Genomic DNA, 55598 nt, shown 5'->3' with positions numbered 1-55598 from the left:
CCATGGAGAACGGGAAGCCGAGCACGCGGCCCGCATCCTTCAGCGCCTGCTTGGACTTGATCGTGCCGTACGTCACGATCTGGGCGACGCGCTCCGAGCCGTACTTCTCGGTGACGTAGTCGATCACCTCACCGCGGCGACGGTCGTCGAAGTCGACGTCGAAGTCGGGCATGGAGACGCGGTCGGGGTTCAGGAAGCGCTCGAAGATGAGGCCGTGCTCGAGGGGGTCGAGGTCGGTGATCTTCATCGCGTACGCGACCATGGATCCGGCACCGGAGCCGCGGCCGGGGCCGACGCGGATGCCGTTGTCCTTCGCCCAGTTGATGAAGTCGGCGACCACGAGGAAGTAGCCGGGGAACCCCATCTGCAAGATGATGCCGGTCTCGTACTCGGCCTGCTTGCGCACCTTGTCGGGGATCCCCTGCGGGTAGCGGTAGTGCAGCCCCTTCTCGACCTCTTTGACCAGCCAGCTGTCCTCGGTCTCGCCGTCGGGCACGGGGAAGCGCGGCATGTAGTTGGCCGAGGTGTTGAACTCCACCTCGCAGCGCTCCGCGATCAGCAGCGTGTTGTCGCACGCCTCCGGGTGGTCGCGGAAGAGCTGACGCATCTCCTGCGCGGTCTTGATGTAGTAGCCATCGCCGTCGAACTTGAAGCGGTTGGGGTCGTCCAGCGTGGATCCCGACTGCACGCACAGCAGCGCCTCGTGCGCGTCCGCCTCGTGCTGGTGCGTGTAGTGCGAGTCGTTCGTCGCGACGAGCGGGATGTCGAGGTCCTTCGCCAATCGGATGAGGTCGCTCATGACCCGCCGCTCGATCGAGAGCCCGTGGTCCATGATCTCGGCGAAGTAGTTCTCCTTGCCGAAGATGTCCTGGAACTCCGCCGCCGCCGCCCGCGCCGCGTCGTACTGTCCCAGACGCAGGCGCGTCTGCACCTCACCCGACGGGCAGCCCGTCGTCGCGATGAGCCCCTTGCCGTAGGTCTGTAGGAGCTCGCGGTCCATGCGCGGCTTGAAGTAGTACCCCTCCATGCTCGACAGCGAGCTCAGCCGGAAGAGGTTGTGCATGCCCTCGGTGGTCTGACTCCACATCGTCATGTGGGTGTACGCACCGGAGCCTGAGACGTCGTCGCTCTTCTGGTCAGGCGATCCCCAGGCGACACGCGACTTGTCACTGCGGTGCGTTCCCGGGGTCACGTAGGCCTCGAGACCGATGATCGGCTTCACGCCGGCGCCCTGCGCGGCACGGTAGAACTCGAACGCCGCGAACGTGTTCCCGTGGTCGGTGACGGCGATCGCCGGCATCCCGTACTCGGACGCCGCCTGCGTCATCGCGCCGATCTTGGCGGCGCCGTCGAGCATCGAGTACTCGCTGTGCACATGGAGGTGAACGAAGGAGTCTGCCACCTGTCCAGGGTACGCGGCCCTCCGACATCGGACGCCCGATCGGCCCCGTCGACTAGCGTTGCGGCATGGCCACCCCCGAGTTCATCCTCGAACTGCGCCGCATGGTCGGCACGCATCCGCTCACCCTCACCGGCGTCACGGCGGTGATCGTGCACGAGCGACGCATCCTGCTGGGACGGCGCAGCGACAACGGCGCGCTCACGCCGATCACGGGCATCGTCGACCCGCACGAGGAGCCCGCCGACGCCGCGCGCCGGGAGGCCGAAGAGGAGGCGGGAGTCCGCATCCGCGTCGACCGCCTGGCCTGGGTGCACCAGATCCCGCGCGTGGTCTACGCGAACGGCGACCAGACCGACTACCTCGACCTCACCTTCCGGTGCGCGTGGCTCGAGGGTGAGCCCTACCCCGCCGACGGCGAGATGACCGAGGTGGGCTGGTATCCGCTCGACGACCTGTCGGGTCTGGATGACGAGATGCGCGCGCGCGTCGCCGCGGCTCTCGAGGACGGCCCGACACGCTTCGCCGGCGGCCGTTGATGGTGACCGCCGCATTGACCGGGCACACGCTCAGCGCCTTCCTCGAGGGCCTGCGCCGCCCGACCGGCAATCCCGGCGGCGGCGCCGCGGGCGGGGTCGTGGCGGCGGTCGGCGCGGCGCTGGGGACGATGGTGTGCGCCTACACGCCCGACGAACCTCGTGCGCGCGAACGCGCGCTCGCCCTCGACCTGCTGGGCGATCGGCTCGTGGCGGCGGCCGCGACCGATGCCGACGCCTCGGAGATGCTGGGCGCCGCGCTTGCGCTGCCCGATTCTCCGGACCGCTCGCCGGCGGTGTTCGCCGCCGCGACGGACGCCTGCGCCGCATCCGCTGCTCTCGGCGACCTGTCCCTCGCGCTGGCCCGGGAGGTGCGGGAGGTGGCGGATGTGGGCAACCGTCACCTGATGTCGGATCTGGCGGTCGCGGCCGACATCACGGCCGCGGGCCTGGGCGCGGCCGCGACGAACCTCCGAGGCGGGCTCACGCTGGCCGCCGCGCACGGCGACGCCACCGCACTCGAGGCCGCGTACCGTGCGCTGGTCGGCGCGCTGCTGACGTCCCGCGTCGAGACCCGCGCGCTGGCCGACCGCCTCGGCGAACCCTGACCCCTCCCCCGGTCTCCTCTCCGCGAGACTGCATTTCCCGCACGAGATCACGGGTAAATACCGTGATCTCGTGAAGGGGATGCAGTCTCGCGGGTAAGAAGGCGGGGAAAGCGCGGATCAGTCGCGGCGGAGGATCGCGAGGGCCGCGGCGAGATCCGGCGCGTACTCGGAGGTGAAGGTGACCCATTCGCCGGTCAGCGGATGCGTGAACGAGAGCTCACGCGCGTGGAGCCACTGTCGCGTGAGGCCCAGGCGGGCGGACATCGTCGGGTCGGCACCGTAGAGCGGGTCGCCCACGCACGGATGCCGGTGCGCAGCCATGTGCACCCGGATCTGGTGGGTGCGGCCGGTCTCGAGGTGCACCTCGAGCAAGGACGCGCCGGGGAACGCCTCCAGCGTCTCGTAGTGCGTCACCGAATCCTTGCCCTCGGGGCGCACCGCGAACTTCCACGAGTGCGACGGATGTCGCCCGATCGGCGCATCGATCGTGCCGGCGAGGGGGTCGGGGTGCCCCTGCACGACGGTGTGATAGATCTTCTCGACCTCGCGCTCCTTGAACGCGCGCTTGAGCGCGGTGTAGGCGCTCTCGGTCTTCGCGACGACCATCAGCCCGCTGGTGCCCACATCCAGCCGATGAACGACCCCCTGTCGCTCGGCGGCACCGGTGGTCGCGATCCGATAGCCGCCGGCGGCGAGGGCGCCGAGCACGGTGGGGCCGTCCCACCCGAGCGAGGGATGCGCCGCCACACCGGAAGGCTTGTCGACCACCACGATGTCGTCGTCGTCATGGACGATGCCGAGATCCGGCACCTCCACCGGAACGACCTCGGGCTCGCGCTTGGGCTCCCAGCTCACCGAAAGCCAGCCGCCGGCACGCAGGCGGTCCGAACGCCCGACGACCCGGCCGTCGAGCTCGACGCCGTCGGCGTCGGCGATCTCCGCGGCGAACGTCCGCGAGAAACCGAGCATCTTGGCGAGGGCAGCGTCGACACGGACGCCGTCGAGCCCATCGGGGACGGGCAGACTGCGCGACTCCATCAGCTCTCGCGGCGACCGTCGTCCACCGCCGGCGGAGCGCCCGCGTCGGGGTCTGCCGTGGGGAACAGCGGATCGCGCAACTCGCCGGTGCCCACGGGACTGGCGTCGCTGGCCGGAGCCGCATCGCCTGTCTGCGCGGAGGCGCTCGAACGACGCTCGCGCGTGCCGTCGAAGCGAAGGCCGACGAGCACGAGCAGCGCGACGGAGATCATCATCGTCACGATGAAGATGTCCGCGACGTTGTAGATCGCGGGCATCATCCAGGGCGTGGAGATGTAGTCGATCACATGGCCGACCGCGAAACCAGGCTCACGGAACAACCGGTCGGTGAGGTTGCCCAGAACACCGCCGAGCAGCAGCCCCAGCACGACCGCCCAGACCCGCGAACGGATGCGGCGAGCGATGACCACGATGGCCACGGCCACGGCCGCCATCGCGATGGTGAAGATCCAGGTCACGCCCTCGCCGAGCGAGAACGCCGCCCCCGGATTCCTCACGAGGTAGAAGATCAGAAAGTCCCCGACGATGGGGACCGGCTGCTCCGGAGGCAGCTCGGCGATCGCAAGGAGCTTTGCAAACTGGTCGGCGGCCAGCACCAGCACCGCGAGAGACGCGATGATGATGCCGGCCGCCGCCTGACGCAGGGGTCGTCGGTCCGACAAGGCCTTACTCAGAGACCGATGGCCGAGACCGGCGTGTTGGACGAGCCGCTGGGCGAGGTCTCGAGGTCGCGGAGCTTGCCCTCGATGAAGCTGCGCAGCTCGGCGCGGTAATCGCGCTCGAACTGGCGGAGCTCGGTGATGCGGGCCTCGAGCGCCTTGCGCTCCTTCTCCTGGCGAGCGATCTCGTCGCGACCCTTCGCCTCGGCCTCGGCGACGATCGTCGCGGCCTGGGCCTGAGCGTCGGCGATGAGCTGGTCGCGCTGAGCCTTGCCCTCGGCGACGTGCTCGTCGTGCAGGCGCTGCGCCAGCTCGATGATGCCGGCGGTGGCTGCGGCGCCCTCGGCGGGAGCCGGAGCCGCAGCGGGGACCGGGGCCGGGGCGGGCGCCTCGGCGACGGGCTCCTCGGCGACGGGCTCGGCGGCGGCGGGAGCCGAGGATGCGCCCGACTCGAGAGCCGCGACCTTCGCCTTCAGCTCGTCGTTCTCGGCAATGGTCTTGCGCCATTCGACGACGATCTCGTCGAGGAAGTCGTCGACCTCGTCCGGGTCGAAGCCCTCCTTGAACCGGACGTGCTGGAACTGCTTGGTGACGACGTCATCCGGAGTCAATGCCATGATGATTCCTCTTTCGGGGCGTGGCGGCGTGCCGATTTCAGGGGGATGATGCCCGCGGACGGGCCGCTCCAGCCAAGCATAGTCGGCCGTGAATCACCTTGCGAGGGAACCGGTGACCGACAGCAGGATGAAACAGAGCAGCATCGTCAGCGTGAAAGCGAAGTCGATCGCGATCGGGCCGACGCGCAGCGGGGGGATGAAACGACGGAACAGCTTGATGGGCGGATCCGTGACCGTGTAGACGAGCTCAGCGGCCACGAGACCCGCACCGCGCGGGCGCCATTCGCGATTGAAGATGGGGATGTAATCCAGCACCAACCGCGCGAACAGCACCAGCAGATAGATCAAGAGCAGGATGTTCGCGATCGAGGCGACGAGGCGGACGACCTCCACGACGCGTTACTGCTGTGCAGCGAACGGCGTCGCTTCGGGGTCAGCCTGCGCGACGGCACCGTCACCCGAGACGGCGACGTTCTCCGGCGAGAGCAGGAAGACCTTGCTCGTCACACGCTCGATGCGACCGTAGAGCCCCAGCGAGAGTCCGCTCGCGAAGTCGATGAGACGGCGCGCGTCGGCGTCGCTCATCTGCGACAGGTTGATGATGACCGGCACGCCCTCGCGGAAGTTCTCGGCGATGATCTGCGCATCGCGGTACTGCTTGGGGTGCACCGTGAGGATCTCGGTCACCGCACCGACGGACGGCTGACGGACGACCGCGGGGCGGTGGATGGGGGTCACGGGCGCGGCCTTCTCGACGACCTGCTCGGGCTTGCTGCGGCGCTCGCGCACCGGAGCAGGCTGCTCCTCGTAGACCTCTTCCTCGTCAGCGAGGCCCAGGTAGACCATGGTCTTCTTCAGCGGGTTCGACATCGCATCCTCCGTTTGCTCGTCCTCTTCGAGGCTAACCGTGTAGCGGGCGCGGACCCGTGATTGCCGACCCGATCCGCAGGTGTGTCGCGCCTGCGGCGATCGCTTCGACGAAATCGCCGGTCATCCCGGCGGAGATCCAGCTCGCCGCGGGCTCGATCCGGCGCACGCGCGCGGCATACTCGGCCACGCGGGCGAAGGCCGCTGCGGGATCCTCATCCAGAGGGGCCACCGCCATCACGCCGCGCAGGCGCAGCGTGTTGCAGCCGAGCACGTGCTCGACCAACGTCTCGAGGCCTTCCGGGGCGACCCCTCCGCGTCCGGGGTCGTCGGTGAGGTTGATCTGCACGAGCACGTCGAGCGCCGCGTCGCCCTCGCCTGCTGCGCGTTGCAGCGCGTCGGCGAGTCGCGCACGATCCACGGTGTGCACCGCGGATGCGGCGTCACGGATGGCCCGCGCTTTGTTCGTCTGGGCCTGACCGATGAAATGCCAGACGAGGTCCGCGAGCTCGGACGTCTCTTCACGCTTGGTCGTCAGCTCCTGCTGACGGTTCTCGCCCACCTCGCGCACGCCGAGGGCGTGCAGCTCGCGCACGAGCGACGCGGGATGGAACTTGGTCACCACGATCCGGGTGACGTCGTTCGCGTCCCGGCCCGCGGCCTTCGCCGCCTCCGCGATGCGCGCGTCGATCGATGCCAGACGGGATGCGAGCGTGTCGCCCACTCGTCCTCCAGGGGAATCGGCATGGGCGGGTCGCGGATGTCCGCGACCCGCCCATTGCGCGTGGCTTACTTCAGGAAGTCGGGGATGTCGAGGTCGTCGTCGCCGAAGGCGGAGTCGTACGAGGACGACTCCGAGACGCCTGCGGTGACCGGCACTGCCGGCGGCTCCTCAGCGGCGGGCACCGGGGTGGAAACTGCTTCCTCCGCGGCAACGGCCGGGGCGGCCGGGGTCGTGAGCGGGTTGACCGCGGGGCGCGTCGCCGTCACGGGCTCGAGCCGCGGGCTGGGCTCGCCGCCGTCGAATCCCGCGGCGATGACCGTCACGCGCACCTCGTCGCCGAGCGTGTCGTCGATGACCGTGCCGAAGATGATGTTCGCCTCGGGGTGCGCGGCCTCCTTGACCAGCTGCGCCGCATCGTTGATCTCGAAGATGCCGAGGTTGGAACCGCCCTGGATGGACAGCAGCACACCGTGCGCACCCTCGATCGAGGCTTCCAGCAGCGGCGACTCCACGGCCAGTTCGGCCGCTTTGATGGCGCGGTCGGCACCACGGGACGAGCCGATGCCCATGAGGGCGGAACCCGCTCCCTGCATGACGGACTTCACGTCCGCGAAGTCGAGGTTGATCAGCCCCGGAGTCGTGATGAGGTCCGTGATGCCCTGCACACCGGCGAGCAGCACCTGATCCGCCGTGGCGAAGGCCTCGATCATCGAGATGCCGCGGTCGCTGATCTCCAGGAGACGGTCGTTGGGGACGACGATGAGGGTGTCGACCTCTTCCTTCAGCTTGGCCACGCCGGCCTCGGCCTGGCTCTGGCGGCGGCGCCCCTCGAAGGAGAACGGCTTGGTGACGACACCGATGGTCAGCGCGCCGATCGACTTCGCGATGCGTGCGACCACGGGTGCGCCGCCCGTGCCGGTGCCACCGCCTTCACCGGCGGTCACGAAGACCATGTCGGCACCGGCCAGCGCCTCCTCGATCTCCTCGGCGTGATCCTCGGCGGCACGTCGGCCGACCTCGGGATCCGCTCCCGCTCCGAGACCGCGCGTGAGTTCGCGGCCGACGTCGAGCTTGACGTCCGCGTCGCTCATCAGCAGCGCCTGGGCGTCGGTGTTCACCGCGATGAACTCCACTCCGCGCAGACCCAGCTCGATCATCCGATTGACGGCGTTGACTCCACCGCCACCCACCCCGACGACCTTGATGACCGCGAGGTAGTTCTGGTTCTGGCTCATCCCAGCCCTTTCGTCTCGTTGAACCGACGTCCCTACCGAAGCGTTGAACCTTAAACCTCACGTAAAGGGTTAAAGTATTGCTCGGTATGCAATTCCTGAATCGAAGGTATGCGCCGCACGCCGTGCTGCGCGCAGGCGCGCGGGCGTGTCGCCCAAGTCCTGCGGGATTCGTCGCCGGAGGCGTCAGCGGATGACGGGGACCTCGGGCGAGGAGACGTCGTAGACGGCGACCCCGTCCGGCGGACGGGTCGCCGTGAGCTTCTGCAGCACGAGCGCCTTGAGCGCGGATTCGTCCGCGCTCCCCCACACCACGCGCGTGTTCGTCCCGCCGAGGGTCAGCGTCACGTCGTCGGCGGTCTTCGCCTCGACCTGCGTGACCTGAGCACGGAGGTCGGCGGGCAGCGCGCGCATCGTCTTGCCGATCGCGGCGAAGGCGACCCCGTCCTCACCGCCCGCGGCGTCGATGAGCGGGTAGCCCGCCGGCGGAGTCGGCGAGGTCGACAGCGCGACGCCGGCCGCATCCACGAGGGTGTAACCGGCCGCACCGGAGATCACGCCGATGGGCGTCCGCTCCACGATCCGCACGACGAGCTCGTGCGGCGGACGCGCTTCGAGCGTGTAGCTCTCCACGAGCGGGAAAGCGACCAGCGCCGCCTTGATCGAGGACGCGTCGATCGCGGCGAGCGGGGTTCCGCGCTCGCTGTCGAGGGCGGCCTCGACGTCGGCGGCGGACAGCTGGGAGGTGCCCACGATGCTGATCTTCTCCACGGCGAACAGCGGACTGTACGCCGCTCCGACCGTCGCGATCGTGACGAGCACGAGGGATGCGGCTGCGCTCAGCCAGATGATGCGCCGGCGACGCTGGCGGACCGTGAAGCGCCTGACCTCGGCGCGCAGGGCTTTGCGCCGGGAGCGGGCGGCGCGCCACACGTCGCGCCAGCCGACGGGCGCCGTGTCGCTGTCGACGCGTTCGGCCTCCGTGCGCTCGGCGTCCTGCGCCGAGTCGGCCTTCGGTCTCGCGGGTGCCCCTCCGGGCAGGAACAGCGGCGCGATGGGCGCCGTCTCCTGAAGATCCTCGTCCGCGACAGGCCGCGACGCTTCTTCGCGCCGCGGCTCCACCGGGCGCGCGCGCAGCGGCGTGTCGGCGGGTCTCCCGCCCTGCGGCGGCAACGGCGAGGGTCGACGCATCCTCAGTCCTCGGACGTCGGCGAGGCGGAGAGCGCGCTGAGCACCTGCGGGATGATCTGGTACACATTGCCGCAGCCGAGCGTGATGACGAAGTCGCCCTCACGAGCGATCTCGGCGGTGTAGTCGGCCGCCTCCTGCCAGTCGGCGACGTAGTGGACGCGGGCGGCATCGACGAATGCGTCGCTGACGAGCTCCCCGGTCACGCCGGGGATCGGGTCCTCCCTCGCGCCGTACACGTCCAGCACGACCGTGTGGTCGGCGAGCTCCTCGAGCACGCGGGCGAACTCGCCGGACATCAGCTGCGTGCGCGAGTACGTGTGCGGCTGGTGGACGGCGATCAGCCGGCCCGAGCCGACGACGGTGCGCGCGGCGCTCAGCGCGGCCTGGACCTCGGTCGGATGATGCGCGTAGTCGTCGTAGACGCTCACGCCGCGCTCGACGCCGTGCAGCTCGAACCGGCGGACGGTGCCCGAGAACCCCGCGACGGCGCGCACCGCATCGGCGAAGGCATGGCCGAGCGCGAGAAGGACGGCGATCGCGCCGGCGGCGTTGATGGCGTTGTGCTCCCCGGGGACGGAGAGCGCCACGCGCTCCGACCGCCCCTCGACGCTGACGGTGAACGACACCGTCGCGGCGGCGTCGATGTCCGTGACCCGCACGTCCGCGTCCTCGTTCGCACCGAAGGTCAGCACCCTCTCGTGCCGGATGCGGGCGCGCACGTCGCGGGCACCGGGGTCGTCCGCCGAGATCACGACAGCCTCGGAGGCGTCGTCGGCGAAGCGGACGAAACCGTCGAAGAAGGCCTCACGACTGCCCCAGTGATCGAGGTGGTCGGGATCGACGTTCGTGATGAGTGCGACGGAGGTGTCGTACAGCAGGAACGTGCCGTCGGACTCATCCGCCTCGATGACGAAGAGCTCGTCGGCGCCGGTGCCGCTGGAGGTGCCCAGCTGCGCGATGACACCGCCGTTGACGTAGTTCGGGTCGGCGCCGAGGGCCTGCAGCGCAGTGACGATCATCCCGGTGGAGGTCGTCTTGCCGTGTGCCCCGGCGACGGCGACGAGCGGGCGGGACCCGATGAGCCAGTGAAGCGCCTGCGAACGGTGGATGACGCTCAGCCCCCGCTCCTTGGCCGTCACGAACTCGGGGTTCTCCGGCCAGATGGCTCCGGTGTGCACCACGGTGTCCGCATCCCCGAGGTGGGCAGCGTCGTGGCCGACGTGGACGTCGGCGCCCGCAGCGGCGAGCTCGCGCAGGGCGCGGGAGTCGGAGCGGTCCGAACCGGACACGCGGATGCCGCGCTCGAGGAACATCTTCGCGAGTCCGGACATCCCGGATCCGCCGATGCCGATGAAATGGGCCGCCGTGATGTCGGCGGGAAGGGGAAGGCTCAGGTCGGGTCTGATCATGACCGTCAAAGTCTACGTTCGCCCCGTGTGAGCACGGCTCCGGCGCGCGCTGACGGCCCCGCTCCGCATTGACGACGCTCCGCGCCGACGCTACGAAGGAGAGCATGCTCTCGCTGAACGTGGACCAGACTCTGCCCGAACCGCCGTATGCGCAGCTGCGTTCGCAGGTCGTCTCCGCGATCTCCGCCGGCTCACTCGCGCCCGGCGCGAAGCTGCCCACCGTGCGGGCGCTCGCGGACGAACTGGGCGTCGCACCCGGCACGGTCGCTCGCGCGTACAAGGAGCTCGAAGCGGACGGCGTGATCGAGACACGAGGTCGCGCGGGCACGTTCGTGTCGTTCGCGGAGGACCCGCTGCGCAGCCAAGCCCAGCGCGCCGCGGTGGCGTACACCGCGACGGTCCGTTCGCTCGGAATCGACGACGACGAAGCGGTCCGACTCGTGACCGATGCGCTGCGCGCGATGCGCTGAACCGGCTCAGCCGCGCGCGCGGTCGATGAGCGCGATGACGTTCTCCGTTCCGCGGCGCGTGCCGACGGCGCCCGATGCCTCCCGCATCCGTGCGATGCGAGAGCGGTCCGCGATCAGCGGCAGGATCTCGGAGCGCACCCGGTCGGCGTCCAGTTCGGCGTCCGGGATGACGACCGCCGCTCCCGCGGCGACGGCGGATGCGGCGTTCAGGCTCTGCTCGCCGTTACCGACCGCATACGGAACATAGACGGCGGGAATGCCGAGCGCGCTGATCTCGCTGACCGTCGCCGCTCCCGAGCGGGAGACGATCGCATCGGCGACCGCGAAGGCGTAGTCCATCCGGTCGATGTACCGACGCACGACATAGCCGCGCACGGCGGGGTCGGCGAGCTCGGACCGCTCCCCGGTGATGTGCAGCAGCTGCCAGCCGGCGGCGAGGACGTCTTCGTAGGCGGCGCCGAACGCGTCGTTGAGTCGCTGCGCACCGAGCGAGCCGCCGAAGACGAGGAGCGTCGGGCGAGCCGGGTCGAGGCCGAAGGACGCTGCCGCTTGTGGCCGCAGAGCCGCAGGGTCGAGTGACACGATCTCTCGACGCAACGGCATCCCGACGACCTCGGAGCGGCGCAGCGGTGTCCCCTCGAACGCCACCCCCACGGCACCGGCGCGACGCGCGCCGAGGACGTTGGCCAGCCCCGGCTTCGCGTTCGCCTCGTGCACGACGACGGGAACACCCGCGCGGCGGGCGGCGACGTACGCCGGAGCCGCGGCGTACCCGCCGAATCCGACGACGACGTCGACCCCTCGCTCGCGGATGTAGCCGCGCACCTGTGCCACGGCACGCCGCCATCGGGCGGGAAAGCGCAACGCCGCGCCGTTCGGGCGACGCGGGAAGGGCACTTTGTCGACGATGAGCAGCTCGTAGCCGCGGGCGGGGACCAGCCGCGACTCCAGCCCTTCGCGGGTACCGAGCACGAGGATCTGTGCGTCGGGCTCGCGCTCGCGCAGCCCGTCGGCGACCGCGAGCAGGGGATTCACATGACCGGCGGTGCCACCGCCGGCGAGAAGATACGTCGTCACCGGGTGATTCTGCCACGCGGCGACGGGGATGCCGCTGAGCGCGCCTTGTGCGGGATGGTGCGCGCGAACGAGAGCAGTACACCGCAGGCTATGAGCACCGACATGAGCGAGGTCCCGCCCTGCGACAGGAACGGTAAGGGGACGCCGAAGACGGGCAGCAGCCGCAGCACAACACCGATGTTGAGCAACGCCTGGCCGATGATCCAGACGGTGATCGCACCGGCGGCGATCCGCACGAACGGATCGTCGGTCTTGCGCACGATGTGGAAGGCCCCGACCGCGAAGATCGCGAAGAGCATGAGCACGACGATGCAGCCGATCAGCCCGAGCTCCTCTCCGACGATCGCGAAGATGTAGTCGTTGGCCGCAGCGGGCAGCCAACTGTACTTCTCCTTCGAGTTACCGAGGCCCACTCCGAACACGCCGCCGCCGGCGAGGCCCCAGATGCCGTGCAGCGGCTGGTAGCAGTCGCCGTAGTAGTCGGCGAGGCAGTCGTTGGAGAGGAAGCTCATGTACCGGCGCATGCGGTCGGGGCTCGAGATCGCGAAGTACGCGACGCCGCCCGCGAAGAGCAGGAGCGGCAGGAGGAAGACCCGCAGCTTCACACCCGAGAAGAACAGACCCGCGAGCATGATGAGCACGAGGATGATCGCGGTACCGAGGTCGTGCCCGGCCATGACCGTTCCGATCACGGCGATGCCCACCGGAACGGCGGGGATGAAGACGTGGCGCCAGTCGGCGAGCAGCGTTCGCTTGCGATAGAGGATGTATCCGAGCCAGATCGCGAGGGTGACCTTCAGGAACTCCGACGGCTGCGCCTGGAGGCCTGCGATGCGGATCCAGTTCTGGTTGCCGTCGTTCGTGATGCCCAACGGCGTGAACACGAGCAGCTGGAAGACCGTCGCCCCGATGAGCGCAGGCCAGGCCATGCGCTTCCAGAACCGCAGGGGCATGCGGGAGGCCAGGAACATGAGCGGGATGCCGATCACCGCGAACACACCCTGCTTGATGACGGCGTCGTAGGGACCGCCGCCCGCGTCCTCGCTCGTCGCCGAGGTGGCGGAGAGCACCATCACGAGCCCGAAGCCGGTGAGGATCAGCGCCGTCGACGCGATGAGCAGGAACTCGCTGGGCACGGGAGCGAAGACGCGTCCGAGAGAGACGCGCGCGGCCAGTCCCCGCCTCGCGGGCTCAGGCTCCTGCGGGAGGGGCCTGGTCCTCGTCGTGTCGACCACCCGCATCCCTTTCGATCCTCGTGCGCACGGCGTCCGCGAAGCGTGTCCCGCGGTCCGCGTAAGACGTGAACTGATCGAAGGATGCGGCGGCGGGGGCGAGCAGAACCACGTCCCCGTCGTGCGCGATCTTCATCGCCAGCTCGACGACCTGCGCCATGACGTCTTCAGTCTCGGTGTCAACGACCTCGAAGACGGGAACCGCGGGCGCGTGTCGCGCGAACGCCGCCAGCACCTCGGTGCGATCGGCGCCGATGACGACGGCAGCCTTCGCCCGGATGCCGCGTGTAGCGACAAGATCCGAGACGTCCACGCCCTTCAGTTGACCGCCGACGATCCAGATGGCGCCGGGGTAGGCGGCGAGCGAGGAGGCGGCTGCGTGCGGATTCGTGGCCTTGGAGTCGTCCACCCAGGTCACCCCCGCCGCTGTGGCGACGATCTCTATGCGATGCGGGTCGAGTCGGAACTGGGCGAGCGCTTCGCGGATGGCGGCGGGCTCCGCGCCCACCGACCGGGCCAGCGCCGCGGCCGCGAGGACGTTGGCGACCATGTGGGGCGCCGCGAGCTGCTGCCGGGCGAGCTCCTCGAGCGTCGTGAGCTCCAGGGCGCTGTTGCGACGGTCGTCGAGGAAGGCCCTGTCGACGAGGATTCCCTCCACGACGCCGAGGTCGCTGGGCCCCGGCATCCCGAGGTCGAAGCCGATGGCGCGCGCGCCGTCCACGACGTCCGCCTCCTCGACCATCAGGCGCGTGGCGTCGTCGGCCTTGTTATAGACGCAGGCCATCCGCGTGTGGGAGTACACGACGGCTTTCGCATCGCGGTACGCAGCGAAGGAGCCGTGCCACTGCAGGTGGTCGTCGGCGAGGTTGAGGCACACGCTCGCCCAGGGAGACACGGGTTCCGGCCCTGTCTGCAGCGACAGATACCAGAGCTGGTGGCTGGACACCTCCACGACGAGCACGTCGAACCCGGCGGGATCGCGCACCGCATCCAGCACCGGGACCCCGATGTTGCCGACGGGGGCGACGCGGTAGCCCGCGGCCTGCAGCATCGTGGCGGTCAGGCGCGTGGTCGTCGTCTTGCCGTTGGTGCCGGTGACGAGGATCCACTCCTGCGGGGAACCGTCCGGCCGCGGCACCTTGTCGCGCACGCGCCACGCCAGCTCGAGGTCGCCCCAGAGCGAGACGCCCTCTGCGCGGGTCCAGGAGATCACCGGGTGATGCGGGGGGAAGCCGGGCGAGGCGACGACGAGGTCGGGGCGATGGGCGACCAACGCCTCGGGGACGGTGTCCAGCGGCCCGGTCCACAGCTGCGCACCGATGACCGGCAGCAACCGGGCGTACTCCTCGTCGGCGTTCTCGCTGACCACGAGCACATCGGCACCCAGTTCGGCCAGGGTGTCGGCGACAGAGAACCCGGTCATCGACAGGCCGAGCACGACGACTCGAAGGCCCTTCCAGTCGGCGTGCCAGCTGTTCAGCGCGTCCAGGCGAGCATCCGTCACGATCGCACGAGCCATTCGACGTAGAACAGACCGACGCCGGTGAGCGCGAGAAGGCCGGCGATGATCCACATCCGCACCACGATGGTGATCTCGGGCCAGCCGCGCATCTCGAGATGATGGTGCAGCGGGCTCATGAGGAACAGCCGCTTGCCGCGCGTGAGCTTGAAGTAGAAGCGCTGCAGGATGACCGAGCCCGACGCGATGACGTAGACGCCGGCGATGACGGCGAGCAGGATCTCGGTGCGGGTGAGGATCGCGAGAGCGACGATCACACCGCCGATCGACATCGAGCCCACGTCACCCATGAACACGCGTGCCTTGGGAGCGTTCCACCACAGGAAGCCCACGAGTGCGCCGATGAAGGATGCGGCGATGATCGCGAGATCGAAGGGATCGCGCGTCTGGTAGCAGGCGTTCTGCAGTCCGCGGCTGATCGCGTCGAGGTCGCACGGCTGCTTGAACTGCCAGAAGGAGATGAGGGCGAGGGCGCTGGTGACGAAGATGCCGGAGCCGGCAGCGAGCCCGTCGAGGCCGTCGGCGACGTTGACCGAGTTCGAGGCGGCGACGCCGAGGAACGCGATCCAGGCCAGGTACAGCACCCATCCGACGACGGCGCCCAGCGCCATGAACGAGAGCACCGGAATGTCGCGGAAGAGCGACACGAAGGGGCTCGCCGGCGTCTGTCCGTCGGCGTTCGGCAGGCTCAATCCGACGATGCCGAACGGAACCACGACGAGGATCTGACCGATGATCTTGCGCCATCCCGAGAGGCCGAGGCTGTTCTGGCGACGCACCTTCATGAAGTCGTCGATGAACCCGACGACGCCGAAGCCGACCATCATCCAGATCACGAGCAGGCCCGAGATCGTGGGCGGGTTGCCCCCCGCGTAGGTGCCGATGAAGTAGCCGACGAGGCTGCCCACGATGAAGATCGTGCCGCCCATCGTGACCGTGCCGCGCTTCGCGCCATGGCTCGGGTTGTGCTCGTTCTCCGGCGTGCGGATCACCTGACCCCATCCCCACGCGCGGAACAGTCGCAGGAAGACGGGAGTGAGGAAGAGGGTGAAGGCGAGCGAGATCGCGGCGGCTGTCAGGAGGGATCTCACGAGAACGATTCTCCCAGACGGTCGCCGAGGAAGCGGAGCCCGGCGGAGTTGGACGACTTCACGAGGACCCGATCGCCGTCGCGGAGCTCGCCCATGAGGTAGGTGTACGCGGCATCCGCATCGTCGAAGAACACGGCCTCGTCGTTCCAGGAGCCCTCGGCGACCGCGGCGAGGTACATGCGCCGTGCGGCCTGTCCGATGATGACGATCCGCGGGATGCGCAGGCGGACGGCGAGCTCTCCGATGCGGTCGTGCTCCTCCCCCGCGTACTCGCCGAGCTCGCTCATCGCGCCGAGGACGGCGACCATGCGCTCGTCCGGCGCGGTGATCTGCGCCAGCGTCCGCAGTGCCGCGACCATCGAGTCGGGGCTCGCGTTGTAGGCGTCGTTGATGATGCGCACGCGATCGGAGCCCAGCGGCTGCATGCGCCAGCGTTCGGCGAGCTCGACCGACTCCAGGCGGGTCACGACGTCGTCGATCACCACCCCCAGAGCGGTCGCGGCGGCGGCCGCAGCGAGGGCGTTCATGACGTGGTGAGCGCCGAGGACGCGCAGCGCGACGGGGCGGCTCTCGCCGTCGACCGTGAGGACGAAACGGGTGCCGGACGCGGTGACCTCGACCTCGCTGCCGCGCACGGCGGCATCCTCGCCGAGGCCGAACCAGCGCACGCCGACGGACTGTTCGGCTGTGATGGGGGCCATGGCGCGCACGCGTGTGTCATCGACGTTGAGCACGGCGAGTCCGCCCGAGCGCAGCGCCCGCACGAGCTCGCTCTTGGCGTGGAAGGTCGCCTCTATGCCGCCGAAGCCGCCCGCGTGGGCCATGCCGACCATCAGCACGACACCCATGTCGGGTTCGACCAGGCCCGCCAGGTGCGCGATCGCCCCGGGGGCGCTGGCACCGAACTCGCTCACCAGGAAGCGCGTGTCGTGGGTGACCCGCAGCATCGTCAGTGGAGCGCCGACCTCATTGTTGAACGACGCGCGCGGGGCGACCGTCTCACCCTCGGCCTCCAGGATGCGGGCCAGCAGGTTCTTGGTGGTCGTCTTGCCGTTGGAGCCGGTGATCCCCACGATCTGCAACCGGCCACCGGCGCGCACCTCGGCGACGACGGCGCGTGCGAGGTCGGCGAGGGCGGCGACCGCGTCGGGCACGACGATCTGGGACACTCCCACGTCGACCGGGCGTTCGACGATCGCGAGGGCGGCGCCGAGAGCGACCGCCGCGTCGACGAACAGATGCCCGTCGGTGGTCTCGCCGGGCTTGGCCACGAAGATGCCGCCGGTGCGCATCTGACGCGAATCGGTGTCGACGTCGCCGGAGACCACGGTGTCGGCGTCGTCGGAGCCGGCGGGAAGCAGGGTACCGCCGAGGATCTCGGCGATGCGGGAGAGTGTGAGTGCGATCATGTCTGGGAGGGCGCCGCTCAGCCGATCTTCGGCAGCAGCTCGGGCTGCGAGTCCGAGGGCAGGACCCGGTAGGTCTTCAGGACCTGGGTCATCGCCTTCTGGAAGGCCGCAGCGTTGGCCGCAGACGAGCGTACCGCAGTGGGCTGATCGAGGGTGACCGCGACGATGTACTGCGGGTCGTCCACCGGCGCCATGCCGATCATGGTGGTGAAGTAGACGCCGCTCTTGTAGCCGGAGCCGTCCGAGATCTCGCCCGTTCCGGTCTTCAGCCCCACCCGGTAGCCGCTGATCGCCGTGGTCTTGGCGTTGCCGCCCTGCACGGCGACGTTCTCGAGCAGCTCGCGCACCTGGCTCGCCGTGCTCGCGCTGACGACCTGCGTACTCGCGCCCGCATCCGTCTCCTGGACCGTTCCGTCGGCCTTCGTGCACGATTCGACGAGCGAGAGCGGCACCTTCGTGCCGTCGTTGGCGATCGCCTGGTAGGCGCCCATCAGCTGCGGCAGCGTGGTGGCGACACCCTGACCGAACGAGGTGTTGTAGAAGGTCTGGTTGTCCCACTGGTCGACGGGACGCAGCGTCCCCTTCGCCTCGCCGGGGAAGTCCACGCCGCTGATCTGGCCGATGCCGAACTTCTGCAGGTAGTCGTAGCGCGTCTGCGCCGGGACCTTCTCGGCGAACTTCGAGATGCCGACGTTCGAGGAGTCGATGAGCACGCCCGCGAGCGTGTAGTTCAATGCCCCGTGAGGGATCGCGTCCTGGACGCGGGCGCCGTTGGGGAAGGTCTCGCGCCCGGAAGCGGTCACCGTCGAGGTCGGCGTCGCCGCACCCGCGTCGATCACCGTCGCCGCCGACAGCGCCTTGAAGGTCGAGCCGGGCTCGAACGTGCCGCGGAAGATCCGGCTGGAGCGATCCTCCGGCGCGGTCGCCGAGACGTTGTTCGGGTCGACGGTGGGCCACTCCGCCGCGGCACGGATCTTGCCGGTCTTGGCCTCCACCACCATGATCTGTCCGTGCTGCGCACCCTGGTTGGTCGCCTGCTCCGCGATCAGCTGCTGCAGGTAGTACTGCAGGTCGCGGTCGATCGTGAGGGTCAGTGTGCCGCCGTCGACAGCGGGCGTCACCTGCTCGGTGCCGGGGATGATCACGCCGTCCTTGCCGCGCTGGAAGACGCGCTCGCCCTCGGTCGGTGCGAGGCACGAGTTCTGAGCGGACTCGAGGCCCTCCAGCGGCTCCCCGTCGGAGCCCACGAATCCGACCAGGTTGCCGGCGACGGCCCCGTCGGGATACGTCCGGGCGGGATGCGGTCGCATCGTCAGGTAGGGGATGCGCAGATCCAGCAGCTGCTGGTACTTCTCGGTCGAGAGCCCGTTCTTGAGCGACGCGTACTGCGACTTCGGGTTGACCGCGAGAGCGTCCGCGACGATCTTCTGCACGTCCTCGGAGCTCTGGCCGGTGATCTGGGCGATCTCGCCCGCGACGGTCGGCCAGTCCACCTCGATCTCGTTGCCCGAGGCATCCGTGCGCTCGATCGGCCCCACATTGCTGGGATCGAGCTCGGCGTCGTAGGTGAGGATGCTTCCCGCGAGGACGTTGCCGTTCTCGTCGACGATCGATCCGCGCGTGCCGTACAGGGTGGTCTTGCCGCCCATGGCGATCCGCAGCGAGTCGTCGATGTGCTCTCCGGCGTTCACGACCTGGATGTCCACCAGGCGCACCACGAAGGCGACGAGGACGGCCAGCACCACGGCCAGGGCGATGACGGTGCGGCGACGGGGGGTTCGCGTGCTTCTCGTCGTCATGGTCTCAGTGTGTGGCAGGGGTGGGCAGTCCGTCGGTCAGCGCGGGGGGTGTCGTCGGATCGGTCCCCGTGCCCGTGTCGGTCTCGGTCGCGGGCGGCGCCTGCACGCCGTTGATGGTGGCGTCGGGTGCGGTGACGAGGGGGGTCTCGGTGATGAGCGCGTTCGAGACGGCGCCTCGCCCCAGCGGGTCGATCGTCGACGTGTAGACGGATGCCTGCTGCGCACCGAGGACCGCACCGTCGCTGAGGCGGAGATAGCTCGGCGACTCGTTGATGACCATGCCCAATGCCGCGGCGTTCGCGGCGAGGTACTGGGGCGAGCTGAGGCCGGCGACCTGGTCGTAGAGGATCTGCTTCTGCACCGTCAGATCACGCTGCTGCTGCGTCAGGCTCGCGAGTTCGAACGAGCTCTGCGTCGACAGGACCGACAGCACCATCTGCGCACCCGCGATCGCCAGCGCCCCCGCGACGGCGATGATGCCGTACACCAGTCGGGGACGACGACGACGGGCCGGGGATTCGACGGGGCGGAGAGTGCGCTCCGGCCGACGCCCGACCTCGGATCCGCGCTCGAGCGGCTCGATGGCCCAGGCCGTGCTCGTGGTGGTGCTCATACGATCTCCCGGACTCGTTCGGCGGCACGAAGTCGTACCGGGGTGGCGCGCGGATTGGACTCGCGCTCGGCGTCGGAGGCGAGTTCGGCCCCCTTCACCAGCAGGCGGAACTGGGGCGCGTGCTCGGGGAGCTCGACGGGCAGGCCCGCGGGGGCGGTCGAGCTGCTCGCGCGGGCGAGCTCGCGCTTGACGAAGCGGTCTTCGAGCGACTGGTAGCTGAGCACGACGATGCGGCCGCCCACGGCGAGCAGCTCGAGGGCCGCGGGCAGCGCCTGCTCCAGAGCGGCCAGTTCCGCGTTGACCTCGATGCGCAGGGCTTGGAACACCCGCTTGGCCGGGTGACCCGCGTTGCGCAGGGCGGCGGGGGTGGCGGCGTCGAGGATCTCGACGAGACGGCCCGAACGGACGATGGGCTCCGTCTGACGGGCGGAGATGATCGCGCGCGCGTAGCGCGCCGCCAGCTTCTCCTCGCCGTACCGCTCGAAGATCCGACGCAGATCCCCCTCGCCGTACGTGGCCAGCACGTCCGCCGCGGTCACACCGGCGGACTGGTCCATACGCATGTCCAGCGGCGCGTCCTTGGCGTAGGCGAAGCCGCGCTCGGCCTCATCCAGCTGCAGCGAAGAGACACCCAGGTCGAACAGGATGCCGTCGATGCGGTCGACCCCCGCCGACGCGACGGCGGCGCGGATGCCGTCGTACACCGTGTGCACGAGGGTCGTGCGATCGCCGAATCGGGCCAGCCGCTCCCCCGCGATGCGCAGCGCGTCGGTGTCTCGATCGAGGCCGATCAGCCGGAGTCCGTCGAATCGTTCGAGGAAGGCTTCGCTGTGGCCTCCCATGCCGAGGGTCGCGTCGACGAAGACGGCGCCCTCGCGGTCGAGCGCGGGTGCCAGCAGTTCGACGCAGCGCTCGAGCAGGACCGGGGTGTGGATGTCGCGGAAGTCCATGATGCGGGGGCCGGGTCCCTCGATCCTGATCCCCATCCGCTCCGACCTGACACCGGGGAAGTGCGTCAGGGCTCGAGCGGCTGGGAATCAGGGTCGAGGGCTCAGAACAGGCCCGGGATCACCTCCTGCTCCATCTCGGAGTACGTCTCTTCATTGCTCTCGGCGTAGGAGTTCCACGCCTCGGCATCCCAGATCTCCGCGTGGGCACCGACACCGGTGACGACGAGCTCCCGCTCGAGGCCGGCGTACGTGCGCAGCGCCGGCGGGATCGTGATGCGGTTCTGACCGTCCGGCTTCTCGGCGCTCGCACCCGAGAGGAACATCCGCAAGAAGTCGCGCGCCTGCTTGTTGGTCAGCGGCGCCTCGCGGATGCGCTCGTGCACCTTCTCGAACTCTTCCGTCGCGAAGACGTAGAGGCAGCGGTCCTGCCCACGGGTGATCACGACGCCGCCGCCGAGGTCGTCACGGAACTTGGCCGGGAGGATGACGCGCCCTTTGTCGTCGAGCTTGGGGGTGTGCGTGCCGAGCAGCATTCGCGCATCCCCCCTCCTTCGTCCGGCCCACGTGTGAGGTGATCACCACTTTACTCCACTTCCCTCCACTTCACTACACATTCGGGGGCAGATCTGGGCGGACGCTCCCCACACACGAAAAAAGCGCCGACCCCGAAGGGTCGGCGCTTGTGAAAAGCGGGAGGGTCAGCGGCCTTCTTGGCGGCGGTCCCATCGATCGTTCATGCGGTCCATGAATCCGGCGGAGGGCCTGGATGCGGAGCCGCCGGCTCGAGGTGCGGCGCCGGGACGGGCGGTCTTGGAGGGAGTGAGCGCGAAGATCACGCCTCCGAGCATGACGATGAAGCCGATGACGCCCACCACGATCAGTTGCGTGGAGAGTCCGACGATCAGTCCGCCCAGCCCGACGAGCACGAGGATCGTGCCGTACACGATGTTGCGGTAGCTGAGCGCGCGGCCGCCCTGCGGCGCGCTGACGACGTCGGCGTCATTGCTCATGAGATGGCGTTCCATCTCGTCGAGCAGGCGCTGCTCTTGTTCGGAGAGAGGCATTCGTCCCCCTAGGGTCACGGCGATGCTTGGATTCTACGCGCCGCCTGTCGAACTAGGCTAGGCCCGTGTCGAGGACCACAGACGCGATCGAAGCGGTTTCCCAGCGACTGGATACGTTCTTCGGATCGCAGGAGCCGGCCGCGCGGGCGATGGGCCCCGACGCCCTCGCCTTCGTCGAAGACGTGCGCGACACCGTGACCGGCGGAAAGCGCCTGCGCGCGCGATTCTGTGTGACGGGTTGGCGCGCCGTCGCGGAGCGTGTCGACCCCGGCGCCACGCCGCCCGCAGCCGTCGTCGCGACCGCTGCGGCGCTGGAGATCTTCCAGGCCGCCGCCCTCGTGCACGACGACCTGATCGACAACTCGGACACCCGCCGCGGACGACCCTCCCTGCACCGCGCCCTTCAGGCCCAGCACATCGCCCGCTCGTGGGCGGGCGACGCCGCCGCCTTCGGACGTTCGGCCGCCCTCCTCGGCGGCGATCTGCTGGTGGCCTTCAGCGACGACCTCCTCGAGGAGGGGCTAGCGCTCACGGACCATGCCGCATCCGCGCGTGCCGAGTACGCGCGGATGCGGCGCGACGTCACCATCGGGCAGTACCTCGACATCGCCGAAGAGTCCGCCTTCGCGGTAGCCGACGACGCGACACACGCCGATCGCGCGCTGCGTGTGGCCTCGCTCAAGTCGGCCCGCTACAGCGTGGAACAACCGCTGCGCATCGGCGCTTCGCTGGCCGGCGCCGATCGGACGCAGCTCGACGCGTTGAGCGCGTTCGGACATCCGGTCGGAATGGCGTTCCAACTCCGCGACGACGTGCTCGGAGTCTTCGGCGACGCCGCCGAGACCGGGAAACCCTCGGGCGACGACCTGCGCGAGGGCAAGCGCACCGTGCTCATCGCCTACGCCCGCGACTCGCTCGGGGCGGGCGCGCGACGCACCCTCGACGAACTCTTGGGCGATCCCGATCTCGACGAGCAGCAGATCGCGGCGTTGCAGCGCACCATCATCGACAGCGGCGCCGTCGACCGCGTCGAGCGACTCATCACCGCCTATGTGCGCGAGGCGGACCGAGCCCTGTCGGCCGCCCCCTTGGCGAACGCGACGGTCGGCGAACTGCGCGATCTCGCGCGAGCCGCCACCGAGCGCCGCTCCTGAGCGAGGCTCGCCTCAGGCGAGGGCGCGCGCGACGCGTCGCACTTCGCTCTTGCGCCCCTGCAGCAGTGACGTGATCGGCGCCTGCCCGATCGACTCCTCGTACGCGAGGAGCCAGTCGATGGCCTCGTCGTCGGTCAGTCCCGCGTCCCGCAGCGCGAAGATCGTGCCGCGCAGCGACGACAACGGCGCACCGTCGACGAAGAAGACGCTCGGCACACGGAAGGAGCCTTCACGACGCGACCCGATCAGATAGCCCTCGTCGAGCAGACGCCGGACACGGCTCAGCGACTCGCCGGTCAGTTCGACCAGCTCGGGCAGTGCAAGCCATTCGGTGGGGACAGGGGTCTCAGAACTCACCCGTCCATGTTCTCATCCGCACGCCGCGCGCCGTGCGGCGCCGGCACCGAAAGATGGGAGAGATCTCATCTGTCACACCCGTCACTTCCGTTGACCTGGGTACACACGCGTGTCAGGGTGGCGGGACCCCGGATGTGAAAGAGAGGACGACCATGCTCGTGGACGTCTCCCCCCACCCGCGCGCCGTCGTCGGCGCCTCCGCCCTCGTGAGCGCGGTCGCGCTCACCCTGATCGCCGCGCCCGCGCACGCGTCCACGACGGAGCAGTCGCGTCTGGGCGCGCCGCGCCCGGCCCAGACGCCGCCGGCGAGCACGCACACCGTCGCGGCCGGCGAGTCCGTCGCGGCGATCGCCGCGCGTTACGGACTCGCCACAGCCGACGTGCTCTCGTGGAACGGCCTGTCGTGGGAGAACTCGCTCATCCGCCCCGGCCAGGTACTGACCCTCGTCGCGCCGAGCGCGCCCGCACCTGCACCTGCACCTGCACCTGCTGTCGGAGCCTCTTATACGGTCGTCGCCGGCGACACGATCAGCAGGATCGCCGGGCGCCACGGGGTCACGGCGGGGGCGGTCCTCGCCGCCAATGGCCTCACCTGGGACTCGATCATCTACCCGGGTCAGACGATCACCGTGCCGGCCGTCGCCGCATCCGCGCCTGCACCTGCACCTGCCGCCGCGGCCGGTGCAGGCCTGGAGCTGGACACGGAGCAGTCCGAGAACGCGCGCACCATCATCCGCATCGGCCGCGAGCTGGGTGTTCCCGAGCGCGGGATCGCCATCGCGCTGGGCACCGCCATGCAGGAGTCGTGGCTGCGCAACCTCGACTGGGGCGACCGCGACTCGCAGGGCCTGTTCCAGCAGCGTCCCTCCACCGGGTGGGGCACGGTGGAGGAGGTGCGGGATGCGGAGCGCGCAGCCCGTGCGTTCTTCGGCGGCCCCGCCGACCCCAACGGCACCCGAACCCGCGGCCTCCTGGACATCCCCGGCTGGGAGTCGATGACATACGCGGACGCCGCACAGGCGGTGCAGATCTCGGCGTATCCGGATCGTTACGCCCGGTGGGAGCAGCCTTCTCTCGCCTGGCTGGCCGCCCTCGGGTAGCGCACGACGGCGGGATCAGCGGTGAGCCGCTGCCGGAGCTCACAGCGACCGCTCCGTAGACTCTCACCGTGAGCACGAGCCAGCGCACCGACCCGCTGATCGGCCGTCTCGTCGACGGCCGGTACCGCGTGCGCTCGCGCATCGCCCGCGGCGGCATGGCCACCGTGTACGTCGCGACCGATCTGCGCCTGGAACGGCGCGTGGCCCTCAAGGTCATGCACGGGCACCTCAGCGACGACACCGTCTTCCAGAGTCGGTTCATCCAGGAGGCGCGAGCGGCCGCACGCCTCGCCGACCCGCACGTGGTCAATGTGTTCGACCAGGGTCAGGACAGCGACATGGCGTACCTCGTCATGGAGTACCTGCCGGGCATCACGCTGCGAGAGCTCATGAAGGAGCAGCGCCGCATCCCGGTCCCGCAGACCATCACCATCATGGATGCGGTGCTCTCAGGTCTGGCCGCGGCGCACCGCGCCGGCATCGTGCACCGCGACGTCAAGCCCGAGAACGTGCTTCTGGCCGAGGACGGCCGCATCAAGATCGGCGACTTCGGTCTCGCCCGCGCCACCACGGCGAACACGGCGAGCGGTCAGATGCTGCTCGGGACGATCGCGTATCTCGCGCCCGAGCTCGTCACCCGCGGCAGCGCCGACGCCCGCAGCGACATCTACGCGCTCGGCATCCTTCTCTACGAGATGCTCACCGGCGAACAACCGTACAAGGGCGAGCAGCCCATGCAGATCGCCTACCAGCACGCCACCGATTCGGTGCCCCGCCCGAGCGTCAAGAACCCGGCCGTGCCGGAGCAGCTCGACGAGCTGGTGCTGTGGGCGACGGAACGCTCCCCCGACGCGCGACCTGTCGACGCGGATCAGATGCTGCAGCGCCTGCGCGAGATCGAGCGCGAGCTGGGCATCGCCCCCCAGGTCGCGCGCACGCTCGCGGTCGGCACGGCCGTGATCGATGACCGCCTGGACTCCGGCGAGCTGACCAAGGCCCTCCCGCTCGGCGGCACAGGTCCCACTGCCGTCGCCGAGGATGTCGACAACGCCACGCTCCTGCGCCAGCGCGCACGCCGACGATCGGCGAAGGGCGCCTGGCTGCTGACCCTGGTCGTTCTGCTGGCGGCGCTCGCGGGCGGCATCGGCTGGTGGTTCGGCTCCGGGCCGGGCTCGCTCGTGGCCGTGCCCGCACTCGAGGGGCAGACCTTCGAAGCCGCCCAAGCAGAGATCGTCGACCGCGGTCTGCGTGTGGAACGGGCGGACGAGTACAGCTTCGACGTCGAAGCGGGCACGGTCATCCGCACCGAGCCCGGAAGCGGTGAACGCGTCGAGAAGGACTCGCTCGTGCGAGTGGTCATGTCGCAGGGCCCCCAGCCGCACGACGTCGGCGCGTTGGCGGGGATGACGTTGGATGCGGCGACCGCCGCGATGCAGCAGGTTCGCGTCACCGTCGGCGACCCCCAGTACGTGTTCACCGATACGCCCGACGGCACGGTCGTCGCCGCGACCGTCTCCCCCGCCGCCGGCGGCGACGCGATTGACTGCTCGAACGGCTGCACCCTGCACGAGGGCGACGGGGCGAGCTTCACCGTCTCGCGCGGCCCGGTCCCTGATGTCTCCGGAATGAACCCGAATGATGCCGAGAAGACCCTCAAGAGTGTCGGTCTCGACGTATCCTCCGAGCGCCCCACGCAGTACTCGGACAGCATCGACAAGGGGCGCGTGATCGCGATCGGCGACAACCCGAGTGGCGGCAACTGGCGCCCCGGAGAAACCGTGACGCTGATCGTGTCCGACGGCCCCGAGCCGGTCGAGATCCCGGCGAACATCGTGGGGATGAGCATCCGCGACGCAGTGAAGGCGCTGGAAGCACGCGGTTTCGAGGTCAACGCCGGTATCGAGGACGGCAATCTTCCGCTGGGCTTCAAGTACTGGGACGTCTACAAGGTGAAGGCGAGTAACCCGAAGGCCGGCACGACGGCCCCGAAGGGCAGCACCGTCACCCTCACACCGTCGCTCTGACCTCGACCCCGCAGTCCGACACACCACTGCCGTCGCACGAAACGCGAGAGCCGCCCGGCACGGATGCGGGGCGGCTCTCGACGTTCGGGGCTCAGCGCTTCTCGAGCTCCTCAGCCACGAGGAAGGCGAGCTCGAGGCTCTGCATGTGGTTCAGGCGAGGATCGCACAGGCTCTCGTAGCGGGTCGCCAGCGTGGCCTCGTCGATCATCTCCGAGCCGCCCAGGCACTCGGTCACGTCGTCACCGGTGAGCTCGACGTGGATGCCGCCCGGGTGCGTGCCCGTGGCTCGGTGCGCCTCGAAGAACCCGCGCACCTCGTCGACCACGTCGTCGAAGCGACGCGTCTTGTAGCCGGTGGGAGTGGTGATGCCGTTGCCGTGCATCGGGTCGGTGACCCACAGCGGCGTCGCACCGGCATCCTTCACGGCCTCCAGCAGCGGCGGCAGTGCGTCGCGGATCTTCCCGGCGCCCATTCGCGTGATGAAGGTGAGGCGGCCGGGCTCCCGCTCGGGGTCGAGCTTGTCGATCAGTGCCAGCGCGGTCTCGGGCGTCGTCGACGGGCCGAGCTTCACGCCGATGGGGTTGCGAATCTTCGAGAAGTAGTCGACGTGCGCGCCGTCGAGATCGCGCGTGCGCTCCCCGATCCACAGGAAGTGGGCCGAGGTGTTGTACGGCGTGCCCGTGCGGGAGTCGATGCGGGTCAGGGGTCGCTCGTAGTCCATGAGCAGACCTTCATGGCCCGTGTAGAACTCCACGTGTCGCAGCTCGTCGAAGTCGGCACCGGCCGCCTCCATGAACTTGATGGCGCGGTCGATCTCGGCCGCCAGGCCCTCGTAGCGCTGGTTGGCCGGGTTCTCCGCGAAGCCGCGGTTCCAGCTGTGGACCTCGCGCAGATCGGCGAACCCGCCCTGCGTGAAGGCGCGGATGAGGTTCAGCGTCGAGGCGGCCGTGTGGTAGGCCTTCTCGAGCCGTCGAGGATCGGCTGTGCGCGAGCCCTCCGTGAAGTCGTAGCCGTTCACGATGTCGCCGCGGTACGCCGGCAGCGTGACGTCGCCGCGCGTCTCGGTGTCGCTCGAGCGCGGCTTGGCGAACTGCCCCGCCATGCGCCCCATCTTCACGACCGGCATGGACGCGCCGTACGTCAGCACCACCGCCATCTGCAGCAGCGTCTTGATGCGGTTGCGGATCTGCTCGGCCGTGGCACCGGCGAACGTCTCGGCGCAGTCACCGCCCTGCAGCAGGAAGGCGCGCCCGGATGCGGCCGTCGCGAGGCGCTCGCGGAGGCGGTCCACCTCACCCGCGAACACGAGGGGCGGGAGGGTGGCGAGTTCGGCCGAGACGGCCGCGACAGCGTCCGCGTCGGGCCAGGAGGGCTGCTGCTTGATCGGCAGTGAGCGCCAGTGATCGAGCGGGTCCAAGCTGTGGGGCATTCGCTCAGTCTAGCGACGCCGCGGGAGTGTCGATCCCGTGCGTCGAGGACGCCGCCAGACGGTCCTTGACCGTGGATGCGTAGACGTCGTCGTAACGCTGCGCGCCCAGGCGCTGCAACGCGACCATGATCTCGTCCGTGACCGAGCGCAGGACGTAACGGTCGCCCTCCATGCCCGCGAACCGGGAGAAGTCGAGCGGTTCGCCGATCACGATGCCGACGCGGCCGATGCGCGGGAGTCGCTGACCGATCGGCATGACCGTATCGGTGTCCACCATGACCACCGGCACGACGGGAACGCGGGCCTCGAGCGCCATGCGGGCGATTCCCGTGCGCCCGCGGTACAGCCGCCCGTCGGGGCTGCGCGTGCCCTCCGGGTAGATGCCCAGCAGATCACCGCGCCCGAGCACCTGGAGACCCGTGTTGAGCGAGCCCTCCGAGGCCTTGCCGCCCGATCGGTCGATCGGGATCTGTCCGGTCGCCTTGAAGAACACGCGCGTCGCCCAGCCCTTGAGGCCGCGGCCGGTGAAGTAATCGCTCTTGGCGAGGAACGTCATCGGCCGATCGATCATGAGCGGCAGGAAGATGGAATCGGCGAACGAGAGATGGTTGCTGGCGAGGATGGCTGCGCCGTCGGCCGGGATGTTGCGCCGACCCACGATCCACGGCCGGAAGATCGCCTTCACGATCGGTCCGATCACGATGTACTTCATCAGCCAGTAGAACATTGTCAGCCCCCTGCGACCGCCCGACGTCGAGCCAGATCCGCGACGCCGATGACGCCGGCGTCGTTCGCGAGACGGGCCACCTGGAAATCGGCGACCGGACGATAACCATACGCGGGCATCGCGGCGGCGAAAGCCTCCCGCATCGGCTCCAGCAGCACGTCGCCGAGCTGCGACACTCCCCCGCCGATGACGAAACGTTCCGGGTCGAGGATCGCGGCCAGCCCGCCGCAGGCCGTTCCGACGGCCACAGCGATGCGCCGCAGCGCCTCGAGCGCGCCGGGGTCGCCGTCCTGGACGAGGCGCGAGATGGCGGCACCGGTCAGCCCGCCCTGCTCACGGGACGCCGCGGCCAGGCGGGCCCCGATGCCGAACTCCGCGTCGACGGCGATCTCGCGCGCCTCGAGCTGGAGAGCGCGACCCGATCCGTACACCTCGAGGCAACCGCGCTGGCCGCATCCGCACGTGCGCCCCTCGGGGACCAGACGCATGTGGCCGAGCTCCGCGGCCACGCCGTGACCGCCCGAGAGCAGATTGCCGTCCACGACTACGGCACCGCCGACCCCCGTTCCCAGCGTGAGCATGACGACGTCGCGCAGATCCTCGCCGGCACCGAAGCGGTACTCCGCCCAGCCGGCCGCATTCGCGTCGTTCTCGATGTGCACGCGCACGCCGGTGCGCTGCTCGATGCGCTCGCGCAGCGGCTCGTCGCGCCAGGCGATGTTCGGGGCGAAGTAGACGGTCGAACGCTCCCGGTCGATGAAGCCCGCCGCGGCCACGCCTGCCACGAGCTGCTCGCCCGCAGACAGCTCCGTGATCATCTGCCCCACGGCGACCTCGATGCCCGCCACATCCGTGGGGGTCGCGACGCGCGCCCTGCGAACGATCGTGCCGTGCTCGTCGACCACGCCACCGGCGATCTTCGTTCCGCCGATGTCGATTCCCACTGCGAACACTGTCATCCCTTCGTCCGGTAAGGCCCCCAGAAGCTTAGTCGGCGCAGGGCAGGCCGCCTTCCGCAGGGCCGGAACAAGTCGTCGCGACTGCCGCAACGGTGGGACTGAGTTCCACGCATGCGTAGACTTGCGTCTCATAGCAACCCGTCCGGTACCGAAGGAGCTGCCGACATGAGCGCAACAGTGTTCGAAGTGCCCGCGATCGTCCCCGCCGACCCGCACGCCAACGTGAGCGACCTGCTCGTGGAGCGCGTGCGCGCGACTCCCGACCGTCCCCTGTTCGCCGTCCCCGACGGCGACGGTTGGCGCGACATCACCGCACGTGAGTTCGAGCGCCAGGTCGTCGCGCTCGCGAAGGGGTTCGTCTCGGCGGGTGTCGCCCCCGGCGACAAGGTGGGCTTCCTGGCCCGCACGACCTACGACTGGACGCTGGTCGACTTCGCGCTCTTCTACGCGGGTGCCGTGATGGTGCCGATCTACGAGACGAGCTCCCCCAGCCAGATCGAGTGGATCCTCTCCGACTCCGGTGCCGTCGCCTGCCTCGTCGAGACCGCCGAGCACGCGTCTCGACTCGCCGAGGTGCGCGACCGGCTCCCCCTCGTGCGCTCCTCGTGGCAGATGTTCGCCGGCGACCTCGACACGATGATCACCGCCGGCTCCGCCGTGCCCGACGAAGAGATCCAGCGCCGACGCGGGCTCGCCGAATCCTCCGACATCGCCACGCTCATCTACACCTCGGGCTCGACCGGGAGGCCGAAGGGATGCGTGCTGACCCACGGCAACTTCGTGGAGCTCGCGCGCAACTCCGCCACCTCGTTGAAGGAGGTCGTCAACACGCCCGGCGCCTCCACCGTGCTGTTCATCACGACCGCGCACGTGTTCGCGCGCTTCATCTCGATCCTCAACATCCACGCGGGCGTGAAGACGGGCCACCAGCCCGACACGAAGCAGCTGCTGGCCGCTCTCGGCTCCTTCAAGCCGACCTTCCTGCTGGCCGTCCCGCGCGTGTTCGAGAAGGTCTACAACTCGGCGGAGCAGAAGGCGGAGGCCGGCGGCAAGGGCAAGATCTTCCGGGCGGCCGCCCAGGTCGCGATCGATCACTCCGCCTACCTGCAGGACGGCCGGCGCATCCCCCTCGGGATGAAGATCAAGTTCGCCCTCTTCGACAAACTCGTCTACAGCAAACTGCGCGATGCCATGGGCGGTCAGGTGCGCTACGCCGTCTCCGGCTCGGCGCCCCTCGGTCCGCGCCTCGGGCACTTCTTCCACAGCCTCGGCGTGCACATCCTCGAGGGCTACGGTCTGACGGAGACCACCGCGCCCGCGACGGTGAATCTCGCCACGCGGTCCAAGATCGGCACCGTCGGCCCCGCGATCCCGGGTGTCGGCATCCGACTCGCGGAGGACGGCGAGATCCAGGTGCGCGGTGTGAACGTGTTCAAGGAGTACTGGCAGAACCCGGAGGCGACGGCGGCGGCGTTCGACGGCGACTGGTTCAAGACCGGAGACCTCGGTTCGCTCGACGACGACGGCTACCTGACGATCACCGGCCGCAAGAAGGAGATCATCGTCACCGCGGGCGGCAAGAACGTCGCACCCGCCGCGCTCGAGGACCCGATCCGCGCCAACCCGATCATCGGACAGGTCGTGGTCGTGGGCGATCAGAAGCCCTTCATCTCGGCGCTGGTCACGCTGGATCCCGAGATGCTGCCCACGTGGCTGGAGAACAACGGCCGCCCCAAGGACCTCACTCTCGCCCAGGCCGCGCACGACCCCGCGGTCCGCGCCGAGGTGCAGCAGGCCATCGACAAGGCGAACGCCGGCGTCTCCCGCGCCGAGTCGATCCGCAAGTTCGTGATCCTGCCCACGGAGTGGACGGAGGCCAGCGGCCACCTCACGCCGAAGCTGTCGATCAAGCGCAACGTGATCCTCGCGGACTTCGCCGACGACGTCGAGCAGCTCTACCGGGCGCCCGAGGAGACGACGCAGAACGTCCCCCTACCCTGAGCGAACGAGAAGGCGGGCCCGCATCCGAGATCGGATGCGGGCCCGCCTTCTTCGTGACTCAGAACCAGTCGCTCTCGCGCACCTCGCGCAACGCCACCCGCCGGCGCTCCTTGTCGAGCCGGTCGAGGTACAGCATCCCGTCAAGGTGATCGGTCTCGTGCTGCAGCGCCTGCGCCATGAGGCCGTCGCCCTCCAGCACGAGCTCGTTGCCGTCGAGGTCGATGCCTACGACCTTCGCATGCGGGTATCGCATCACGTCGTGCCAGAGGCCGGGCACCGAGAGGCACCCCTCGCCGGTCAACTCCGGCTCGCCAGAGACCTCGACGAGCACCGGGTTGAGGATGTATCCGATCTCGCCGTCGACGTTGTAGCTGAACGCCCGCAGCCCGACGCCGATCTGCGGCGCGGCGACCCCGGCGCGGCCCGGCAGCTCGACGGTCTCGACGAGGTCGCGCACGAGCGCGTGCACGCCCTCATCGATGTCGACGATCTCGCTCGCCCGACTCTTGAGCACGGGGTCGCCGAACAGTCGGATGGCTCTCACCGTCATGATGCGGCCGCCACGCGCAGACCCTCGACGGCGACGGCGGCGAGCTGGCGCGCCGCGGCGCGCGTGGCGGGCTGGAGGTCGCGGAACGAGATCGCACTGCCCGTGGCGATGCGCGCGTCATAGGGCACGCGTACGACCTGCCGCACGCGTGAGCGGAAGTGCTCCTCCAGCTCGTCCAGGCGCACCAACGGCGCCCCCGGGCGAGACGCGTTCAGAACCACGACGGACGAGCGCGCCAGATCCGTGTAGCCGTTCGTCTCGAGCCACGTGAGCGTCTCGGACGCCAGCCGCGCCTCGTCGACGCTGAGCCCGGACACGATGACGAGCGCATCGGCGGCCTCCAGCGTCGCATCCATCACCGAGTGCACGATGCCGGTGCCGGTGTCGGTCAGCACGATGGAGTAGTAGTGCGCGGCGAGAGCGGCGACTTCGCGATAGTCCGCGTCGTCGAACGCCTCGGACACGTGGGGATCGGTGTCGGAGGCGAGCACGTCGAGGCGGGTGTCGTCGCGGGCGACGATCGCCGAGATCTCGTTGAAGCCGTGGATCGGTGCCGCATGCGTGGCCAGATCGCGCACGGTCTTGCCGCTCGGCCGACCCACCCGCTCGGCGAGCGTGCCGCGGTCGGGGTTCGCATCCAGCGCGATCACCCGGTCGTCGCGCGCGTCCGCCAATGCCATTCCGAGCAGAGCAGTCACCGTCGTCTTGCCGACGCCGCCCTTGCGCGAGAGGACCGCCACGAAGCGCGCGCCACCGTCGAGGGGCGCGGCGATGCGCTGGTCGAGCTCGCGCCGCTGGCGGGAGCGGCGGCTGTCGCCCAGGCGCACCCGGCCCCCGCTGAGCGTGTAGACCAGGTTCGGCCAGGCACCCTCGGGCTCGCGCTTGGGCAGGCGATCGGTCTCCAGCAGCCGATCGGCCGTCAGCAGATCCGCGCTCTCGCGCCGGGACTCCTCCTGATCGACGCGCCGCGCGGCCAGCGTGACGGGTGCCGGCGCCGCATCCACGGGTGCGATGGATGCCGGCTCGGATCGCGTCGCGGCCGCCGGTGCCGACGTCGCGGCGGGAGCGGGCGGTGCCACGGCATCGGCGGCGGTCACCGGAACGCGCACCCGCGTGGTCGCAGGCGCAACGGGCTCGGGCGAACGCGCCACGGAGGCCTGAGGCTCCGAGGCCGCGGGAGGCTCGATCTCCGCATCCTGGATGTCGAGGCCGGACGTGCGCACGGGCGAGAACTCGCCCGTGTCTTCCAGGGTCGCGATGACCACGGGCTCGGCCACGGGGACCGCCTCGTCGGCGACGACATCGTCGTCGATCCCGTCGTCGTCGTCGGCGACCGGCAATGTCACCGCGACCTGCGCGGTCTGGGTTCCGAGAATGTCGATGCCGGCCGCGTCGACGCGGACCGGCTGGTCCAGGATGTCGTCGTCGTGGCCGGTCATCTGATCGTCACGATCAGGCATGGCTTAGGTACTCCCAACGGGCCGCCGGAGGCCCGGCGCCCACCTCAGGCTAATGCGCGCCTTTGACCACGACCAAAAGGTCGCCCGCTTCGACCTGCTGCGTCGACCCGATCGCGACCCGCTCGACGACGCCGTCGACGGGGCTCGTGATGGCCGCCTCCATCTTCATGGCCTCGATCGACGCGACCGCCTCCCCCGCCCGCACCCTCGCTCCCGGCGTCGCCTTGAGGGTCACCACGCCGGAGAACGGTGCCGCGATCTGACCGGCCTTGGAGGTGTCGGCCTTCTCCGCCGGGGCCGCGTCGACGGCGATGGACCGGTCGCGCACGAAAACCGGCCGCAGCTGGCCGTTGAGCGTGGTCATCACGGTACGCATGCCCTTGTCGTCGGGTTCGCCGATGGCCTCGAGACCCACCCACAGCTGCACGCCCCGCTCGATCTCGACGACGTGCTCGCCCCCGGGTGTCAACCCGTACAGGTAGTCCGCCGTGTCGAGCACGGCCAGATCCCCGTAGGCGTCCCGTGCCTCGTGGAACGTGCGGGTGGGTCCGGGAAACAGCAGTCGGTTCAGAGTCGCGCGCCGGTTCGCCCCCTGCTCGGTCAACGCCGCCGCATCCGCGTCGTCGAGCGCTCCCGCGGTCTCCGCGATCGTGCGACCGGCGAGCACCTTGCTGCGGAAGGGCTCGGGCCATCCACCCGGCAGATCGCCCAGCTGCCCCGCCATGAACGACACGACGGAGTCCGGGATGTCGTAGTTCTGCGGGTTCTCGGCGAAATCGGCGGGGTCGGCGCGGACCGCGGCGAGGTGCAGCGCGAGATCGCCGACGACCTTCGACGACGGAGTCACCTTCGGAACGCGTCCGAGGATGTCGTTCGCCGCGGCGTACATGTCCTCGATCAGCTCGAAGTCCTCCGCCAGACCGAGGGCGATCGCCTGCTGGCGCAGGTTGGACAACTGCCCGCCGGGGATCTCGTGGCGGTACACACGCCCCGTGGGCCCTGGCAGCCCCGACTCGAACGGACGGTAGAGGTGGCGCACGGCCTCCCAGTAGGGCTCGAGATCGGCGACCGCGGCGAGCGGGATGCCGGTGTCTCGCTCGGTGTGCGCGAGGGCGGCGACGAGCGCCGAGAGCGACGGCTGGCTCGTGGTGCCCGACATCGGGGCGGCGGCGGCATCCACCGCATCGGCTCCTGCCGCACTTACGGCCAGCAGCGTGGCCAGCTGGCCGCCGGCCGTGTCATGCGTGTGCACGTGGACCGGCACGTCGAAACGCTCGCGCAGGGCGCTGACCAGACGCGCTCCGGCAGCCGGGCGCAGCAGACCCGCCATGTCCTTGATGCCGATGACATGCGCTCCGGCGGAGACCATCTCGTCCGCGAGGCGCAGGTAGTAGTCGAGCGTGTACAGATCCTCCGCGGGATCGAGCATGTCGCCGGTGTAGCAGAGCGCCGCTTCGGCGACGGCCGTGCCCGTGCCGAGGACGGCGTCGATCGCCGGACGCATCTGCGTCACGTCGTTGAGAGCATCGAAGATGCGGAAGATGTCGACGCCGGATGCGGCCGCCTCGGCGACGAAGGCATCTGTGACGGCCGTCGGGTACGGGGTGTAGCCGACCGTGTTGCGCCCGCGCAGCAGCATCTGGATCGCGATGTTGGGCAGGGCTCCGCGCAGCGCGTCGAGGCGCTCCCACGGGTCCTCCCCGAGGAAGCGCAGCGCGACGTCGTAGGTGGCGCCACCCCAGGCCTCCACGGAGAGCAGCTGCGGGGTCAGGCGGGCGACGTAGGGGGCGACGGTGACGAGGTCCTTCGTGCGCACCCGCGTGGCGAGCAACGACTGGTGTGCGTCGCGGAACGTCGTTTCGGTGACCGCCAGTCGCGTCTGGGCGCGCAGGTCGGCGGCGAACCCGGCGGGACCGAGCTCCTGAAGGCGCTGCCGGGAGCCCGCCGGCGCGGGCTCGCGCAGGTCGAGGTGCGGGAGCTTCGCCGTCGGCGACGCCGTCACCGGCCTCGTGCCGTGCGGTTGGTTGACCGTGACGTCGACGAGCCAGTTCAGGATCTTCGAACCGCGGTCCTTCGACTCGCGGCCGCGCAGCAGTTCGGGACGTTCGTCGATGAAGGAGGTGCTGATGTCCCCGGCCGCGAACGCCGGGTCGTCCAGCACGGCCTGCAGGAACGGGATGTTGGTCGAGACGCCGCGGATGCGGAACTCCGCCAGCGCGCGGCGCGCCCTGGCCACGGCCGCCGGGAAGTCCCTGCCGCGGCACGTCAGCTTGGCGAGCATCGAGTCGAAGTGCGGACTGATCTGCGAGCCCGCCGCCGTCGTTCCGCCGTCGAGGCGGATACCCGCACCACCCGGCGAGCGGTACGTCGTGATCTTGCCGGTGTCGGGGCGGAAGCCCTGGGTCGGGTCCTCGGTCGTCAACCGGCACTGCAGCGCGGCGCCGCGCAGCGGGATCTCCGGCTGCGTGAGCCCCAGCTCGGCCAGCGTCGCCCCCGCGGCGATCCGCATCTGCGCCTGCACCAGGTCGACGTCCGTGACTTCCTCGGTGACGGTGTGCTCGACCTGGATGCGGGGGTTCATCTCGATGAAGACGACCTCGCCGGCGCGAGGGCCTGCCGTCTCCAGCAGGAACTCGACCGTGCCGGCGTTCTGGTAGCCGATCGAGCGGGCGAAGGCGACGGCGTAGCGATGCAGGTCGGCGCGCACGGCGTCGTCGAGGTTCGGAGCCGGGGCGATCTCGATGACCTTCTGGTGGCGACGCTGCACCGAGCAGTCGCGCTCGTAGAGGTGGACGGTCTCCCCCACCCCGTCGGCGAGAATCTGCACCTCGATGTGCCGCGGACGCTGCACCGCCTGCTCGAGGAACATCCGAGGGTCGCCGAACGCGCTCTGCGCCTCGCGCATCGCCTCCGCGAGCGCCGGGCCGAGCTCCGCCGCGGTCTCGACGCGTCGCATCCCGCGTCCCCCACCGCCGGCGACGGCCTTCGCGAACAGCGGGAACCCGATCTCCTCGGCCGCCACGAGAAGCGCATCGACGTCGTCCGACGCCTCGGTCGAGCGGAGCACCGGAACGCCCGCATCCCGTGCGTGCTGCTTGGCGGTCACCTTGTTGCCCGCCATCGCGAGCACACGGGCCGGCGGACCGATGAAGGCGATCCCCTCCTCGGCCGCGCGAGCCGCGAGCTCCGGGTTCTCGGAGAGGAAGCCGTAGCCGGGGTAGATGGCGTCGGCGCCGGACTCGACGGCGACGCGGATGATCTCCTCGACGTCGAGGTACGCCCGCACCGGGGCACCCTTGGTGCCGATCTGGTAGGCCTCGTCGGCCTTCAGACGGTGGAGGGAGAACCTGTCCTCATAGGGATAGATGGCGACCGTGCGGGCCCCGACCTCGAATGCCGCGCGGAAGGCGCGGATGGCGATCTCGCCGCGGTTGGCGACCAGGATCTTCCGGAACATCGGGACCTCGCATCCGTCGTGAGGCGGGGGTGTCCGGCGGCCGGGTACGCCGCCTCACACATCGTTGAGTGTGCTCACAGCCTAGGGGACGGTAACGTAGGGAAGCGTGCACGTCCTTTCCGTCAGTTCCCTCAAAGGCGGCGTCGGCAAGACGACCGTGACACTCGGTCTCGCCTCGGCGGCCTTCGCGCGCGGCGTGCGGACCCTCGTGGTCGACCTCGACCCGCAGTCCGATGTCTCCACCGGCATGGATATCCAGGTCGCCGGCCGCCTGAACGTGGCCGACGTCCTCGCCAATCCCAAGGACAAGGTCGTCAAGCAGGCGATCACCTCCAGCGGCTGGACCAAGGTGCACCCGGGCACGATCGACGTGATGATCGGCAGCCCGTCCGCCATCAACTTCGACGGACCGCATCCGAGCGTGCGCGACGTGTGGAAGCTCGAAGAAGCCCTCGCCACCGTCGAGGCCGACTACGACCTCGTGCTGATCGACTGTGCGCCGTCGTTGAACGCGCTCACGCGCACGGCCTGGGCCGCCAGCGACCGCGTCGTCGTGATCACGGAGCCTGGACTGTTCTCCGTCGCCGCCGCCGACCGCGCCCTCCGCGCCATCGAGGAGATCCGCCGCGGTCTCTCCCCGCGCCTGCAGCCTCTGGGCATCGTCGTCAACCGCGTCCGACCCCAGTCGATCGAGCACCAGTTCCGCATCAAGGAGCTGCGCGACATGTTCGGTCCGCTCGTGCTCTCCCCTCAGCTGCCCGAGCGCACCTCACTGCAGCAGGCGCAGGGCGCGGCGAAGCCCCTGCACATCTGGCCCGGCGACTCGGCCCAGGAACTCGCCGCGGACTTCGACGCGTTGCTGGATCGCATCATGCGCACGGGTCGTATCGCCACTCCCGAGGACGTGCCCGCGCAGTGACCATCGAGTGAGCGCCGTCGACCGAAGGGTCGGCGGCGCTTCTTGCATGCCCAGGGAGAGCCCCGTGATTGGTGGGGCGGTGCCAGGCGGCGGTCAGGCCGTGCGGCGGGTGCGGCGAGCAGCGAGCTCGTCCGAGGGGTCCGGCACCTGCGGGTCGAACGAGACGAGCGTGGACTCGACCTCCCGCAGGACCTTGCCGACCGCGATCCCGAAGACGCCCTGGCCACGGCTGACGAGGTCGATGACCTCGTCGTTGGACGTGCACAGGTACACCGACGCGCCATCGCTCATGAGGGTCGTGCCGGTGAGGTCGCGGATCCCGGCGACGCGCAGCTGTTCGACCGCGGTGCGGATCTGCTGCAGTGAGATGCCGGTGTCGAGGAGGCGCTTGACCAGCTTGAGCACGAGGATGTCGCGGAAGCCGTACAGACGCTGCGACCCCGATCCCGACGCGCCGCGAACCGTGGGTTCGACGAGCTCGGTGCGCGCCCAGTAGTCGAGCTGTCGGTACGTGATGCCGGCTGCGCGCGCTGCCACCGCACCGCGATATCCGACCTCGTCGTCCATCTGCGGCAGACCGTCGGTGAAGAGGAGGTCGGCAGCGAGAGGGATCTCGCCGAGCGGTTCGCCAGCGGTCATGCGGGCGCCTCCTTCGTGTCGCGGGTTACCTCCACGCTAGAGGAGGCCTCCCCCTCCGGCAATGACATCCGCGTCGAAGACTCGGCGTGTCGCGCGATCATCCGTCGAGCCGTTCGAGCGAGGCGCGCACGAGCGCCTCGCGAACGTCGGCGATGCGCCGGGCGAGCTCCGGCGCGGTCTCCGCGGCGCGCCCGCGCGAGGCCGCGTCCGTGCGGCGCCGCAGCGGCGCGAGTGCGGATTCCACGAGTGAGACGTCGCGATCGGCGCTCTGCTTCACGGCACGCAGGTGGCGCGGCTCGATGCCATGACGATCGAGGGCGACGAGCGCGCGCAGCATCGCCAGCGCCTGCTCGTCATACGTCTCGCCACCGACGATGAGGCCCGTACTCAGGGCGTCGTTGAGGAGCTGGGTGCCCGCGCCCGCGGTCCGCAGCAGTTCGTCCCGACGGTAGCGCCGCGCGGCGGGCACGATCGAACGCGGTACGCCGCCCGCGGGAGCGGCGGGGTCGCGCCCGGCATCCAGATCGTCGAGGTACTCGCGGATGACCACGAGGGGAAGGTAGTGATCGCGCTGCAGCGTGAGCGCCAGACGCAGCCGCTCGAGGTCCTTCGGCGTGAACTTGCGGTAGCCGGTGTCGGTACGTCGCGGGGTGACGATGCCCTGCACCTCGAGGAAGCGCAGCTTGGAGGAGGTCAGCGCGGGAAACTCGGGGGTCAGCCGTGCGAGCACCTGCCCGATGCTGAGCAGGCCCGTGGCCTCACTGCGACCGCGGGCGGAGACCGCCGCCATCAGCCTTCCGCTACCGGAAGGTCGGCGGGCGAGACGAAGAAGTTGAGGCGGAACTTGCCGATACGCACCTCGGCGCCGTTGCTGAGCGTGTCACGGTCGACGCGCTCGCCGTTCACATACGTGCCGTTGAGCGAACGCTGGTCGACGATCTCGAACGCACGCCCGACGCGGGTGATCTCGGCGTGACGGCGCGAGACGGTGACGTCATCGAAGAAGATGTCGGCGTCGGGATGCCGGCCGACCGTGGTGACGTCGGTGTCCAGCAGGTAGCGGGCTCCAGCGGTCGGGCCCGAGCGCACGATGAACAGCGCGGCCCCCGAGGGGAGCGCTTCGATCGCCTCGAGCTCGGGCTCGCTCAGCTCGCTGCCGAACGGCACGAACGACAGGTCCGAGTCGTGCCCGAAGGTCTGCGTGGTGTCGTGCGCCGGCACGGCTCGGTCGCTCTCGCGACGGATGCTGTCCGGCCGGGGCCTGTACTGCTCGTCCACGTCGTCCTCCTCTCATCCAGCCTAACCGATCCGACCCTCTGCCCGACATCGTCCTCGGAGGCGGATTCTGCGTGCGGCATGCATCGTCCCGGCCGCGCGGCGCCGCCACGCACAGCCGACCGAAAGCACGCGGCGTTAGGCTCATCGCCGTGACTTCCCAGACCTCTCGCCGTCGTCCCGTGCGCGCGCTCGTCGCCGCTCTCGCCACGCTTCTCATCGCTTCCGGCGGGGTACTGCTGGGCACGGCGCCCGCATTCGCCCACGATGAGCTCGTCTCGTCGGATCCCGCGTCGGGATCGACGGTCGACGCGCTGCCCGCCGCCCTCACCCTCACCTTCAGCGGTGACCTGCTCTCGGACGCGTCGACGACCGTCGTCCAGGTCACGGACGCCTCCGGCGCGTCGCTGACCGACGGGGCTGCCAGCGTCAGCGCCAACGTCGTCACCCAGCCGCTCACCGGTTCGGCCAGCGGCGCGGTCTCGGTGGCCTGGCGTGTCGTCTCCAGCGACGGCCACCCGATCTCCGGCGAGTTCGCGTTCACCTCGAACGCGGCCGAGGCCGCGACTCCGACGCCGTCCGAGACGCCCGAAGCGACGCCCGAGTCCGCCGCGACCCCCGAGCCGACGATGACGACCCTCACCGAACCGACCTCGAGCCCCGACCAGTCCGCCCCCGTCTGGCCCTGGGTCGTCGGAGCCGTCGTCGTGCTCATCGCGATCGGCCTCGTGGTGTGGCTCCTGGGCGCCAGGGCGCGCCAGCAGAAGCAGGCGGCGAGCGAGCGGACGGCAGGCCGTTCGAACTCCACCGAGCGATAGGCTTGACGCATGCCTCATTACGACGTCGTCATCCTCGGCGCGGGCCCCGGCGGGTACGTCGCGGCCGTGCGCAGCGCACAGCTCGGACTGTCCACCGCCGTCATCGAAGAGAAGTACTGGGGCGGTGTGTGCCTGAACGTCGGCTGCATCCCCTCCAAGGCGCTTCTCAAGAACGCGGAGCTCGCCCACACCTTCGCCCACAAGGCCAAGCTGTTCGGCATCACCGGCGAGGTGAGCTTCGACTACGGCGTCGCCTTCGACCGCAGCCGTGAGGTGGCGGAAGGCCGCGTCAAGGGCATCCACTACCTGATGAAGAAGAACAAGGTCACCGAGTACGACGGCCGCGGAACCTTCGTCGACGACCACTCCATCGACGTCGCGAAGAGCGACGGCTCCACCGAGCGCGTCACCTTCGACAACGTCATCATCGCCACGGGCTCCACGGTGCGACTGCTTCCGGGCGTGACCCTGAGCGAGAACGTCGTCACCTACGAGGAGCAGATCCTCTCGCGCGAGCTCCCGTCCTCGATCGTCATCGTCGGTGCCGGCGCGATCGGCATGGAGTTCGCGTACGTCATGTCGAACTACGGCGTGAAGGTCACGATCATCGAGTTCCTCGACCGCGCGCTTCCCAACGAGGACGCCGACGTGTCGAAGGAGATCCAGAAGCAGTACCGCAACTACGGCATCGACATCCTGACTTCCACGAAGGTCGAGTCGGTCGTCGACTCCGGCGACAAGGTCACCGTGACCTACACCGACAACAAGAGCGGCGCGCAGAGCTCGATCGAGGCCGACAAGGTGCTCATGTCGATCGGCTTCGCCCCGCGCGTCGAGGGCTTCGGCCTGGAGAAGACCGGTGTCGCGCTCACCGACCGCGGCGCCATCGCGATCGACGACTACATGCGCACCAACGTGCCGCACATCTACGCGATCGGCGACGTCACCGCCAAGCTGCAGCTTCGCCCACGTCGCTGAGGCGCAGGGTGTCGTCGCGGCGGAGACGATCGGCAAGGCGGAGACCATGGCGCTCGGCGACTACCGCATGATGCCTCGCGCGACGTTCTGCTCGCCGCAGGTCGCCTCGTTCGGTCTCACCGAGGCGCAGGCGCGCGAGACCGGTCGCGAGATCAAGGTCGCGACCTTCCCGTTCATGGCCAACGGCAAGGCGCACGGACTCGGCGAGCCCGTCGGCTTCGTCAAGCTGATCGCGGACGCGGAGCACCTCGAGCTGCTCGGCGGCCACATGATCGGTCCGGACGTGTCGGAGCTGCTGCCCGAGCTGACGCTGGCCCAGAAGTGGGACCTCACCGCACTCGAACTGGCGCGCAACGTGCACACGCACCCCACGCTGTCCGAGGCGCTGCAGGAGGCGTTCCACGGCCTCGCGGGTCACATGATCAACTTCTGATCCTCGGATCTCACGGAGAAGGCGCCCTCCACTCGGAGGGCGCCTTCTCCGTTTTCGGGTCAGCGCCCCAAGGCGCGACCGAGCTTGGAGTCGGATGCGGACACCGCGCCGCCTGCGGCGGTGACCAGCGCATCGGCTGCAGCGAAGAACGTGGCTCGCCAGGCCGGGTCGGCGGGTGCGGCCGGGCCGAGCTCGACCTCCCACTCCCGCCACATCCTCTCGACACCCGTCGCGGCCTCGCTCGCACGCACTCGATCGTCGACGACCTCCGCGAGGACACCGCCATCGGCGTCGCGGAGCAGATAGGCCGTGCGACTGTTGCGGATGCGGGCGATCTGCACGAAGGGGCCGGAGGCCCAGTTCCCGACGGCGGCGGCGACCGCATCCGGCACCGTCAGCTCGTCGTCGACGATGGGCCATCCCCATTCGTGACGGCCATCGGCGGCGCTCGACTTCACGTGCCAACCGGCGTCGTGACCGCCCGTGCGGCGGCGGATCGCCACCTTCGCCCGCGCGAGGTCGAGGCCCGGCGTATCGAAGTACCGGGCGTCGAGGTCACGCGGCTGCGGCGGGTCGATGCGTGCGACGTCCGGCAGGCTCGACCAGTCGGGCAGCGGCGTGGCGGCGTCGGCGTCGTAGGTGCGCTCGATCTCGATCGAGCGCGTCGGCTCCTGGGGTGCACTCACTCGTTGCGGTCTTCTTCGTCGGGATTGACCGGTTCGGTCGTCTCGACGAAGGCGAAGACCTCCTGCTGAGGCCCGTCGGCGTCGGCGTCTGCCGCCTGGCGCTGGTAGACCAGCTGCCCCTCGCCGTAGGGAACGATGAGCGCGTCGTCGACGCCTTCTTCCAGAGGGATGACCTGCCCGTCGAGGGGGCCTCCGGTCAGTCGTGCGATAGCCATGCGGCCCAGCCTAGACCTCGGGACGACGCCGCCCACCCGGCGCGCACGGTGACCTAGAATCCCGACGTGAAACCCTTCGTGCTGCTCGCGACCCGGGCCGAGGACGGCCCCGCCGATGAGGAGTACGCCCTCATACTCCGCCACACCGGGCTCGCACCCGCCGAGCTTCGGCGGGTGCGACTCGAGGCGGAGCCGATGCCCCGCCTCGACCTCGACGAGCTCTCGGGCGTCATCGTCGGCGGGGGCCCCTTCAACGCCTCGGATCCGCCGAAGCGGAAGTCGTCCGTGCAGGTGCGGGTGGAACGGGAGATGTCGGCGCTGCTCGACGATGTCGTCGCACGTGACATGCCGTTCCTCGGCGCCTGCTACGGGGTCGGGACCCTCGGCGTGCACCAGGGCGCGACGATCGATGGCACGTACTCCGAGCCGATCTCCGTCGTCTCCGTCTCGCTCACCGCCGAAGGCCGCGACGATCCGCTGTTCGCGGGGATGCCCGACACGTTCGAGGCGTTCGTCGGCCACAAGGAGGCCGTGCGTGAGTTGCCCGAGCATGTGACGCTGCTCGCCGGCTCACCCACGTGTCCCGTGCAGGCCTTCCGCGTCGGGGCCAACGTCTACGCGACACAGTTCCATCCCGAGCTCGACGTGGCGGGTATCTCGACCCGCATCCGCGCCTATGCGGGTTACGGCTACTTCGCCGACGGCGAGCTCGACGCCACGCTCGCCGCCGTGCGCCGGGCCCCAGTCACGCACCCCGCGCGCATGCTGAGGACGTTCGTGGAGCGTTACGCGCGCTGAGCCCTCTCGAGAGCCTTGTCCTGCTCCGCCTGGACAGCGGCCTGCGCGCGCTGGAGCTCCTCGGAGGCGATGCGCACCGTATCCTCGGCGCGTTGACGACGGCGCTCTGCGAACGTGGACGCTCCGAAGCGCTCCCGCATCCGGTCCTCGGCCTCGCGCGAGAGGGTGACGATCACGGAGGCTGCGATCAGCAGTACCTGGGCGGACAGGTTCACCCACAGCAGCAGAGCCACGATCGACGCGAACGACGTCAGCAGCGGATTCGAGCTCGCTCCCCCGACGAACAGCCCCGACAGCTCCTGCAGCACGGTCAGGCCAGCGCCGCCCACCGCCGCACCGGTCAGAAGCGCGCGACGCGGCGCCTTGACGCCCGACATCGTCCAGAACATCAGCAGCACCACGAGCGCATCGAGCACGAAGACGACCAGCACCCCGACGGCGCGGGTACCGATCTGCGCCGCGGCGGATTCCTCCGCGACCCCGAGCCACGACAGCACTGTCGTCACGGACACCGACCCGACGAAGGTCGCCGCGGCCGAGAGCACGAGCAGGACGGCGATCGCGACGGCGAGACCGAGATTGCGCAGCATCACCCAGAGGAAGAACACGTCCTCGCCCGAGGTGTCGGCGATCGTGCGCACGGCCATGCGCAGCGAGCCGATGGCGCCGATCGCAGCTCCCACGAGGCCGACGAGCGAGACGATGCCCGCGATCGTGAGACCGGCGGGGGCCTTGATCTCCGACAGATCGATGAGTCCGCTGCCGTCGGTTCCAACGAGCCCAGGAACGGCGGAGTTGACCGCATCCGCGAGGGAGCTCACCGCGGCCGGGTTGCCCGCCAGCCAGATCGCTGCGATCGAGAAGCCGAGCAGAACGGCGGCGAAGATGCTGAACAACGCGCGATAGGTGACGCTGTCGGCGAGCTGAGGGCCGCGACGTTCGCTGTAGCGCAGGAAAGCGCGCACCAGCGTGCGACGCAGCGCCCAGGCGGTGATGCGGGCGACGAGCGGCTGCGGGGAGGCGGACGTGCTGCTCATGGCGCCAGGCTAGCGTTCGCGCTCTTCGACACCCCTCGGTTGACAGCGGCCGGCTGCATCCCTAGGTGTAGTGCCCAGTCAGGTTGTTTGAGATCCGGCTGATGGGCGGGAGCTTTCCGATGGCGGTGTGGGGCCTGTGGTGATTGTAGAAGTGCAGCCACGCGGGCAGGGCGGCGCGTCGTGCTGACTCCGAGTTGTAGTGCTTGGCGTAGGCCCAGCCGTCGGCCAGCGTGCGGTGGAAGCGCTCGATCTTGCCGTTGGTCTGCGGTCGGCGGGGCCGCGTGAACTTCGGGGTGATGCCGAGCTCTGCGCATGCGTGTTTCCAAGCGTGGGAGCGGTAGGCGGAGCCGTTGTCGGAGAGCACTCTCTCGACTCTCACGCCGCGGTCGGCGAACCAGGACGACGCTCGACGCAAGACGCCGATCGCGGTCTCTGCTCGTTCGTCGTCGTGGATTTCGGCGTAAGCCGCTCGGGAGTGGTCGTCGATGACGGTGTGGACGAATGCGTGCCGCATCAGCGGGTTCCGATAGTCGTTGCGGTCCTTCCCTGGCGTAGCGGCCCGGTTGCGGCGTCCTTGGGCGCGTCCGACGTAACGCCAGCCGCCGCCGTCGGGGATGTTGCCGAGCTTCTTCACGTCAACGTGGATCAGGGATCCGGGATGATCGTGCTCGTATCGTCGGGCGGGCTCGCCGGTGCGCACGTCAACGTGCGAGAGACGGTTCAGCCGACAGCGGGTCAGGACCGCGTGAACAGTGGAAGCCGACATCCCCAGACGCCCCGCGATCTGGACCGGGCCGAGGCGTTTGCGGATCCTCAGATGCACGATTCGCCTCACAAGGCTTTGCGGGGTCCTGTTCGGATGCCGGTGCGGCCGGCTCGACCTGTCGACCATCCCGTCGGGTCCGAGCTCGACATAGCGTCGAGCCCACTTCGCCGCGGTCGGATACGACACCCGGAAGTAGTCGGCCGCTGCTGACACCGACCAGCCATCCTCGATGATCTGCCTGGCCAGCCGGAGTCGTTGGCGCGGAGTCAGCGCCGCGTTAGCGTGGGACACGAGAACCTCCTCGGTTCAGAGCGGAAGCGGTAGCAGCTCCACTCTGCCTGGGAGGTTCTCGTCACATCAGGGCATCCAGATCAAACAACGTCCCCGGGCACTACACCTAGGTCAGCGCGGTGGCCGCGATCACGATCCACGCACCGAGCAGCATCCACGGACCGAATGGGATGCGGGTCCGACGCCCGCCGCGACGCGAGAGCACCAGTCCCACGCTGAAGAGGCCCCCAAGGAGGAAGCCTGCGAACAGTCCCAGCAGCAGCGCATCCCACCCGAGATACCCCAGCGCGATGCCGAGCAGACCCGCCAGCTTCACGTCGCCGCCTCCCATCCCTCGGGGCTGCACGAGGCGCAGCAGGAGGTAGAAGACGAAAGCGATCGCGCCGCCCACGACCGCCTGGACGAACGGGAGCATGTCTGCGCGGCCGAACGACGCCAGCGCGAGAGCCGCGAGGAGGAAGGGATACGCCGGGAGCACGAGCGCGTTGGGAAGGCGGTGCGTGCGCACATCGATCACCGCGAGCGCGACACTCAGGACGGCCAGAGCGCCGTAGGCGACCAGCAGCGCGAGTCCGGCGGGGTCCATGTCACGCGTCCAGGACCGTCAGCTCGACCGCGATCTCGTCGCCCTCGCCGGCCGCGGCCGCCTCCCGCACGGCGCGCTTGACCGGGAGGTGATACGTGCCGCTGCCCGCATCCGGGAAGACCGACGTGCGCCACGAGACGCCGGCGACCTCCACCGCCACCCGCACCGCTCCGAACCCGCTCGGCGGACGCGGCACCTCTCGGATCATCTCGCTCTCGTCGGCGGGCAGCGCGACGAAGAACCAATCGGCATCCCGGCGCGCCTCCCATCGGAACAGCGGCGCCCGGAACGTGAAGTGCATCAGCCCAGCGTAGGACCCGAGCCGCTCGCACCGGCGGGTTTCCCCAGGCGCCGCGGGCGCACCGGCGGGCGGACGGCGGCGCGGAAGCGGCCGCGCGGCCAGCTCGCCGCGAAGGTGGTGAGCACCTTGCCCAGACGCTCGGCCAGCCCGCCCGCGTGTACGAGAGGACGCGACGAGACGGGCATGCGCAGCTGCCGGTCCCACCGCACGCCGTCGTCGCGTCGGAGGTGGATCGTGAGATCCAGGTCGTCGTGCACGCGCGCATCATCGCGACGTACCTGATCTCGCACGCGCGCCCAGACACCCGTGCGCATGGCGAAGTTCGATCCGAACACCAGGGGGATACCGAGCCAGAGGTTGATCCAGAAGCGTCCCCCGCCGATGTACCAGTGCTCGCCGAGGTAGTGCACGAGGCGAGTGGAACCGTAGAACTCGGCACCGCCAGTCAGCACACCGAGACCCGTGTCGTCGGCGAAGGCACGGTCGATGCGCAGAAGCCAGTCCGGGTGGGGACGCGAGTCCGCATCGAGCCTCGCGATCACGTCGGCATCCGCGGATGCGGCGTCGTACCCGGCGGCGGCGGCCGGCCAGATGCCGACGAGGCTCTCCACGACGACCTCCGCGCCCGCGGCGCGCGCCACCGCCGCCGAGTCGTCGCTGCTCGCGTTGTCGACGACGATGATGCGGTCGGCCGGGCGCTGCTGCGCTGCGAGCGCACGCAAACACGCGGCGAGCATCTCGGCGTCGTCGCGGCACGGGATGACGACAGCGATCCGGATCCCCATGCCCGTCATGCTCCGCGCCCGCGCCTCGCGCGCCGAAGAGCCGCGCCGGAGAGTCGGTCGACCGCGGCAGCCGCGAGCACCGTCACGGTGTAGACGACGAGATCCCTGGCATCGAACACGGTGCCGAGCACAAGCATGAGCGGTGGGGCGGCTTCACCCCATGCGAGGGGCAGACCGGTGAGCTGGAACAGCTCGATCGTCGTGCACCACACCCAGGCGATGACCGCCGGCACCCAGGCCGCGCGGCGCGGAACCAGCACGACGGCGAGCAGATACACGAGCAGCGCATACAGCGCGTCGCCCGCGATGTCGCTCGGCGCACCGTCCGGCGCGAAGCGGTGCACACCGAGCCCAGCCGCGACCGTGGCCGCGGCGGCGATGCTCGCGACGATGCGGCGACGGCCGGCGGTCACCAGTGAGGGTGGATCTCGGCCCGCAGGCGCCGGTCGTACACGTCGCGGATGACGGCGTCGAACGCATCGAGATCGAACCCGCCGTCGAGGAGCTCGGCGGCGTCCGCGTTGGCCTGCGCCTGCGCTCTCGTGCGCGCGCCGGGAATCACACTGGTGACTCCAGGCAGCGCCGCGATCCAGGCCAGGACGGCGGCCGGGAGAGACACCCCCTCCCCCAGTGCCCGGGCGAGTTCGTCCGCCGCAGCGAGCCCCTCCTCGTAGTCGACTCCCGAGAACGTCTCGCCGCGGTCGAACGCCTCGCCCTGACGGTTGTAATTGCGGTGGTCGTCGGCGGCGAATCGCGTCTGGCTCGTGTAGCGACCGCTGAGCAGACCGGATGCCAGCGGCACGCGTGCGAAGATCGCGACGCCCGCATCCGCGGCCGCGGGCAGCACCTCGTCGAGCGGCTTCAGCCGGAAGGGGTTGAGGATGATCTGGACGTTCGTGACGCCGGGTCGGGAGATGGCGCTGAGCGCCTGGGCGCTCGTCTCCACGGACACTCCGTACGCCGCGATGGCACCGTCGTCGACCAGCCGGTCCAACTCGTCGTAGGTCGACGCGTCGTCGATCACGCTCGAGGGCGGGCAGTGCAGCTGCACCAGATCGAGCGTGTCGACGCCGAGATTGCGGCGGGAGCGGTCGGTCCAGGCGCGGAAGTTCTCGGGCGAGTAGTTCGCCTTCTCCTGCGGCAGACGCCGCCCCATCTTCGTCGCGACCGTGATCTCATGCGCGCCCCGCTCGCGGAGGAAGCGTCCGATCAGCTGCTCGGAACGTCCGTCACCGTAGACATCGGCGGTGTCGAAGAGGGTGACGCCGGCATCCGCCGCCGTGGTGAGCACGGCCAGCGCATCGGTCTCGTCGACCTCGCCCCAGTCCGCTCCCAGTTGCCACGTCCCCAGCCCGAGAGCGGAGACGGACCTGCCGGTGTTGCCAAGCGGACGCTGCTGCATGCGCTCCAGCCTAGGCCCGCGCCCGCCGTCGGCGAACCGCCGCCGAGACGACCGCGACGGCCGTCCCCACAGCCACACCGAGCAGCGTGTCCACCAGCCGGTCGCGCAGCAGCAGGCCCGGGTCGACCGGCACGGCGAGCTCGATCATCAAGAGGGCGAGCGGGGTGATGAAGACCATCGCGAGTCCGTAGTTGCGTCCCACGAAGAGCTCCGCGCACACCTGCAGCGCGATGGCGATCGCAAGCACCGCCAACGGCGACAGCGGCAGCATGAGAAGCGCCGCAGCCAGGAGGATGCCGACACAGGTGCCGATCAGCCGCTGGGCGCCCCGCACGATCCGCGCGGTCGTACTCGCGCCGCCCAGCGCAGCGACGGCGGCGACCATCGCCCAGTACCAGTGGGTGCCGACCAGCGCCAGCCCGACGATTCCGGCGAGCAGCGAGCCCACGCCCACCGTCACGGCCATCTCGGCGGCGACCGTGCGGCGCTCGCGTGCCTTCGGCGCGGAGGGCACCATCAGTCCTCCACGTGCGATCGCGATCAGCACCGTCACCGCGACGGCGAAGCCCGCACTCGCCGCTCCCACGAGCGTCCCCTCGGCGAGCGTGTGCGCGGACGCGGGGAGCGTCGCACACGCGCCGGCGGCGAACACCGCGAACAGCGCGCCCGGCGGATGCCAGCGGTAGGCGTGCGCGATCATCGTGACACCGGCGGCGAGCGCCGCAACGACGACCACCCGCGCCGTGTCCGGCGCGTCGACGACCGAGAGCCCGGTCCCGAGAACCATCGCCGCCACCTGGACGCCACCGGCGGCGAGCTGCATGCGCACACGGTCGCGATAGCCGTCGAGCCGGCCGTACAGGGAGGCGAAGGCGCCGAAGCTCGCGTACACGCTCAGATCGAGCCTGCCGATCGCCCAGAGAACCAGCAAGGGAACGGCCACGGAGACGGCGACGCGCAGGGCGACGCGATGAGCACCCTGGTGCGGAGCGAGGCTCACGAAGCGGACTCCCGCCTCCCTCATCCGCTCACGCACCCATCCAGGCTACGCCGGGGAGGCCCCGCCAATTCCCGGCCGCCGGCGCCGCATCGCCTGAGGGGACGCCGGTACGGTGCGGCCATGAGCGTGTCGGCGGTGCGGAGCACACCGTGAGCACCCTCGCCGTCTGGTGGATACCCGTCGGCGCGGGCGGCTGGTTGGTGCGCCGCGCGAGCGGACTGTGGGAGCGGAGGGCGGCGGTCCGCGAGGGCCGCGCGGCGCGCACTCTCCTCCACGCCGCCATCGAGATCACCGATCGTCGGGGGCGGTCCGTCATCGAGATGGCACCGGCGTGGAGCGGGCCGCGAACCGCACGCGGGGTCGTCGCAACGGGCCCGGTCGGGCTACCCGTGCTGGGGATCAGCGTCTTCTTCCGATACGAGATCCGGTGCTGGCGCGACGGCAGCATTCCGGATCTCGCGTTCGCCCCGAGACCACCCCGCGTCCACGAGGCGAGCGAGGCCGTGACCGACGCGATCATCCAGGATGCGGCGCACGCACCCCGCTACGTCTGGGGTCGCGATGTCTTCGGGGTCGGCGACATGTGGAACTCGAACTCGCTCATCTCCTGGCTGCTGACGCGAGCCGAGATCGACGAGCAACCTCCCGCAGGCTCCTCCGCACCGGGCTGGCTGTGCGGAATCCAGGCCGCGCGGCGGGACTAGAGCGCCGCTTCGACTCCGGGGACGAGCTTCGCGGCGATGGCGGCGAGGCACGTGCGCTCGGAATCGTCGAGCCGGTCGAGGACGAGCGAGCGGATCTGCTCGACGTGAGCGGGGGCCGCCTGACGCAGGATGTCCCAGCCGGCGTCTGTCAGCCGGGCCGACTGGGTGCGGCCGTCACCGCCGCAGGTCGTGCGTTCGACCCAGCCGCGACGTTCGAGGGCGTCGATCGCGTGACTGAGCCGCGAACGGCTGAGACCGGCGATGCGGGCGAGGTCGGTCATGGTCGCCGGCTGAGCGGCGCGTCCGGCGAGGGTCACGAGAATCGCGTAGTGCGCGTGGTTGACGCCCCCCTCATCCCGCAGTCTGCGATCGAGGGCCTGCGGCAACAGCTGCACGAGGCGGATCAGCGGAAGCCACGTCGACATCTCGTCATCCGTCAGCGACCGCGTCGGCCGCGACGCTCGCGTGCGGGCCGCCGGGTCCATCACGCCGCGGGCAGATCGATGGCGTGGGCGGTGTGATCGCGCTTGGCCGCCAGGTAGCGCGCATTGGACGCGGACAGGTGCACCGCGGTGCGCACGCGTTCGGTCACCCCGATCCCCAGATCCTCGAGCTGCGCAGCCTTGTCGGGGTTGTTGCTGAGGAGCCGGATGCGCTCGGCGCCGACGGCGCGGAGCATCTGCGCTGCCGCGGTGTAGTCACGTTCGTCCTCACCCCGACCCAACGCCAGGTTCGCCTCGTACGTGTCCAACCCCGCATCCTGCAGGGCGTAGGCGTCGAGCTTCGCGTACAGGCCGATGCCACGCCCCTCCTGGCGGAGGTAGAGCAGGAAACCGCCGTCTGCGGCGATCCGCTCCACGGCCTCACGCAGCTGGGGGCCGCAGTCGCAGCGTTCGGAGCCGAACACATCTCCCGTCAGGCACTCGCTGTGCGGGCGCACGAGCGGTGCGTCGCCGCCGAGCGCGCTGCGCTCGAGCGCACCCCGCCAGTCGCCGAGGCCCAGCAGCAGGTGCTCCTTCCCGTCGACGAGGCCGTCGAACGTGAGCACGTCGGCACCGGTCGTGTAGCCATCCGAGAATCGGAGCGGCACCTGCACCTGAACCCGGATCTCCGCCGCGGGAACCGGCGCCAGGGAGATGTGTGAATTCTCAACCATGTTGTGCACAAGCCCGATACTCGACGGACTATTCCCGGCGCCGTGAGAAAGCCTCGTCCGCGTCGCGCGCGACACTGGGGGGATGACCCAGATCCCGGTCTACTACTACTCCTCCGTGTCCAACCTCACGCGCCGCTTCGCCGAGCACCTGGCCGCTCGCGACGGTCGCCCCGTGAGGGATCTCGCTGATCCCGAGGTGCGGCGCAGCGAGGCTCCGGGTCGCTGGGTTCTGCTGACGCCCTCCTACAAGGCGGGCAACGCCGACGAGGTGACCCTGCCCGCACCCGTCCGCGCCTTCCTGCGCTCGGCGGTCAACCGCCGGCGCCTCGTCGGCATCATCGGGTCGGGCAATCGCAACTTCGGTGCCTACTACCAGGCGGCCGCGCGTGAGCTCGCCGAGATCAGCGGGCGCCCCATCCTGTTCGAGTTCGAGCTCTCAGGAACCCCCGAAGACGTCGCACGGTGCGCCGAGATCCTGCGTCAGATGGACGAAGCACTCGATTCGTCGAACGACTGACGCGCGTTCGACGCGCGATCGGCGCCCGCCGCCGTCGGCATCCCTAGACTCTCGATAGGGCCGGCCGTCGCCGGCGCGCTCGCCGGAAGAGAACGAGGAACACCATGCAGCTCGCGATGATCGGTCTGGGTCGGATGGGCGCGAACATCGTGCGTCGACTCATGAAGGACGGCCACGACTGCGTCGTCTACGACGTCAACCAGGATGCGGTCGCCGGCCTCGAGTCCGAGGGCGCGACGGGTGCGGGCTCGCTCGCCGAACTCGCCTCCCAGCTGCAGACTCCGCGCACCGTGTGGCTCATGATCCCCGCCGGCCTCACGGGAGGCGTCGTCGACCAGCTCGCGGAGGTGCTCGAGCCCGGGGACATCATCATCGACGGCGGCAACTCGAACTACCGCGACGACGTCCGCCGCGCCGCGGCGCTCAAGGACACCGGCATCCACTACGTCGACGTGGGCACGAGCGGCGGTGTATTCGGCCTCGAACGCGGCTACTGCCTCATGGTCGGCGGACCCGATGAGGCGTTCACGCACATCGAGCCGATCCTGAAGACCATCGCACCCGGCGTCGGCGACGTCGAGCGCACCCCCGGACGCTCCGGCGACCTGGCCCCCGAGGAGCGGGGATATCTCCACTGCGGTCCCTCCGGCGCAGGCCACTTCGTGAAGATGGTGCACAACGGCATCGAGTACGGCATCATGGCCGCGCTCGCCGAAGGATTGAACATCCTCCACAACGCGGATGCGGGAACGCGCGAGGCCAGCCACTCCGCCGAGGTCGCTCCGCTGGAGGAACCGGAGTTCTACCAGTTCGACATCGACACCGCGAAGGTGTCCGAGCTCTGGCGTCGCGGATCGGTGATCTCGTCGTGGCTGCTGGATCTGACGGCGGCGGCTCTCCAGGCGAACCCGACCCTCGACGGCCTCGCCGGCCGGGTGTCCGACTCGGGCGAGGGCCGCTGGACGGTCAAGGCCGCCGTCGATACCGGAGTGCCCGCGCCGGTGCTCGCCGCATCCCTCTTCGAACGCTTCGCCTCCCGCGGCGAGGACCACTTCGCCAACCAGGTCCTCTCAGCGATGCGCCTGCAGTTCGGCGGCCACCAGGAGCTGCCCGCCGGTGACGTGCTCGAAGCCGGCGGACAGAAGGCCGACAGCTCGCAGGCGTGAGATCGCCCTCGTCGCTCGCCCGCTCGCGGCGGGCGAGCGACGAGGTTCAGCGCAGGAAGTACTCGCGCGCGAGAGGCGCGATCTCCAGCTGATCGATCTCGTTCGGCCCGACCCAGCGCAGTTCGGCGATCTCGGCCGACGCGACCGGCATCTGGTCTCGGATGTCGGCGGCGAACACGTCGGCGACGACCTCGAATCCCGGTTCGTTGGCGGCAGCCGCCGCAAACGTGCCCAGCGGGGCGAGGTCTGCCGCATTCAGGCGGAGTCCCAGCTCTTCCCGGATCTCGCGGACAAGTGTCATGGCCGCATCCTCGCCGGCCTCCGGCTTACCGCCGGGCTGCATGAACGCGGTCGTTCCGCTCTTGCGTACGAGCAGGAGCCTCCCGTCGGCGTCGCGGATGACCGCGGCGGACACGTGGATGCGGCGGGGTTCTGCGAGGGTCACCCTGGCACGCTAACAGCCCCGCACAGGCGCTCGACGTAGAATCTCGTGTGCCCGACGCGACCTCTGCCCACACCGATCCGCAGCCCAGCGGGATCGATCCCGACGATCTCGCCACCACTCTGCGTGTCCTGGAGGAGCTCGCGCAGGTGGACCAGACCCACCCGGACTATGTCACGGTCCGCCGTGCGACGGCGGCGATGTTCAAGGCCACCAAGAAGGTGCGGCGCCGCGAGATCCGCGATGCGATCGCCGCCGCCGACCGCGCGGTGGTGCACGCAACGGCGACGGGCGCACCCGATCGCATCGACGACGAGACGCGCGGCATCCCGATCAGCACCTCGACCACGACCCCGACCGCGGGAACCTTGCTCAAGGCACGAGGCTGCTACATCTGCAAAAAGCCGTACACGGTGGTCGATGCGTTCTATCACCAGCTCTGCCCCGAATGCGCCGCGATGAGCCACGCGAAACGCGACGCGCGCACCGACCTCACCGGCAAGCGGGCTCTGCTCACCGGCGGCCGCGCGAAGATCGGGATGTACATCGCGCTGCGGCTGCTGCGAGACGGCGCGCACACCACGATCACCACACGCTTCCCCCGCGACGCGGTGCGCCGCTTCAGCAGCCTTCCGGATGCGGCGGACTGGATCGACCGGCTGAAGATCGTGGGAATCGATCTGCGCGACCCCGCCCAGGTGATCGGGCTCGCGGACGACGTGGCGGCGGCAGGAACGCTGGACATCCTCATCAACAACGCGACACAGACCGTACGCCGCTCCCCCGGTGCCTATCAGCCGCTCGTCGACGCGGAGCTCGCGCCGCTGCCCGACGGTCCCCTTCCGGAACTGGTCACCTTCGGACACACGAACGACCAGCACCCGCAGGCTCTCGAACGCTCGGTGAGCGCGCATCCCATCCTCGCGGCTGCTGCGGCCCGCGCGGAGGAGCTGACGGAGCAGGCGATGGCTGCCGGGTCGAGCTCGCTCGAGCGCCTGGCGGCGGGCACGGCGATCGATGCGGGAGGACTCATCCCCGATCTCGACCACGTCAACTCCTGGACCCAGCGGGTGGAGGAGGTCGATCCCCTGGAGATGCTCGAGGTGCAGTTGGCGAACACGACCGCACCGTTCCTGCTCATCTCGAAGCTCCGGCCGTCGCTGGCGGCCAGCAGCGCGCGCCGCACCTACATCGTGAACGTGAGCGCCATGGAGGGTGTCTTCAACCGCGGGTACAAGGGTCCCGGCCATCCGCACACGAACATGGCCAAGGCCGCCGTCAACATGCTGACCCGCACGAGCGCACGGGAGATGTTCGAGAGCGACGGCATCCTCATGACGAGCGTCGACACCGGCTGGATCACCGACGAGCGGCCCCATCCCACCAAGGTGCGCCTCGCCGAGGAGGGATTCCACGCGCCGCTGGACCTCGTCGACGGAGCCGCACGCGTGTACGACCCGATCGTGCGCGGCGAAGCCGGCGAGGACCTCTTCGGCGTGTTCCTCAAGGACTACGCCCCCGGCGCATGGTGAGACTCCCTGAGCCCGGCGCGCGCGTCGTCGTGCGCTATCTGCTCCCGACCGGGCAGGCGACGGATGCGCTGGGCGAACTGCTCAGCGTCGACGAGGAGACGGTCGTGGTCGACGGCAAGCGGGGAGTGGAGCACATCCGGCGCGTGGACATCGTCGCCGCCAAGCCCGTCCCGCCGCCGCCGGCTCCCCGCATCCGCCGCCCCGCTCCCGACGCATGAGCAACGCGCATCCGCTCGGAGAACCGGATACGCTCCGCCTCCCCGATGGCCGGTCGCTCAGCCTCCGTCGCGCGGGCTCGGGCCCATCGACCGTGGTCTTCGAATCCGGGATGGGCTTCTCGAGCGCCGCGTGGGGCCGCGTGCTTCCCCCCGTCTCCCGCATGGCCAGGACGATCTGCTACGACCGAGCCGGCATCGGTGCAAGCGACGCG

Annotated in this window: 59 protein-coding genes and 1 pseudogene (2 of these 60 cut by a window edge); 17 read left to right on the top strand and 43 right to left on the bottom strand. The window is 69.8% G+C overall.

The genetic code is table 11. The features are described 5' to 3' along the window. Positions 1-1357, bottom strand: the 5' portion of a protein-coding gene (gene dnaE, locus AC1VNH_RS00860; RefSeq protein WP_483112668.1) for a DNA polymerase III subunit alpha. 2114 nt of this gene lie to the left of the window's left edge; the window shows 1357 of its 3471 coding nt (coding positions 1-1357); its start codon is at positions 1355-1357; its stop codon lies off the left edge, out of view. A gap of 110 nt (positions 1358-1467) precedes the next feature. Between dnaE and AC1VNH_RS00855 the strand changes: the two genes are divergently transcribed. Together AC1VNH_RS00855 and AC1VNH_RS00850 are read left to right on the top strand one after the other, a co-directional pair. After that, a complete protein-coding gene (locus tag AC1VNH_RS00855) occupies positions 1468-1938 on the top strand; it encodes an NUDIX hydrolase (protein WP_483109483.1) in 471 nt (156 codons plus the stop codon). Then, positions 1938-2543 carry a cyclodeaminase/cyclohydrolase family protein gene (locus tag AC1VNH_RS00850; RefSeq protein WP_483109482.1) on the top strand — a complete coding sequence of 202 codons (606 nt, stop codon included), beginning with the start codon at positions 1938-1940 and terminating at the stop codon, positions 2541-2543. The genes AC1VNH_RS00855 and AC1VNH_RS00850 overlap by 1 nt, the downstream gene beginning before the upstream one ends. A gap of 117 nt (positions 2544-2660) precedes the next feature. On the opposite strand, the gene AC1VNH_RS00845 is transcribed toward AC1VNH_RS00850, so the two are convergent. The 9 genes from AC1VNH_RS00845 to murC form a co-directional block, all read right to left on the bottom strand. Further along, complete coding sequence (locus tag AC1VNH_RS00845) at positions 2661-3581, bottom strand: RluA family pseudouridine synthase (protein ID WP_243228080.1); 921 nt, start codon at positions 3579-3581, stop codon at positions 2661-2663. After that, positions 3581-4243: a signal peptidase II gene (gene lspA, locus AC1VNH_RS00840; protein ID WP_483109481.1), complete on the bottom strand. Its 663-nt coding sequence runs from the start codon at positions 4241-4243 to the stop codon at positions 3581-3583. Before lspA ends, AC1VNH_RS00845 begins: the two co-directional genes overlap by 1 nt. Positions 4244-4251: 8 nt before the next feature. Beyond that, positions 4252-4857 carry a DivIVA domain-containing protein gene (locus AC1VNH_RS00835; protein ID WP_483109480.1) on the bottom strand — a complete coding sequence of 202 codons (606 nt, stop codon included), beginning with the start codon at positions 4855-4857 and terminating at the stop codon, positions 4252-4254. 93 nt (positions 4858-4950) lie between these two features. Beyond that, positions 4951-5250 carry a YggT family protein gene (locus AC1VNH_RS00830; RefSeq protein ID WP_243228083.1) on the bottom strand — a complete coding sequence of 100 codons (300 nt, stop codon included), beginning with the start codon at positions 5248-5250 and terminating at the stop codon, positions 4951-4953. Positions 5251-5256: 6 nt separating this feature from the next. Next, positions 5257-5727 carry a cell division protein SepF gene (locus AC1VNH_RS00825; protein ID WP_137416736.1) on the bottom strand — a complete coding sequence of 157 codons (471 nt, stop codon included), beginning with the start codon at positions 5725-5727 and terminating at the stop codon, positions 5257-5259. 31 nt (positions 5728-5758) lie between these two features. Then, positions 5759-6448: a YggS family pyridoxal phosphate-dependent enzyme gene (locus AC1VNH_RS00820; RefSeq protein ID WP_483109479.1), complete on the bottom strand. Its 690-nt coding sequence runs from the start codon at positions 6446-6448 to the stop codon at positions 5759-5761. Between the two features lie 65 nt (positions 6449-6513). Beyond that, positions 6514-7683 (bottom strand): cell division protein FtsZ, encoded by a 1170-nt coding sequence (gene ftsZ, locus AC1VNH_RS00815; protein ID WP_483109478.1) that lies wholly within the window; start codon positions 7681-7683, stop codon positions 6514-6516. A 183-nt stretch (positions 7684-7866) separates the two neighbouring features. After that, a complete protein-coding gene (locus tag AC1VNH_RS00810) occupies positions 7867-8871 on the bottom strand; it encodes an FtsQ-type POTRA domain-containing protein (RefSeq protein WP_483109477.1) in 1005 nt (334 codons plus the stop codon). Between the two features lie 2 nt (positions 8872-8873). After that, positions 8874-10280, bottom strand: coding sequence for a UDP-N-acetylmuramate--L-alanine ligase (gene murC / locus AC1VNH_RS00805; RefSeq protein WP_483109476.1), 1407 nt, complete (start codon positions 10278-10280; stop codon positions 8874-8876). Between the two features lie 104 nt (positions 10281-10384). Here murC and AC1VNH_RS00800 point away from each other — a divergent pair, with 104 nt between their 5' ends. Continuing rightward, complete coding sequence (locus tag AC1VNH_RS00800; protein ID WP_483109475.1) at positions 10385-10750, top strand: GntR family transcriptional regulator; 366 nt, start codon at positions 10385-10387, stop codon at positions 10748-10750. A gap of 6 nt (positions 10751-10756) precedes the next feature. On the opposite strand, the gene AC1VNH_RS00795 is transcribed toward AC1VNH_RS00800, so the two are convergent. The 10 genes from AC1VNH_RS00795 to AC1VNH_RS00750 form a co-directional block, all read right to left on the bottom strand. Next, a complete protein-coding gene (locus AC1VNH_RS00795; RefSeq protein ID WP_483109474.1) occupies positions 10757-11827 on the bottom strand; it encodes a UDP-N-acetylglucosamine--N-acetylmuramyl-(pentapeptide) pyrophosphoryl-undecaprenol N-acetylglucosamine transferase in 1071 nt (356 codons plus the stop codon). Beyond that, positions 11824-13068 (bottom strand): putative lipid II flippase FtsW, encoded by a 1245-nt coding sequence (gene ftsW / locus AC1VNH_RS00790; RefSeq protein ID WP_483109473.1) that lies wholly within the window; start codon positions 13066-13068, stop codon positions 11824-11826. The genes AC1VNH_RS00795 and ftsW overlap by 4 nt, the downstream gene beginning before the upstream one ends. Continuing rightward, the gene (gene murD / locus AC1VNH_RS00785) at positions 13019-14578 is read right to left on the bottom strand and encodes a UDP-N-acetylmuramoyl-L-alanine--D-glutamate ligase (protein ID WP_483109472.1); all 1560 of its coding nucleotides are present in this window, start codon (positions 14576-14578) and stop codon (positions 13019-13021) included. The genes ftsW and murD overlap by 50 nt, the downstream gene beginning before the upstream one ends. Further along, positions 14560-15669, bottom strand: coding sequence for a phospho-N-acetylmuramoyl-pentapeptide-transferase (gene mraY, locus AC1VNH_RS00780; protein WP_483109471.1), 1110 nt, complete (start codon positions 15667-15669; stop codon positions 14560-14562). Before mraY ends, murD begins: the two co-directional genes overlap by 19 nt. Then, the gene (locus tag AC1VNH_RS00775; RefSeq protein ID WP_483109470.1) at positions 15666-17078 is read right to left on the bottom strand and encodes a UDP-N-acetylmuramoyl-tripeptide--D-alanyl-D-alanine ligase; all 1413 of its coding nucleotides are present in this window, start codon (positions 17076-17078) and stop codon (positions 15666-15668) included. Before AC1VNH_RS00775 ends, mraY begins: the two co-directional genes overlap by 4 nt. Positions 17079-17095: 17 nt before the next feature. Then, positions 17096-18877: a peptidoglycan D,D-transpeptidase FtsI family protein gene (locus tag AC1VNH_RS00770; protein ID WP_483109469.1), complete on the bottom strand. Its 1782-nt coding sequence runs from the start codon at positions 18875-18877 to the stop codon at positions 17096-17098. Positions 18878-18881: 4 nt separating this feature from the next. Continuing rightward, complete coding sequence (gene ftsL, locus AC1VNH_RS00765) at positions 18882-19490, bottom strand: cell division protein FtsL (RefSeq protein ID WP_483109468.1); 609 nt, start codon at positions 19488-19490, stop codon at positions 18882-18884. Next, positions 19487-20476: a 16S rRNA (cytosine(1402)-N(4))-methyltransferase RsmH gene (rsmH, locus tag AC1VNH_RS00760; protein ID WP_483109467.1), complete on the bottom strand. Its 990-nt coding sequence runs from the start codon at positions 20474-20476 to the stop codon at positions 19487-19489. Before rsmH ends, ftsL begins: the two co-directional genes overlap by 4 nt. Before the next feature lie 65 nt (positions 20477-20541). Then, on the bottom strand, positions 20542-20973 hold the full coding sequence (gene mraZ, locus AC1VNH_RS00755; protein WP_234073091.1) for a division/cell wall cluster transcriptional repressor MraZ: 432 nt from the start codon (positions 20971-20973) through the stop codon (positions 20542-20544). Between the two features lie 165 nt (positions 20974-21138). Next, on the bottom strand, positions 21139-21504 hold the full coding sequence (locus AC1VNH_RS00750) for a DUF3040 domain-containing protein (protein WP_483109466.1): 366 nt from the start codon (positions 21502-21504) through the stop codon (positions 21139-21141). 65 nt (positions 21505-21569) lie between these two features. On the opposite strand from AC1VNH_RS00750, the gene AC1VNH_RS00745 reads away from it, so the two are divergent. After that, positions 21570-22658 carry a polyprenyl synthetase family protein gene (locus AC1VNH_RS00745; protein WP_483109465.1) on the top strand — a complete coding sequence of 363 codons (1089 nt, stop codon included), beginning with the start codon at positions 21570-21572 and terminating at the stop codon, positions 22656-22658. A 12-nt stretch (positions 22659-22670) separates the two neighbouring features. On the opposite strand, the gene AC1VNH_RS00740 is transcribed toward AC1VNH_RS00745, so the two are convergent. Continuing rightward, the gene (locus tag AC1VNH_RS00740; protein WP_243228098.1) at positions 22671-23015 is read right to left on the bottom strand and encodes an Rv2175c family DNA-binding protein; all 345 of its coding nucleotides are present in this window, start codon (positions 23013-23015) and stop codon (positions 22671-22673) included. Between the two features lie 152 nt (positions 23016-23167). On the opposite strand from AC1VNH_RS00740, the gene AC1VNH_RS00735 reads away from it, so the two are divergent. Next, positions 23168-24115 (top strand): LysM peptidoglycan-binding domain-containing protein, encoded by a 948-nt coding sequence (locus AC1VNH_RS00735; protein ID WP_483109464.1) that lies wholly within the window; start codon positions 23168-23170, stop codon positions 24113-24115. Between the two features lie 68 nt (positions 24116-24183). After that, positions 24184-26139, top strand: coding sequence for a Stk1 family PASTA domain-containing Ser/Thr kinase (gene pknB, locus AC1VNH_RS00730; protein ID WP_483109463.1), 1956 nt, complete (start codon positions 24184-24186; stop codon positions 26137-26139). 91 nt (positions 26140-26230) lie between these two features. Here pknB and AC1VNH_RS00725 read toward each other — a convergent pair whose 3' ends face one another. The 3 genes from AC1VNH_RS00725 to AC1VNH_RS00715 are packed head-to-tail and all read right to left on the bottom strand — an operon-like array spanning position 26231 to position 29248. After that, on the bottom strand, positions 26231-27568 hold the full coding sequence (locus AC1VNH_RS00725) for a class II 3-deoxy-7-phosphoheptulonate synthase (RefSeq protein WP_243228101.1): 1338 nt from the start codon (positions 27566-27568) through the stop codon (positions 26231-26233). A gap of 4 nt (positions 27569-27572) precedes the next feature. Next, complete coding sequence (locus tag AC1VNH_RS00720) at positions 27573-28295, bottom strand: lysophospholipid acyltransferase family protein (RefSeq protein ID WP_483109462.1); 723 nt, start codon at positions 28293-28295, stop codon at positions 27573-27575. 2 nt (positions 28296-28297) lie between these two features. Further along, positions 28298-29248 (bottom strand): ROK family glucokinase, encoded by a 951-nt coding sequence (locus AC1VNH_RS00715; RefSeq protein WP_483112667.1) that lies wholly within the window; start codon positions 29246-29248, stop codon positions 28298-28300. Positions 29249-29419: 171 nt separating this feature from the next. On the opposite strand from AC1VNH_RS00715, the gene AC1VNH_RS00710 reads away from it, so the two are divergent. Further along, positions 29420-31255 carry an AMP-dependent synthetase/ligase gene (locus tag AC1VNH_RS00710; RefSeq protein WP_483109461.1) on the top strand — a complete coding sequence of 612 codons (1836 nt, stop codon included), beginning with the start codon at positions 29420-29422 and terminating at the stop codon, positions 31253-31255. A 58-nt stretch (positions 31256-31313) separates the two neighbouring features. Here AC1VNH_RS00710 and def read toward each other — a convergent pair whose 3' ends face one another. From def to AC1VNH_RS00695, 3 genes are read right to left on the bottom strand one after another with little or no spacing between them, the layout of a single operon-like run. Further along, positions 31314-31805, bottom strand: coding sequence for a peptide deformylase (def, locus tag AC1VNH_RS00705; protein ID WP_483109460.1), 492 nt, complete (start codon positions 31803-31805; stop codon positions 31314-31316). Then, positions 31802-33265: a MinD/ParA family ATP-binding protein gene (locus AC1VNH_RS00700; protein WP_483109459.1), complete on the bottom strand. Its 1464-nt coding sequence runs from the start codon at positions 33263-33265 to the stop codon at positions 31802-31804. Before AC1VNH_RS00700 ends, def begins: the two co-directional genes overlap by 4 nt. Before the next feature lie 49 nt (positions 33266-33314). Continuing rightward, positions 33315-36722: a pyruvate carboxylase gene (locus tag AC1VNH_RS00695; protein WP_483109458.1), complete on the bottom strand. Its 3408-nt coding sequence runs from the start codon at positions 36720-36722 to the stop codon at positions 33315-33317. A 106-nt stretch (positions 36723-36828) separates the two neighbouring features. Here AC1VNH_RS00695 and AC1VNH_RS00690 point away from each other — a divergent pair, with 106 nt between their 5' ends. Then, entirely contained in the window at positions 36829-37641 is an 813-nt protein-coding gene (locus AC1VNH_RS00690) for a ParA family protein (RefSeq protein WP_307318734.1), read from the top strand. A gap of 93 nt (positions 37642-37734) precedes the next feature. On the opposite strand, the gene AC1VNH_RS00685 is transcribed toward AC1VNH_RS00690, so the two are convergent. From AC1VNH_RS00685 to AC1VNH_RS00675, 3 genes are all read right to left on the bottom strand, one after another. Then, a complete protein-coding gene (locus AC1VNH_RS00685; RefSeq protein WP_137416709.1) occupies positions 37735-38280 on the bottom strand; it encodes a MerR family transcriptional regulator in 546 nt (181 codons plus the stop codon). Positions 38281-38377: 97 nt separating this feature from the next. Next, a complete protein-coding gene (gene ftsR / locus AC1VNH_RS00680; protein WP_483109457.1) occupies positions 38378-39070 on the bottom strand; it encodes a transcriptional regulator FtsR in 693 nt (230 codons plus the stop codon). Further along, complete coding sequence (locus AC1VNH_RS00675) at positions 39070-39558, bottom strand: FHA domain-containing protein (protein ID WP_374208965.1); 489 nt, start codon at positions 39556-39558, stop codon at positions 39070-39072. Before AC1VNH_RS00675 ends, ftsR begins: the two co-directional genes overlap by 1 nt. A gap of 149 nt (positions 39559-39707) precedes the next feature. On the opposite strand from AC1VNH_RS00675, the gene AC1VNH_RS00670 reads away from it, so the two are divergent. After that, the gene (locus AC1VNH_RS00670) at positions 39708-40373 is read left to right on the top strand and encodes a copper resistance CopC family protein (protein ID WP_483109456.1); all 666 of its coding nucleotides are present in this window, start codon (positions 39708-39710) and stop codon (positions 40371-40373) included. A 9-nt stretch (positions 40374-40382) separates the two neighbouring features. Further along, positions 40383-41784 (top strand): annotated as a pseudogene (gene lpdA, locus AC1VNH_RS00665) (dihydrolipoyl dehydrogenase). Positions 41785-41843: 59 nt separating this feature from the next. Here the strand turns inward: lpdA and AC1VNH_RS00660 are convergent. After that, a complete protein-coding gene (locus AC1VNH_RS00660) occupies positions 41844-42470 on the bottom strand; it encodes a CYTH domain-containing protein (protein WP_483109455.1) in 627 nt (208 codons plus the stop codon). Continuing rightward, positions 42467-42685: a response regulator gene (locus tag AC1VNH_RS00655; protein ID WP_137416704.1), complete on the bottom strand. Its 219-nt coding sequence runs from the start codon at positions 42683-42685 to the stop codon at positions 42467-42469. The genes AC1VNH_RS00660 and AC1VNH_RS00655 overlap by 4 nt, the downstream gene beginning before the upstream one ends. Before the next feature lie 66 nt (positions 42686-42751). On the opposite strand from AC1VNH_RS00655, the gene AC1VNH_RS00650 reads away from it, so the two are divergent. Continuing rightward, positions 42752-43483: a glutamine amidotransferase gene (locus AC1VNH_RS00650; RefSeq protein ID WP_483109454.1), complete on the top strand. Its 732-nt coding sequence runs from the start codon at positions 42752-42754 to the stop codon at positions 43481-43483. On the opposite strand, the gene AC1VNH_RS00645 is transcribed toward AC1VNH_RS00650, so the two are convergent. From AC1VNH_RS00645 to AC1VNH_RS00610, 8 genes are all read right to left on the bottom strand, one after another. After that, on the bottom strand, positions 43471-44520 hold the full coding sequence (locus tag AC1VNH_RS00645; protein ID WP_483109453.1) for a YihY/virulence factor BrkB family protein: 1050 nt from the start codon (positions 44518-44520) through the stop codon (positions 43471-43473). The genes AC1VNH_RS00650 and AC1VNH_RS00645 overlap by 13 nt on opposite strands. A 61-nt stretch (positions 44521-44581) precedes the next feature. After that, entirely contained in the window at positions 44582-45577 is a 996-nt protein-coding gene (locus AC1VNH_RS00640) for an IS481 family transposase (protein WP_483109452.1), read from the bottom strand. Between the two features lie 106 nt (positions 45578-45683). After that, positions 45684-46163 carry a prepilin peptidase gene (locus AC1VNH_RS00635; RefSeq protein ID WP_483109451.1) on the bottom strand — a complete coding sequence of 160 codons (480 nt, stop codon included), beginning with the start codon at positions 46161-46163 and terminating at the stop codon, positions 45684-45686. A 1-nt stretch (position 46164) separates the two neighbouring features. Continuing rightward, positions 46165-46464, bottom strand: a complete 300-nt coding sequence (locus tag AC1VNH_RS00630; protein WP_243228121.1) for a DUF1905 domain-containing protein — start codon at positions 46462-46464, stop codon at positions 46165-46167. Continuing rightward, positions 46464-47249, bottom strand: a complete 786-nt coding sequence (locus AC1VNH_RS00625; RefSeq protein WP_483109450.1) for a glycosyltransferase family A protein — start codon at positions 47247-47249, stop codon at positions 46464-46466. The genes AC1VNH_RS00630 and AC1VNH_RS00625 overlap by 1 nt, the downstream gene beginning before the upstream one ends. A gap of 5 nt (positions 47250-47254) precedes the next feature. Then, positions 47255-47662, bottom strand: a complete 408-nt coding sequence (locus tag AC1VNH_RS00620) for a DUF2809 domain-containing protein (RefSeq protein WP_483109449.1) — start codon at positions 47660-47662, stop codon at positions 47255-47257. Beyond that, positions 47659-48651, bottom strand: a complete 993-nt coding sequence (locus AC1VNH_RS00615) for an aldo/keto reductase (RefSeq protein WP_483109448.1) — start codon at positions 48649-48651, stop codon at positions 47659-47661. The genes AC1VNH_RS00620 and AC1VNH_RS00615 overlap by 4 nt, the downstream gene beginning before the upstream one ends. Before the next feature lie 10 nt (positions 48652-48661). Next, the gene (locus AC1VNH_RS00610; RefSeq protein WP_483109447.1) at positions 48662-49687 is read right to left on the bottom strand and encodes an FUSC family protein; all 1026 of its coding nucleotides are present in this window, start codon (positions 49685-49687) and stop codon (positions 48662-48664) included. 113 nt (positions 49688-49800) lie between these two features. Between AC1VNH_RS00610 and AC1VNH_RS00605 the strand changes: the two genes are divergently transcribed. After that, positions 49801-50355: a hypothetical protein gene (locus tag AC1VNH_RS00605; RefSeq protein WP_483109446.1), complete on the top strand. Its 555-nt coding sequence runs from the start codon at positions 49801-49803 to the stop codon at positions 50353-50355. On the opposite strand, the gene AC1VNH_RS00600 is transcribed toward AC1VNH_RS00605, so the two are convergent. Both AC1VNH_RS00600 and AC1VNH_RS00595 read right to left on the bottom strand, forming a co-directional pair. Beyond that, positions 50352-50780, bottom strand: a complete 429-nt coding sequence (locus AC1VNH_RS00600) for a MarR family winged helix-turn-helix transcriptional regulator (protein WP_483109445.1) — start codon at positions 50778-50780, stop codon at positions 50352-50354. The two genes, AC1VNH_RS00605 and AC1VNH_RS00600, sit on opposite strands and share 4 nt — an antisense overlap. 59 nt (positions 50781-50839) lie before the next feature. Then, a complete protein-coding gene (locus AC1VNH_RS00595) occupies positions 50840-51511 on the bottom strand; it encodes a GTP cyclohydrolase II (protein WP_483109444.1) in 672 nt (223 codons plus the stop codon). Positions 51512-51593: 82 nt separating this feature from the next. On the opposite strand from AC1VNH_RS00595, the gene nrdI reads away from it, so the two are divergent. Both nrdI and gnd read left to right on the top strand, forming a co-directional pair. Beyond that, entirely contained in the window at positions 51594-52028 is a 435-nt protein-coding gene (gene nrdI, locus AC1VNH_RS00590) for a class Ib ribonucleoside-diphosphate reductase assembly flavoprotein NrdI (RefSeq protein ID WP_483109443.1), read from the top strand. A 104-nt stretch (positions 52029-52132) separates the two neighbouring features. Beyond that, the gene (gene gnd / locus AC1VNH_RS00585) at positions 52133-53194 is read left to right on the top strand and encodes a phosphogluconate dehydrogenase (NAD(+)-dependent, decarboxylating) (protein ID WP_243228129.1); all 1062 of its coding nucleotides are present in this window, start codon (positions 52133-52135) and stop codon (positions 53192-53194) included. A gap of 46 nt (positions 53195-53240) precedes the next feature. Here the strand turns inward: gnd and AC1VNH_RS00580 are convergent, their stop codons facing one another. After that, a complete protein-coding gene (locus AC1VNH_RS00580; protein WP_483109442.1) occupies positions 53241-53639 on the bottom strand; it encodes an NUDIX hydrolase in 399 nt (132 codons plus the stop codon). Positions 53640-53686: 47 nt separating this feature from the next. On the opposite strand from AC1VNH_RS00580, the gene AC1VNH_RS00575 reads away from it, so the two are divergent. The 3 genes in view from AC1VNH_RS00575 to AC1VNH_RS00565 are tightly spaced (each overlapping or abutting the next) and all read left to right on the top strand, a layout consistent with a single transcriptional unit that may run on beyond the window. Beyond that, positions 53687-55168, top strand: coding sequence for an SDR family oxidoreductase (locus AC1VNH_RS00575; protein WP_243228131.1), 1482 nt, complete (start codon positions 53687-53689; stop codon positions 55166-55168). Continuing rightward, a complete protein-coding gene (locus tag AC1VNH_RS00570; RefSeq protein WP_483109441.1) occupies positions 55162-55386 on the top strand; it encodes a putative acetyltransferase in 225 nt (74 codons plus the stop codon). Before AC1VNH_RS00575 ends, AC1VNH_RS00570 begins: the two co-directional genes overlap by 7 nt. Next, positions 55383-55598, top strand: partial view of an alpha/beta fold hydrolase gene (locus AC1VNH_RS00565; RefSeq protein ID WP_483109440.1) — the 5' end (the start) only. Its footprint extends 654 nt past the window's final position; 216 of the gene's 870 nt are visible here — the first part of the coding sequence; it begins with the start codon at positions 55383-55385; the stop codon falls past the right edge of the window. The genes AC1VNH_RS00570 and AC1VNH_RS00565 overlap by 4 nt, the downstream gene beginning before the upstream one ends.

This window comes from Microbacterium sp. KU4F, from assembly GCF_056868075.1.
This window is presented reverse-complemented; position numbering and strand designations above follow the sequence as displayed.

Coding starts and splice junctions, on each gene's coding strand:
- AC1VNH_RS00855 (WP_483109483.1), top strand. CDS start 1,468: ATGGCCACCCCCGAGTTCATCCTCGAACTGCGCCGCATGGTCGGCACG.
- AC1VNH_RS00850 (WP_483109482.1), top strand. CDS start 1,938: ATGGTGACCGCCGCATTGACCGGGCACACGCTCAGCGCCTTCCTCGAG.
- AC1VNH_RS00845 (WP_243228080.1), bottom strand. CDS start 3,581: ATGGAGTCGCGCAGTCTGCCCGTCCCCGATGGGCTCGACGGCGTCCGT.
- AC1VNH_RS00835 (WP_483109480.1), bottom strand. CDS start 4,857: ATGGCATTGACTCCGGATGACGTCGTCACCAAGCAGTTCCAGCACGTC.
- AC1VNH_RS00825 (WP_137416736.1), bottom strand. CDS start 5,727: ATGTCGAACCCGCTGAAGAAGACCATGGTCTACCTGGGCCTCGCTGAC.
- ftsZ (WP_483109478.1), bottom strand. CDS start 7,683: ATGAGCCAGAACCAGAACTACCTCGCGGTCATCAAGGTCGTCGGGGTG.
- AC1VNH_RS00810 (WP_483109477.1), bottom strand. CDS start 8,871: ATGCGTCGACCCTCGCCGTTGCCGCCGCAGGGCGGGAGACCCGCCGAC.
- murC (WP_483109476.1), bottom strand. CDS start 10,280: ATGATCAGACCCGACCTGAGCCTTCCCCTTCCCGCCGACATCACGGCG.
- AC1VNH_RS00800 (WP_483109475.1), top strand. CDS start 10,385: ATGCTCTCGCTGAACGTGGACCAGACTCTGCCCGAACCGCCGTATGCG.
- ftsW (WP_483109473.1), bottom strand. CDS start 13,068: ATGCGGGTGGTCGACACGACGAGGACCAGGCCCCTCCCGCAGGAGCCT.
- murD (WP_483109472.1), bottom strand. CDS start 14,578: ATGGCTCGTGCGATCGTGACGGATGCTCGCCTGGACGCGCTGAACAGC.
- AC1VNH_RS00775 (WP_483109470.1), bottom strand. CDS start 17,078: ATGATCGCACTCACACTCTCCCGCATCGCCGAGATCCTCGGCGGTACC.
- AC1VNH_RS00770 (WP_483109469.1), bottom strand. CDS start 18,877: ATGACGACGAGAAGCACGCGAACCCCCCGTCGCCGCACCGTCATCGCC.
- ftsL (WP_483109468.1), bottom strand. CDS start 19,490: ATGAGCACCACCACGAGCACGGCCTGGGCCATCGAGCCGCTCGAGCGC.
- rsmH (WP_483109467.1), bottom strand. CDS start 20,476: ATGGGGATCAGGATCGAGGGACCCGGCCCCCGCATCATGGACTTCCGC.
- mraZ (WP_234073091.1), bottom strand. CDS start 20,973: ATGCTGCTCGGCACGCACACCCCCAAGCTCGACGACAAAGGGCGCGTC.
- AC1VNH_RS00750 (WP_483109466.1), bottom strand. CDS start 21,504: ATGCCTCTCTCCGAACAAGAGCAGCGCCTGCTCGACGAGATGGAACGC.
- AC1VNH_RS00735 (WP_483109464.1), top strand. CDS start 23,168: ATGCTCGTGGACGTCTCCCCCCACCCGCGCGCCGTCGTCGGCGCCTCC.
- AC1VNH_RS00725 (WP_243228101.1), bottom strand. CDS start 27,568: ATGCCCCACAGCTTGGACCCGCTCGATCACTGGCGCTCACTGCCGATC.
- AC1VNH_RS00720 (WP_483109462.1), bottom strand. CDS start 28,295: ATGTTCTACTGGCTGATGAAGTACATCGTGATCGGACCGATCGTGAAG.
- AC1VNH_RS00710 (WP_483109461.1), top strand. CDS start 29,420: ATGAGCGCAACAGTGTTCGAAGTGCCCGCGATCGTCCCCGCCGACCCG.
- def (WP_483109460.1), bottom strand. CDS start 31,805: ATGACGGTGAGAGCCATCCGACTGTTCGGCGACCCCGTGCTCAAGAGT.
- AC1VNH_RS00700 (WP_483109459.1), bottom strand. CDS start 33,265: ATGCCTGATCGTGACGATCAGATGACCGGCCACGACGACGACATCCTG.
- AC1VNH_RS00695 (WP_483109458.1), bottom strand. CDS start 36,722: ATGTTCCGGAAGATCCTGGTCGCCAACCGCGGCGAGATCGCCATCCGC.
- AC1VNH_RS00685 (WP_137416709.1), bottom strand. CDS start 38,280: ATGACCGCTGGCGAACCGCTCGGCGAGATCCCTCTCGCTGCCGACCTC.
- ftsR (WP_483109457.1), bottom strand. CDS start 39,070: ATGGCGGCGGTCTCCGCCCGCGGTCGCAGTGAGGCCACGGGCCTGCTC.
- AC1VNH_RS00655 (WP_137416704.1), bottom strand. CDS start 42,685: ATGGCTATCGCACGACTGACCGGAGGCCCCCTCGACGGGCAGGTCATC.
- AC1VNH_RS00645 (WP_483109453.1), bottom strand. CDS start 44,520: ATGAGCAGCACGTCCGCCTCCCCGCAGCCGCTCGTCGCCCGCATCACC.
- AC1VNH_RS00635 (WP_483109451.1), bottom strand. CDS start 46,163: ATGGACCCCGCCGGACTCGCGCTGCTGGTCGCCTACGGCGCTCTGGCC.
- AC1VNH_RS00630 (WP_243228121.1), bottom strand. CDS start 46,464: ATGCACTTCACGTTCCGGGCGCCGCTGTTCCGATGGGAGGCGCGCCGG.
- AC1VNH_RS00625 (WP_483109450.1), bottom strand. CDS start 47,249: ATGGGGATCCGGATCGCTGTCGTCATCCCGTGCCGCGACGACGCCGAG.
- AC1VNH_RS00615 (WP_483109448.1), bottom strand. CDS start 48,651: ATGCAGCAGCGTCCGCTTGGCAACACCGGCAGGTCCGTCTCCGCTCTC.
- AC1VNH_RS00600 (WP_483109445.1), bottom strand. CDS start 50,780: ATGTCGACGTGGCTTCCGCTGATCCGCCTCGTGCAGCTGTTGCCGCAG.
- AC1VNH_RS00595 (WP_483109444.1), bottom strand. CDS start 51,511: ATGGTTGAGAATTCACACATCTCCCTGGCGCCGGTTCCCGCGGCGGAG.
- nrdI (WP_483109443.1), top strand. CDS start 51,594: ATGACCCAGATCCCGGTCTACTACTACTCCTCCGTGTCCAACCTCACG.
- gnd (WP_243228129.1), top strand. CDS start 52,133: ATGCAGCTCGCGATGATCGGTCTGGGTCGGATGGGCGCGAACATCGTG.
- AC1VNH_RS00570 (WP_483109441.1), top strand. CDS start 55,162: ATGGTGAGACTCCCTGAGCCCGGCGCGCGCGTCGTCGTGCGCTATCTG.